Raw genomic sequence first — 57671 nt, 5'->3', positions numbered from 1 at the left:
AATGTTTGAAGACATGATTGGTGCAATCGAATACGAAGTAACACGTATCTTTATGAAAGCGGAGATCCGTCAAAACGTCCAACGTGAACAAGTATCTCAAGGACAGCCTGTTCAACCAACAGAAGGCGGCGCGAAAGAAAACAGTCGATTGAATGTGAAATCACAGCCTGTCAGTGTCAATAAAGTTGGTCGTAATGACCCTTGTCCATGTGGCAGTGGTAAAAAATTCAAAAATTGTCACGGCAAGAATGAAATGTAATCTTTCCTATTGAAAGAAATCGTTCATACTGAACAATAAGATTTGATCAATTCAGAAAAGGAACTCCCCTCATATGAGAGTGATCGTTCCTTTTCACAAACTAAAATAGATAGGGAATCTTAAAGCACTATTTTTTGTTTTATGACTTCCCTGAGGTCAAACAGTACTGAGCCTCAAGAAATAAGGTGGAATCCGCAAAAATCGTTCGTTGAATTTTTGTGGATTCCACCTTATTTCCGAAGAGGTTACTTTTGGGACACACTACCATTAAGAACGGAATGAAAAAGGGAAAGTGGCAAGCTTGTCGCATCTTATTCTTTCTGTTCGTTCAAGATTCTGGTAGACTAAACAATGAAGATTAGACAGAAAGAAGGAAATCGAAATGGAAATTTCTGAAATTCGAAACCTCCTAACCGAAATGCAAGAGAAAGTCACAAGTTTTAGGGGGTCTCTTTGACTTAGATCAGCTGGAAGAAGATATTGCTGAAGCAGAAGCAAAAATGGCTGAACCAGGTTTTTGGGATGATAGTGAAGCTGCACAAAAAGTGATCAATGAAAATAATGCAAACAAAGAAACCTATGATCAGTTCAATGAACTCGCACAAGAGCTAGAAGAACTAGAATTGATGGTGGAAATGTTACAAGAAGAGCCAGATGCGCAAATGCAAGAAGAAGCACAAGAGCGAATCAGTGCGTTAGCTGAAAAGATGACGACTTACGAATTAGCCATGTTACTAGACGGACCTTATGACCGCAATAACGCCATCGTCGAGCTGCATCCAGGTGCTGGGGGAACAGAATCTCAAGACTGGGGAAGTATGTTGTTACGAATGTACACCCGTTGGTCAGAGCAACACAACTACCAAGTGGAAATGTTAGATTACCAGGCTGGTGATGAAGCTGGAATCAAAAGTGTGACATTATTGATCAAAGGGCATAATGCTTATGGTTATTTGAAATCAGAAAAAGGCGTTCACCGTCTGGTTCGGATCTCGCCATTTGATTCGGCGAAACGTCGACATACGTCATTCTGTTCGGTCGATGTCATGCCAGAATTAGATGACATGATCGACATCGAGATCAATCCTGATGATTTGAAGATCGACACTTACCGAGCAAGTGGAGCGGGTGGACAGCATATCAACAAAACAGAATCTGCTGTACGGATCACGCATTTGCCAACAGGAACGGTCGTTGCCAGTCAGGCACAACGCTCACAATTAAAAAACCGTGAACAAGCGATGGGGATGCTGAAAGCAAAACTTTATCAATTGGAAGTTGAAAAGAAAGAACAAGAAGCAGCTGCATTACGTGGGGAACAAATGGAAATCGGCTGGGGCTCACAGATCCGTTCTTATGTTTTCCATCCGTATTCGATGGTCAAAGATCATCGGACCAATGTGGAAACTGGAAATGTCCAAGCGGTGATGGATGGCGAGTTAGACCCATTCATCGATGGCTATTTAAAAATGCATATATAGTATGCTTACGATTAGTAGTAAATTGAAATAAAATTGTAAGATTTCGAAAGCAAGCTGAAACATTCCCATGCTATAATGACTAAAGACTGAAAAGATATGGAGAGAACGCCATGATTGAAATGAAGGATGTAATGAAGAAGTACTCAAATGGTACCACAGCTATCCGAAATCTCTCGATCGTCATTGACCAAGGAGAGTTTGTTTATGTAGTAGGACCATCTGGTGCTGGTAAATCTACATTCATCAAATTGATGTACCGAGAAGAAAAAGCAACGAAAGGAACGTTGAACGTTGCTGGCCATGATCTGATAAATATCAAAGATCGTGAAGTACCTTATTTACGTAGAGAAATCGGAGTAGTTTTCCAAGACTATAAATTGTTACCTCGAAAAACAGTATATGAAAATGTCGCATATGCGATGCAAGTCATCGGTAGAAAACCTCGTGACATAAAAAAACGTGTCATGGAAGTTTTAGACTTAGTCGGCTTGAAACATAAAGTACGTGTTTTCCCAAGTGAATTATCAGGTGGGGAACAACAACGTGTTTCGATTGCTCGAGCAATCGTGAATACACCAAAAGTATTGATTGCAGATGAACCGACAGGAAACTTAGACCCGGAAAACTCATGGGAAATCATGAAGTTATTGGATCGGATCAATGCGCAAGGAACGACTGTTGTGATGGCTACACATAACAGTACGATCGTTAATACAATTCGTCACCGCGTAATCGCCATTGAAAATGGCCGGATTATTCGTGACCAAGCGGAAGGGGAATATGGATACGATGATTAGAACCTTTTTCCGCCACTTATTAGAAAGTATCAAAAGTTTAAAACGAAACGGTTGGATGACCATCGCATCAATCAGTGCGGTGACGATCACACTGACTTTGGTTGGTGTATTTATGGCAATCATCATGAATGCGACTAAATTAGCCGAAGACATCGAAGGTAACGTAGATGTTTCTGTGTTCGTTGATATCGGGACGAATGAGAAAGATATGAAAACACTCGAAAAAGAATTGAATGAACTTGAACACGTCAACAAAGTTGAATTTTCAAGTAAAGACCAAGAATTAAAGAAAATCCAAGATCAAATGGGTGATTCTTGGAGTTTGTTTGAGGGAGACGGCAATCCGTTATACGATGTATACGTTGTAACAACGACACAACCTTCTTATACTAAAGAAGTTTCTGAAGAAGCCGCGAAGTTGAAAAATGTTTTCCGTTCGGATTATGGTGGCACTTCGTCTGACCGAATCTTTGATATTGCTGCGGCAGTACGTACATGGGGATTAGCAGCAGCTGCCTTGCTATTATTTGTCGCGATGTTCTTGATCTCAAATACGATTCGTATCACGATCATTTCACGTCAAAGAGAGATCCAGATCATGCGTTTAGTGGGTGCCAAGAATGGCTATATCCGTTGGCCTTTCTTCCTTGAAGGAGGTTGGATCGGCTTGATTGGAGCCATTATTCCTGTTTTGATTCTCACATTTGGGTATCAGGAAATCTACAAATTGTTCAACCCAACCTTGTTGCGTTCAAATTACTCATTGATACAGCCACAGGATATCGTTTGGAAAATCGACGCATTGATGGCCGGTATTGGTGTCATTATTGGTTCATTAGGTTCGATTATTTCAATGAGAAGATTCTTGAAATTTTAGTCAAAGATATGAAGCAGACCAGTGGGAGCGATCCTGCTGGTTTTTTTTTGTAAAAATTTTCATTCTCGAAAAATCTATTTTATAGAAAAATAAACTTACTCTTTCCTGTCTATCTATAGTATTCTAAGGAAGTCGGTTTTTCTGGTAGACAAATCAGTGGTTTTTCTTTACTTTAAAAAACAACTTCGCTATCCTAAGGAGGATAGCCGGATAAGAGGTGAGGCAATGGATATTATTTTTGACAATTTTTCGACGATCTTACTGCTTACGAACACATTATTATCTTTAGTGATCGTTTTTACCGAAAGAAAAGAAACTGCTCAAACTTGGGCATGGTTACTTGTATTGACTTTTATCCCAATACTAGGTTTTTTCCTTTACATTTTCTTTGGACGTGGGATTTCAAAAGATAAGATATTTGATTTGAAGATTCAAGGAAAGATCGGTAAGAACTTAGAGATCGAAGAGGATCGACAGGCATTGATGCGGGGATTATACCCACATCCTCCGACTGGACAAGTGGATGTCAAACAGTTGATTTATATGTTAACTGTTGGAGAAAGCACACTGTATACCACAAGCAATGATGTGACGCTGTTCACCGATGGCAGAGAAAAATTTGACCGGTTGATCGAGGATATTGAACAGGCAACTGACCACATCCATCTACAATATTATATTTATCGCAGCGATAGCTTAGGGATCGAGGTCTGCCAAGCATTAACTTCTGCTGCTCGCAGAGGGGTACAAGTAAGAGTTTTACTAGATGCGTGGGGATCGACGGAAGTTTCAACCAAGTTTTTCCATGAGTTAAAAGAAGCTGGTGGAGAAGTTGCTTTCTTTTTTCCGCTTTTTGTTCCTTATCTGAACCCGCGAATCAATTATCGGAATCATCGAAAGATCGTAGTAATCGATGGGAAAATTGGTTATACAGGTGGATTCAATGTGGGAAATGAGTATTTAGGTCTCGTGCAAAAATTTGGTTATTGGCGAGATAATCATTTGCGTATCTATGGTGAAGGAGTCTATGCGCTACAAAATCGCTTTTTGATGGATTGGAATTCTCAACATACCAAAGAAGTGCATTATGCGGCGCGCTTTTTCCCAAGTATTGCATCAACCGGTGAGATTGCCTTACAGGTCGTGACGAGTGGACCAGACTCAGAACATGAACAAATCAAAATGACGTACCTTAAAATGATCTCACTGGCCAAGCGGGAGATCTTGATCCAAACGCCTTATTATATTCCAGATGAATCAATCCATGAAGCGTTGAAATTGGCATTGTTATCCGGTGTGAAGGTCCATTTGCAGATCCCCAATAAACCAGATCACCCATTAGTTTATTGGGCAACGTATTCTTTTGCTGCTGAATTGATCGAATATGGTGCTGTCATCGAAACTTATGAAAATGGATTTATTCATGCGAAGACAATGATCATCGATAGCGGAATCGTTTCCGTAGGTTCAGCAAACATCGACGTTCGTTCTTTCCGTTTAGATTTTGAGGTCAATACACTGATCTATGACGAACGGCTCGCAACTCAAGTGCGAGGGGCATTTTTTGAAGATGCAAAAGTTTCTGAGCGTTTGACAAAAGAACGTTACGAGGCTCGGGGCTGGATGATCAAGCTAAAAGAGGGATTGGCTCGACTTGTTTCGCCACTCTTGTAAAAAACTGAACAAAAAAGGACATGAAATAGACTCATAAGAGCAGATTTTCATGTCCTTTTCTATCGGGGCCATTTCTGTAGTTTTATTACAAGAAATGGAGAAAGCGTCTCGCAAGAGCGGGAATTAACTTTTGGGGTATTTCTTGTTTTTTGGGGAAAGCAAGAAATAAGTTAATGCTTGCTTGGTACAGAGACACATTTCAATGCCAGTATAGCATAGAAAAATTTATTGAGATAGTATTTTTTTTAATTAAATTAAATTATTTGTTATTTAATAAAATCAATTGATTTTCAAGTAATAGCGAAAATGTTAAAATGGAAATACTTTAGGATTGAAGGAGATTTCTAATGAAAAAATTACGATTATTATTACCAATGATAGCACTAATTATAACAATGTCTGGGTGTTCAAACCTGGTCGACCAAGGTGAATCGATCACAGCGGTGGGATCATCCGCTTTACAACCTTTAGTTGAAACGGTTGCTGAGACATATCAATCAGAAAATCCCGGCAAATTTATCAATGTACAAGGTGGCGGAAGTGGTACTGGTTTATCGCAAGTCCAATCAGGCGCTGTTGAGATCGGTAATTCTGATTTGTTCGCAGAGGAGAAATCAGGGATCGATGCGTCCGCACTGATCGACCATCGAGTAGCAGTAGTGGGCATTACACCAATTGTCAACAAAGAAGTCGGCATCGACAACATTTCGATGGAAGACTTGAAAAAAGTATTTACTGGAGAATTGACGAACTGGAAACAACTAGGTGGGAAAGATCAGCCAATCGTGATCTTGAACCGTGCAGCAGGTAGTGGAACGAGAGCAACTTTTGAAAAATGGGTCTTAGACGGTGAAACAGCGATTCGTTCCCAAGAACAAGATTCTAGTGGAATGGTCCGTCAAATCGTTGCGGATACCCCAGGAGCAATCAGCTATGTCGCATTCTCTTATGTATCAAAAGATGTGGATACACTGAAAATCGACGGAGTCGAGCCAACAGACAAGAATGTCACAACAAATGATTGGACGATTTGGGCTTATGAGCATATGTATACGCGAAAAGAGACAAGTCAATTAACGAAAGACTTTTTAGCTTATATCTTATCAGATGAAGTGCAAAAAAATATTGTTGGAGATTTAGGCTATATTCCAGTGTCGAGTATGAAAGTTGAACGCGATTGGGAAGGTAATGTGGTGAATTAACCATCTTTACACAAAATTTACAAAGTTAGCAAAAAATTTACATGTTATTAAAATCAAATTGATATTCGCTTAGTAGACTGTATAGGTATGTTAAAGGACCAAGGAGGAATCATCTGTGGAAGATGTAAAAAAAGCACTAGTAACTAAATCCAAGCGCTCGAAAATGGAACAACGTGGAAAGTTTATCAGCTTTTTATGTATTGCATTGATTGTAGTGGTTGTTTTAGCAATATTTTATTTTGTTGCCAGCAAAGGGTTAGCGACCTTTTTTGTTGATAAAATCAATGTTTTTGATTTCTTATTTGGAACAAATTGGAATCCGAGCGCACTCGGGCCGGATGGAAAACCAATGGTAGGAGCTCTACCAATGATCGCGGGTTCGTTTATCGTTACTTTTTTATCTGCGATCATTGCAACACCTTTTGCCATCGGAGCAGCTGTGTTCATGACAGAAATCTCTCCGAAAAACGGAACAAAGATTTTACAACCGGTCATTGAACTACTTGTAGGTATTCCTTCAGTTGTTTATGGGTTTATCGGTCTATCCGTCATCGTTCCATTCATTCGCGGCATTTTTGGCGGAACGGGTTTTGGTATTTTAGCCGGAACATTTGTGTTGTTCGTAATGATCTTACCAACGGTTACGACGATGACAGTCGATGCGTTAAAAGCCGTACCAAGACACTATCGTGAAGCTTCTCTTGCATTAGGAGCAACGAGATGGCAAACCACATATAAAGTAGTCTTACGCGCAGCAATTCCAGGAATCTTGACAGCTATCGTCTTTGGGATGGCTCGTGCCTTTGGTGAAGCCTTAGCGATCCAAATGGTTATCGGTAATGCGGCATTGATGCCAACAAGCTTTACTACTCCAGCTGCAACGCTGACATCGATCTTGACGATGGGTATCGGAAATACAATCATGGGTACCGTTGAAAACAACGTGTTGTGGTCTCTAGCCTTGATCCTACTCTTGATGTCATTATTCTTTAATATCGTTATCCGCTTGATTGGTAAGAAGGGAGAATTGAAATAATGAATGCAAAACGTTCTGATAAAATAGCAACAGGTGTCTTATATGTGATTTCAGGCATCATCGTCCTGATCCTCGCTGCGTTGCTTCTTTATATCTTAGTTCGCGGTATTCCACATATCTCTTGGGCATTTTTGACTGAACCGTCAAAAGCGTATCAAACTGGCGGAGGAATTGGAATCCAATTATTCAACTCTATCTATTTACTGATCATCACAATGATCATCAGTTTTCCGATTTCACTGGGTGCAGGAATCTACTTGTCTGAGTATGCAGGTAAAAACTGGTTGACAGATATCATCCGCACATCCATTGAGATTCTTAGCTCATTGCCTTCTGTCGTTGTCGGTCTCTTTGGTTTCTTGGTTTTCGTTATCCAATTCCAATATGGGTTCTCGATCATTTCAGGTGCCTTGGCATTAACCGTATTCAACTTGCCTTTATTGACTCGGACAGTCGAAGAATCTTTACAAGCTGTTCATTATACACAACGTGAAGCTGGTTTAGCTCTAGGATTGTCTCGTTGGGAAACAGTGCTTCGTGTCGTTGTTCCTGAAGCGACACCAGGTATTTTGACGGGGGTCATCTTGAGTTCTGGTCGTATTTTCGGTGAGGCCGCAGCGTTGATCTATACCGCTGGTCAAAGTGCGCCAGCCTTAGATTTCACTAACTGGAATCCATTTAGCATTTCCAGCCCGATCGGTATCTTCCGACAAGCTGAAACACTAGCTGTCCACATTTGGAAAATCAATACAGAAGGAACGATGCCCGATGGGGTTTCCGTTTCGGCAGGAGCTTCTGCAGTATTGATCATCGCTGTGTTACTATTCAACTTTGGTGCTCGAGCAATTGGAAAACGTCTGCACCGTAAAATGACTTCAGCTTAAGGAGAAGAAGCAGAATGAAAGAATATAATATGAATGAAACCAACATCATCAAAATGGGCGCTGAAAAAGAGATCGCGCTATATACAGATGATTTGCATGTATGGTATGGCGATAACGAAGCCATTAAAGGTGTCAATCTTGAATTTGAAAAGAATAAAATCACTGCATTGATCGGACCATCAGGGTGTGGGAAGTCCACTTATCTACGTTCATTGAATCGAATGAACGATGGGATCGCAAACACGAAGATCACTGGAAAGATCATGTATAAAGATGTCGATGTCAATGCACCACAAATCGACGTTTACGAAATGCGCAAACGAATCGGCATGGTGTTCCAACGTCCGAATCCTTTTAGTAAATCAATCTATGACAATATTACGTTTGCCTTGAAACAGCATGGTGAGAAAAACAAACAAAAACTAGATGAGATCGTCGAAACTAGTTTGAAGCAAGCGGCATTATGGGATCAAGTCAAAGATAGTTTGAATAAAAGTGCTTTGGCGTTATCAGGTGGACAACAGCAACGTCTTTGTATCGCTCGTGCAATTGCGATGAAACCAGATATTTTATTGCTTGATGAACCAGCGAGTGCGTTAGACCCGATTTCAACTGGGACTGTTGAAGAAACGTTAGTCAACTTAAAAGAAGATTATACGATTATTATTGTGACTCACAATATGCAACAAGCTGCCCGGATCAGCGATTATACTGCGTTCTTCTATCTTGGAAATGTGATCGAGTATGACAAGACGAATAAGATATTTACTAGACCTAAGATTCAGGCAACTGAAGACTATGTGTCCGGTCATTTTGGTTAAGACGGAGGACTTGCTATGACAAAAGAAATTATCTCATCAAAAGATCTTCATCTGTATTATGGGGAAAAAGAAGCCTTGAAAGGCATTGATCTAAGTTTCAATAAAGGCGAGATCACTGCAATGATCGGACCATCTGGTTGTGGGAAATCTACTTATTTACGTTCATTGAATCGTATGAATGATTTGATCTCAGGTGTAACGATCACTGGTAGTGTCGTTTACAAGGGCAATGATATCTACAGTCCTAAAACGGATATCGTTGGGCTACGTAAAGAAATCGGTATGGTGTTCCAACAACCAAATCCTTTTCCATTTTCCATCTATGAAAATGTCATTTATGGGTTGAAAATCAAAGGTGAAAAAGACAAAAAAGTGTTAGACCAAGTAGTAGAAGAGAGCTTGAAAGCAGCATCTGTTTGGGAAGATGTCAAAGATAAATTGCATAAAAGTGCGTTGTCTTTATCAGGTGGACAACAACAGCGAGTGTGTATTGCCCGTGTGTTAGCTGTCAATCCAGAAATTATTTTATTAGATGAGCCAACTAGTGCCTTAGATCCAGTCTCTACTGGTAAAATAGAAAGTATGTTATTAGAGTTAAGAGAACGCTATACGATGATCATTGTGACTCACAATATGTCACAAGCATCACGTATCTCAGACAAAACAGCTTTCTTCTTAGATGGCAATTTGATCGAGTTCAACAATACGAAAAAAATATTTATGAATCCTGATAAAAAAGAAACGGAAGATTATATTTCAGGACGATTCGGATAAGGAGGAAAGAGGATGTTACGAACACAATTTGAAGAAGAATTATTGAACCTTCATAATCAATTTTACGAAATGGGAATGATGGTTAGTAATGCCGTGCATAAATCAGTGCGCTCTTATACAAAACACGACAAAGTTCTTGCAAAAGAAGTAATTGAAAATGACATTACAATCAATGATATGGAAACACGATTAGAGAAAAAAAGTTTTGAAATGATTGCTTTGCAACAACCGGTGACAACTGATCTACGAACGATCATCACAGTCATGAAAGCAAGTTCAGATTTAGAGCGTATGGCTGACCACGCAGTATCAATCGCCAAGTCAACGATTCGTCTTAAAGGAGAAACAAGAATTCCTGAAATCGAAAAAGAAATCTCTGATATGTCTGATTATGTCAAAAAAATGGTAGATAATGTCTTAGTCGCTTACGTTAAAACAGATGAAAAGGACGCACGTACGATTGCAAACATGGATCATCGTGTCAATGAATCCTTCAATCGGATCTACAATGCAACGATCAAAAATATGCAAGCAAATCCCGAAACTGTTATCAGTGGAACGGACTATGTCAACGTAGCAAGTTATTTAGAGCGGATCGGTGATTACGTAACAAATATCTGTGAATGGATCGTGTATCTAGCTACAGGTAAAATCACTGAGTTGAACACAAATCATAACGAAGAGACTAATCAAAGATAAAAATCATTCGCTGATTTTTGTCAAATGCTGATCAGTATTTCTGAGAAATAAGCGCCAACTTCCGAAAAGAGAGATATATTTTTGGAAGTTGGCTTTTTTATTAATATAGAAGACAATTATTCGAGATTTGGTGATGATTAATTGTTTGTTGTTATCCATTTCATAAATTTTAAGGATCGGGTACATTAGATATCCTGTTCCTTCTAAAAACGAATAGACGGTGTTCAAGAAGCAAAACTTCGGATATAAGTCAAAAAATCAAAAATGAAAAAGCCATTTTTCGATTTTTCTGCCTTCTGCCTTAGTGCTGAGCGCTTCTTTCACAACCTCTGAAAGGAAGGCGTATGTACAAAAAAAATCGATTATTGATCAAATGTTTGATTCTTTGTAGTTGTTTTGTGGCCGCATGGGTAATCCAACATGCCACTGAATGGTACGAAGACCCAATCATGCAAGTACAGCAAGTATCGCTAGAAAATGAACAACAAGTAATCAAAGGAGAATTGATGAATACGCAAGCGAAAGGAACAGAACTCACTCTGTTTATTCCGCACCAAGAAAATCAGATCGAACATGCAAAAGTTAAGACGAATCAACTTTATCTCGTACGAAAAATCGGGGATGAATGGCAGATACTCAGCAAAAAGAATGACGGATGGTTATTCCTTTTTACAAGTTTATTTATCTGCGCGCTCTTATTCGTAGGCGGAAAAGCAGGCATATTCACTTTGATCAGTGTAGGGCTCAATCTCTTGTTATTGATTTTACTTCTTCAAGGTTTCACGCAGATCCAAGGGATATCTTTGGTGATGACGAGCGTCCTTTTTGTTTTTCTAGGAACGGTCATTTGCGTTTTTGCCTTAGATGGTTGGCAACAAGGTGGACTGATAAAAATCGTCGCAACCATGACGAGTGTAGGTGTAGCTTTTCTAATTTGTTTGTTCGCAATGGATTATTTGAACGATCAAGGATTACGTTATGAGGAAATGAGTTACTTGACTCGACCGTATCGTTCCGTTTTTTTAGCTAGTTTATTAGTAGGGATGACAGGTGGGGTATTGGATACAGTCGTCACAGTCACGACGACTTTAGATGAGTTGGTGAGTAAACAACCAAAAATAACGATGAAACGATTGTGGCAGTCTGGTCAAATGGTAGGACAAGATGTAATTGGCTCCATGACGAATATCTTACTATTCGTATACGTCAGTGGGACGATCCCGATGTTACTTGTTTACTTTAACAATGGTTGGCCCTTGAGAGATGCGATTGAGCTACATCTCTCGTTGGAATTGCTACGTGTGATCAGCGGAAGTCTAGGCATTGTCCTTTCGATTCCCATTACACTTTTATGCTATTTAGGCCATTTGAAGTATCGGAGGGCGATTTAATGAATGTACTTTTGCTCTTAGCGCTTCTCTTAGTGCTATTGATTTTACTGGTTGGTGGGAAAAATGGGCTCTATACGATCTTAGGTCTGTTCATCAACGTCCTGTTGTTTTTCCTTCTATTAATCCTCTATCATTTTCGGTTGCCAATATTACCAAGTGCCATCGTGATATTTTTACTGATCACTAGTGTCACATTATTTTTTGTTAATGGCTATAATCTCAAGATGAAAGCAGCTTTTCTTAGTGTATTACTTTTTTTAGTGGTTTTCTTAGTGGTGACGCCGTTTCTTTCTGAATTAGCGATCCAAGGGTTTACAAGGATTGAATTAGATGAACTGACAGGGTTCGATTTGCATGTACCCTTGGATTTTTTCGCATTGACGCGAGCAATTTTATTGATCAGTGTGAGTGGAGCCGTATTAGATGCAAGTGTGTCCATCGCTAGTGCGACGTATGAAGTATATCTGAGAGATCCATTACAAAGCTATCGGGAATTAGTAAAATCGAGTATACGGATCGGCAGAAAAATTTTAGCTACAACAGTAACGACCTTGGTTTTTGCTTTTATGGGAAATTGTTTAGCCCTGATATTGTGGTTCATTGATCTAGAATTGTCTTTTGGCCAGTTGATCAACGAAAAAACGTTCGTTTTGGAGTATGTAACTGTAGTAGTCACGACAAGCGCAGCGATCCTTGTTTTACCGATAACATCAGTCATTTCTTCAATTTTATTTACTCGACAGAAAAAATCATCCTAAGAATGAGAGAAAGTTACAACTTAAGTCCTATGACTTTTTCTTCAAATCATTGCATAATATGTATGTAAGGAAAAGCTTGCAAACAATTTTTGCTATAAGGAGGCAATTTCCATGAAAGAAAGAGAACGTATTTTAGAATTAGTTAAAAAAGGCATCCTTTCAACTGAAGAAGGTTTAGACCTATTGGAGAGTATGGCAACTGAAAAAGATGAAAAGCAAATCGCAAAAGAGGCAGATCGTGTACATGCTGATCGTAAAGAAAAAGATGAAGCAAGTCGTTTGATCGATGAACTTGAAAATGGCAAAGCTGAACGTGAAGCAGTAGAACCAGATCCAAGACAAAAAGAACAAGAAGACAAAGAGAATCTAGAAAAAATCTTAGATGAATTGGCGACTGAAGCGAACAAAACTTCTGCTCACTTAGATGAAGTCAACGCAAAACTTTTTGAAAATAAAATTGCACGCAATGAAAAACAGGAAACATTGATGCAATTGAATACAAAAGAAGAGTTGGATCAACTAACAGAAGAAGAATTGACACAACGTCAGCAATTGGAGCAAGAAGTCAAAGAACTTGAAGCAGCCGGAGATCTCTTATCTGAAGAGCGGATCAAGCTTGAAGCTGAATTAAAAGATATCCGTAAAAACCAATGGTCTGAGAAAAAAGACACCTTTGCTGAGAAATTTGACTTGCCAGAGGATTGGAAAGAACAAGCAAATGACACATTGAACCAAGTCGGCGAAAAAATGACTGAAGCTGGGAGTCAACTAGGTAAATTCTTAAAGAAAACCTTCCAAAATGTTTCCGTAACAGTGAATGACAATATGGAATGGAAAGATGTCAGCTTACGAGTACCTGGGATCGCTACAACTAAATTTGAACACGAATTTTACTATAGCGCGCCACAAGCAAGTATTATCGACATCAAAGCGGCTAATGGGAATGTCACCTTGAAAACTTGGGATAGCGAAGACGTAAAAGTCGAAGCGAAAATCAAGCTTTATGGAAAAATGGGTGCAGAGCCTTATGAAGCTTTTGCTGAACGCAGCCAAATCGAAGTCAATGATGAACACATTTCTTTCCAAATCCCGAACAAACGTGTACGTGCCGATTTAGTCTTCTACTTACCAAAACGCATGTATGACCATACAGCAATCAAATTACTCAATGGTAATATTGTAGTTGAAGATTTAGATGTAAAAGATATTTACATGAAATCAACAAACGGTAATATTTTGGTTGAGCAAATGGCTGCAACGATGCTTGAGATTGGTGGAGTCAATGGGAATATCGATGTCCGTAATGGAGATATTTTAGATTCAATCATTGAAACAGTCAACGGGACAGTTACTTTTGGCGCAACACCAGAAAACTTAGCGATTTCATTAGTCAATGGGGATGTTCGTTTGACAGTGAAAGAAGATCGTTTGAAGAAAATCGAAGCAAGCTCAGTCAATGGTAACGTCAAAGTTGCATTGCCAACAACCATCGGTATGGACGGTCATGCAAAAACAAGTCTCGGCAGTATCAATAGCCGCCTGTCTGATTATGAAGTGATCCGTGAAAAGAAAGAGCGCACGAATCAAATGTTAGAATTCCGTCGCGTTTCTGAAAATGAAATGGCGAAAATTGAATTGTCTACTACAACAGGTAGTATCTATTTAAAAGATACAGATAAATAATTTTTTCGCTTCGACCTTCTGAAAGAGGAAGGCGAAGCGAAAATCATACTTATAAGAAACAAACAATCGGTTTGTTATTCAATAAATCTTCCGAAGTAAGATTGTTTTAGCATCTTTCTTCAATTAAAATAGGAGAACAGAGGTGAAAGAAAATGAAAAAAAAGTTGACAAAATCAAATAAAAATATTGTATTGACTGGTACTTTAGCCGGGATTGCTGAATATCTTGGGATTGATCCAACAGTTGTTCGTGTCATTTACGTCTTCTTAAGTTTAGTTGCATTTGGAAGCCCAATTATTTTATACATTCTGTTGGCTTTGCTTGTGCCTTCAGGAAAGAATAATCAACGTCGTTATGGACATGACAACGACTATTATCAAAAAAATAACTACAGAGAACAAACGAATAAACGAAAAGAGGCAGAGAAAATCAACGATGACGAATGGAGTGACTTTTAATGTCTTATCTTCAACGTATTGTTGTTAGTACGCTGACGTTTATCTCTCTGGCAGTTATTTTTCCAAATATGATATTTGTAAATAGTATTTGGACCGCAGTTGTGGCTAGCTTTGTTCTTTCTGTGCTGAATCTATTCGTCAAGCCGTTCATTATGTTTTTTTCGATTCCATTTACCTTATTGACGTTTGGATTATTCACTTTTGTTATCAACGCATTGATTTTACAAATGACCTCCTTCTTTGTAGGAGCTGCTAATTTTAGCTTTTCGTCATTTGGATCAGCTATAATGATTGCAGTGATCATGTCATTCGTAAATATCATCGTTAGCAATCGTAATATGAACAGGAATCGTTAGAAAACAATGCAAAGGACAATAAAGCACAATCAAATAAGTGGAAAGAGGAAGTGGCAATTGTCGCTTCCTCTTCTTATTTCCAAAGAAATGATAGCGGTTTCTTGATGGGTGCTTGCCAAAAAAAACGAGTGTAATGAAAAGGATATCCCTTGTTTTTTTTATTGGTAGTACTTTTACCGATAGAATGATAAAATAAAAGAGAACAGTTTAATAGAAATGAGGTATACGAATGGCAGAAATGGTAAAAGTTAGCCAATTAGTAGAAAAACTATCATTAGAAATCGTCACTGGTGACGAGCAAAGTTTAAATCGTGTCATCGTAACCGGTGATATCTCCAGACCTGGACTGGAATTGACCGGTTATTTTAATTATTATTCGCATGATCGACTACAGTTATTTGGGAGCAAAGAAATCAGCTTCGCAGAACGGATGATGCCGGAAGAGCGTTTGATGATCATGCGTCGTTTATGCAGTGAAGACATGCCAGCCTTTATCATCTCTAGAGGTTTAGCTGCACCAGAAGAAATGATTCAAGCAGCAAATGAACATGGCATGGCCGTTTTGCGTTCGCCGATCTCAACCTCACGTTTACTTGGTGAGTTATCAAGTTATTTAGATGGACGATTAGCACCTAGGACAAGTGTTCACGGCGTCTTAGTCGATGTCTATGGACTAGGTGTCTTGATCCAAGGAGATAGTGGTATTGGGAAGAGTGAGACAGCGTTAGAACTGATCAAAAGAGGCCATCGATTGATTGCAGATGATCGAGTGGATGTGTATCAACAAGATGAGCTAACTGTTATTGGAGAGCCACCAAAAATCCTTGAACATTTGATTGAGATTCGCGGAATCGGGATCATTGATGTGATGAATCTTTTTGGTGCCAGTGCAGTCAGAGGATCGATGCAAGTCCAATTAGCTGTCTACTTAGAAGCTTGGGCAAAAGAGAAAAAATACGATCGTTTAGGGTCTGAAGATACTTCTGTTGAAATTGCGGAAGTAGGTATTCCCCAAATCAAAATACCTGTGAAAACTGGACGAAATGTCGCGATCATCATTGAAGTTGCTGCGATGAATTTCCGTGCGAAAACGATGGGATTCGATGCAACGAAGACATTTGAAGAAAGATTGAGCCGTTTGATCGAAGAAAATTCAAACGGACAATAGCTAGGAGTGAAAGTATGATTGCACAAATCAATCGGGTCGCTTTTGACCTTTTAGGAGTTCCTATTTACTGGTATGCATTGATCATTGTTTCAGGCATTATCATCGCCATGTGGTTAAGCAGTCGAGAAGCAGTAAGGGTAGGAATGAAAGCAGAAGACGTCACTGACTTTATGTTATGGGGATTACCGCTATCGATCATTGGCGCACGCTTGTATTACATCTTGTTCGATTTACCACAGTATATTGCAAATCCGATTCAAATATTCAATATCCGTTCAGGCGGTCTAGCGATTTATGGTGGTCTGATTGCAGGCGGTATCACATTATATTTTTACACGAAATATCACTTCATTGATGTCTGGACGTTCTTGGACATTGCTGCACCTAGTGTTTTATTAGCACAAGCAATTGGGCGCTGGGGAAATTTCATGAACCATGAAGCATTTGGACCAGATACAACAAGGAGTTTCTTAGAAAGTCTATATTTACCGAATTTTATTATTGATAATATGTATATCGATGGAATCTATCGACAGCCAACTTTCCTTTATGAATCAGTATGGAGCCTTATTGGCGTGATCATCCTCTTATTACTACGGAAGAAAACGCATCTTTTGAAAAAAGGGGAAATCGCACTGCTTTACTTGATATGGTATAGTTTTGGTCGTTTCTTCATCGAAGGAATGAGAACGGATAGTCTTTACTTTTTAGATACGATCCGTGTGTCACAGCTTTTATCTGCTGTGCTATTCATTGGAGCAATCGTTCTATTCATCTGGCGTCGGAAAAAAGGCAACTTACCAGATTACGACCGATCTTTAGGGAAAAATCAATTCATTATCTAAAGTCCAAGTCGAAAAAAATGAAAAAATTTGCAGGAGTGGTAAAATGAAATATAGGGTAGCGGTTTTAGGTGCTGGCTCGTGGGGAACAGCATTAGCACAAGTGCTTGCTGAAAATGGTCATGACGTTCGACTCTGGAGTCACCGTGCCTCACAGGTTAATGAAATCAACCAAAAGCATACCAATGAGCGTTATTTACCAAAACACCAATTGCCCAAAACGATCATCGCATACTCGGACATGGCGAAGGCTGTTTCTGATGTAGATGCTGTTTTGTTCGTTGTACCGACTAAGGCGATTCGTTCTGTATGTCAAGAACTCGTTGAGGTCTTGCAAACAAAACCAGTGATCATCCATGCAAGTAAAGGCTTAGAACAAGGAACACACAAGCGGATCTCAGAAGTCCTGGCAGAAGAGATCCCAGCAGAAAAGAGACAAGCAATCGCTGTTTTATCGGGTCCAAGTCATGCAGAAGAAGTGGCTCGTCACGATATTACGACGATCACTGCTGCAAGCACGGAAGCAGATGCTGCTAAATTTGTTCAAACACTATTTTTGAATCATTATTTCCGAATCTATACGAATCCTGATGTCATTGGGGTCGAAATGGGTGCCGCTTTAAAAAACATTATCGCAATCGGTGCAGGTGCAATCCATGGCTTAGGTTTTGGGGATAATGCAAAGGCAGCTATCATGACAAGAGGATTAGCAGAAATCAGCCGCTTAGGTGTTGCTATGGGAGCAAATCCGTTGACCTTCATCGGACTGAGCGGTGTCGGTGATTTGATTGTCACTTGTACAAGTATCCACTCGAGAAATTGGCGTACCGGTAATCTGCTTGGACAAGGCCATGAATTAAGCGAAGTCTTGGATAATATGGGCATGGTCGTGGAAGGTGTCCAGACCACACGAGCTGCTAAAGAGTTAGCTGAGACCATGGGGATCGAGATGCCGATCACTCAAACGATTTATGAAGTGCTATATGAGCACAAGAACATAAATGAAGCAGCGACAGAGATCATGTTGCGCGATGGCAAAAAAGAGAATGAATTTCACTAACATTTTTAAGGGAGAGAAAAAAATGAAAGTAAAAAAAGCAGTGATTCCAGCAGCAGGTTTAGGAACAAGATTTTTACCTGCAACAAAAGCGATGGCAAAAGAAATGTTGCCGATCGTTGATAAACCAACGATTCAATTTATCGTAGAAGAAGCGTTAAAATCAGGGATTGAAGATATTTTGATCGTCACAGGGAAAGCAAAACGCCCAATTGAAGATCATTTTGACTCAAATATCGAATTAGAAACGAACTTAGGCGAAAAAGGAAAAACTGAATTGCTAAAATTAGTGGAAGAAACAACGGATGTAAACCTTCATTTTATTCGTCAATCGCATCCTAAAGGGTTAGGACATGCTGTGTTGCAAGCAAGAGCATTCATCGGAAATGAACCGTTTGTTGTCATGTTAGGCGATGACATCATGGAAGATGAAATCCCATTGACACAACAACTGATCGACGATTATGAGCGTACACATGCTTCAACGATCGCCGTGATGCAAGTACCACACAAAGATACATCTAAATATGGGATCATCAATCCAGGAGAAGAACTAGAAGACGGCTTATTCAATGTCAAAGATTTTGTTGAAAAACCTGAACCAAGTAAAGCACCAAGTGATTTAGCAATTATTGGACGCTATTTATTGACACCCGAAATCTTTGATGTGTTAGCAGAGCAAAAACCAGGTGCAGGTAATGAGATCCAATTGACCGATGCAATCGATACATTGAATAAGACACAACGCGTATTCGCACGTAAATTTACGGGTAAACGTTATGATGTCGGCGACAAATTTGGTTTTATGAAAACAAGCATCGAATATGGATTGACACATCCAGAAGTGGGTGGACCATTAAGAGAATACATTCTATCATTAGGCAAGTCTTTAGCAGCAGAGACGCCTTCATCTTTCAATCAATCAACAGAAACTTCTGAACCAACTAACAAAAAGTAAACAAGCGAGATGCTTCAGCTGCTGATCAAAATGTAGGTAGTTGAAGCTTTTTGCTATTTTTTATTTGTTTAAAAAATATGAAAATGCTATCCTTATAGCAAGAAGAGGAGAAGGAGGCTTGATTATGACAGTTGGAGAAATTGCTGGCTTGATTGCAGCAATTGCTTTTGCAATACTTGTGGTCTTTCTAGTACGTGTATTGATTCGATTAGCAAAAACGATTGAAAAAGCAGAACAAACAGTAACAGAAGCAAACACAACGATTGAAGTCGTTACCAAAGATGTTGATCTTTTATCGAGACAAGTCGAAGGCTTGTTAGTGAAAAGCAACGAATTGTTGAATGATATCAACGGAAAAGTAGCAACGATCGATCCTTTATTTACAGCTGTCGCTGATTTGAGCGAGAGTGTATCAGAATTGAATTCTTCAAGCAAACACATCGTTACAAAAGTTGGTGGCATCGGTAAAACAACAGCAAAAGCAACTGTTGCCAGCAAAGTCGGTGGGACTGCAGTGAAATTCTTTAAACATAAAAAACCAACAACAGATACGACAGGAGGAAAATAATCATGGCAAAAAAAGGTGGATTTTTACTAGGTGCAGTGATTGGTGGTACAGCCGCAGCAGTGGCAGCATTGCTACTTGCACCAAAATCAGGTAAAGAATTACGTGATGAATTAGCAGCACAAGCGGATGATTTTCTAGATATGGCTTCTGATTATACAGAGATGGCAAAAGAAAAATCAACTGAATTGACAAGTATCGCAAAAGACAAAGCGCATGATCTTTCACAACAAGCAGGCGATTTAGCTGGTAATGTCAAACAAACAGTCTCAGACGCAACAGCAGACGCAGGAGACGAATCAGAAGATATTTTAGTGACATTGAAAGAACAATCAGCTGATTTATCTGATCGTTTCAAAAAATCAGCTGCTGATTTAGGCGACACAGCAGCTGCTGCGAAAGAAGACATCATGATCGACATCAAAGATACAGCAGACCAAGCAGGTAGTACTGTAAAAGAAGGCATTGACGAAGCTAAACCAGTAGCTGAAGATGCAAAAATCTTGTCTGAGATGGCAAAAGAAGATACAGCTACTGCGAAAGAAGATCTAAAAGATACATTTAAATAAGCAACACTAAAAAGTGAGCAAGAAAAGGCACGATCAGGAAACAACCTGATTCGTGTCCTTTTTTCTCTAATCTTACGTGGAGAGGATATTATAAATGATTGAGATCAAGAAAAGCGATTCCGAAGAAACAGAAAAGAAAATCATTGGTCTGCTGAACGAACAATATATGCAATCATTTTCTACAAATGAACACTTAACAACTCAAACCATTTCAATCAGTGCATCTAAGAATGAGAAGTGGATCGGTGGCGCAGTGGCATCTTTATTTGGAAATACCCTGCATCTATCATTGCTCGGCGTAGATCAATCGTACCGTCACGAAGGCATCGGATCGCAATTAATAGAAGCGGTTCAACAAACAGCATTGGAAAACCAGTGTTTGTATATGACCGTCAATACGCAAGATTATCAAGCTCGAGAGTTCTACGAAAGGCATGGCTTTGAGGTGTTTGCTTCGGTGGAAAATATGCCTTTTGTTGGCACAACAAAATTCTATTTAAAGCAACAAATAGCAAATGAATAGGTATCGACAACTAACGGATATCAGAAAAAGCAACTAAAAAAATAAGCGATCACCCGAAAATAGTTTCTACTTTTGGGTTATCGCTTATTTACAGGTCAAAACGCTTCTTTCACAACTTATGATAAACGGTGTTCAAAAGCCAGCTCCTTCAATATTAAGTCAGAACTTGAAAAAATATGAGAAGCTATTTTCCCAAGCTCTGCCTTAATACTCGGAGCAGAACGGCTTTCTCACAACCTCGATGAACGGTGTTCAAGAAGCAACACTTCAATAATAAGCCAAAACCATCAAAAATGAAAAAGCCATTTTCGATGGTTCTGTCTTATTACTCAGTGCTGAACGCTTCTTTCACAACCTATGATAAACGGTGTTCAAGAAGCTGACCTTCAACATTAAGCTGAGAAATCAAAAAATATGGAAAGCTATTTTCTGATTTCCCATCTTACTGCTCAGGTCAAAACGCTTCTTTCACAACCTAGATAAACGGTGTTCGAAAGCCAGCTCCTTCAATATTAAGTCAAAACTTGAAAAAATGTGAGAAGCTATTTTCCCAAGTTCTGCCTTAATACTCGGAGCAGAACGGCTTTCTCACAACCTCGATGAACGGTGTTCAAGAAGCAACACTTCAATAATAAGCCAAAACCATCAAAAATGAAAAAGCCATTTTCGATGGTTCTGTCTTATTACTCAGTGCTGAACGCTTCTTTCACAACCTTACTCCACCACTAATAATTCTTTTGGTGTTGTTGTAAAAGGGATACAACCGTCACTTGTGACATAGACGCAATCTTCGATTCTTACGCCTACTTGATCAGGGATATAAATACCTGGTTCTAATGAGAAGCACATGCCTTCTTCGATCACTAGATCATTGCCTGCCACTAGTGAGGGATATTCATGAACCGTTGTACCAATACCATGACCTAGACGATGATTGAAGTATTCGCCGTAGCCGTAGCTTTCAATGACGTTACGTGCGACTTGATCAAGTTCAGCGGCTGTGACGCCTGGACGAACAGCTTCTTGAGCTGCTAATTGGGCTTCAAGCGTGATTTGGTAGATTTTCTCTTGAAATTCTGTCGGTTTTTGGAAGGCAACTGTTCGTGTCGCATCACTACAATAGCCATCCCATACGACGCCTAGATCGAACAAGACAAGTTCATTTGGTTGGATCGTAGTACTTCCAGGTGTTCCATGAGGGCTTGCTGCATTTGTCCCCGCTAAAACCAGCGTGTCAAAAGACATTTGAGATACCCCTTGTTTTTTTAGTTGATATTCGATTTCAGCAATAATTGCTTGTTCCGTTACGCCTTCTTTGATGGAGCGAAAACCAATTTCAAAAGCTACATCTGCCCATTTTCCTGCCGCAATCAATTGCTCTTTTTCTTTTGTTGTTTTGATCAATTGCAGACGTTGGATGACTGGAGTCAGGTCAGCAAATCGGACGCTGCTTGTCATTTGTTGCGATAACGCGTCAAAGCGATCAACCGTCAACGCATTTTTTTCGATCCCGATCGTTTTTATTTGTGGATAACGGGTGCGGATCTCTTGCCCGATCAATAGCCAAGGATCTTCACTATCAAGATAACCTCGGACATCATAGGCCCAAGAACTATTTTGTGCATCTTCTACTTCTAACGCTGGTGTAAACAAGAAAGGATCTTGGTCAAGTGGAAGAAATAGAGCTAGTACACGTTCGTGGGGTTCACTTTCATAACCAGCAAAATAGGCGATATGACCTGGATCACTGATATAAGCAAGGTCGATTTCTTTTTGAGCCATCCATTGGCGTAATTCATTGATTTTTTCAAGATTCATTTGGACATCCTTCTTTCGCATTTATGGCATGTTTCGATAATTCATTGTACCACTCTTGTAAAAAAAGACCAATTGACTAAAAGTGAAAAAGGTGATTTTTTTCATGAAAACGCTAGTAAAACGGTTGCAATTTCTGTCAATCTTTGATATCCTGTTTTAGAAATGTAAATCGTATTTTCAGAAAAGATATAAAAACAGAATAGGAGAACAACGATGGAAAAACAAACTATCACTATTTATGACGTAGCGAGAGAGGCAAATGTTTCGATGGCTACTGTTTCACGTGTTGTCAATGGGAATCCAAATGTAAAACCAGCTACAAGAAAAAAAGTATTGGAAGTCATTGACCGCTTAGATTATCGACCAAATGCTGTAGCTCGTGGTCTTGCAAGTAAAAAAACAACGACGGTTGGGGTCATCATCCCAGATGTCAGCAATATGTTCTTTGCTTCATTAGCACGTGGGATCGATGATGTGGCAACGATGTACAAATATAATATCATTTTGGCAAATTCAGACGGAAATGACCAAAAAGAAGTCAACGTACTGAACAATCTTTTAGCCAAACAAGTTGACGGTGTGATTTTCATGGGGCATCATATCACAGATGAAATCCGTGGCGAATTCTCACGTTCAAAAACTCCAGTTGTTTTAGCTGGTTCGATCGATCCAGACGAACAAGTAGGAAGTGTCAACATCGACTATACTTCAGCGACAAAAGATGCAGTGACTAAATTAGCTAAAAACGGCAATAAAAAAATTGCCTTTGTAAGTGGTGCATTGATTGACCCGATCAATGGCCAAAACCGTTTGAAAGGCTACAAAGAAGCGTTGAAAGAAAACGGACTGACTTATAGTGAAGGTTTGATCTTTGAATCAAGCTATAATTTTAGAGATGGCTTGTCATTAGTAGAACGTATCCACAATAGTGGAGCAACTGCTGTTTATGTAACGGATGATGAACTAGCAATCGGTATTTTAGATGGCTTGATTGACCGTGGTGTCAAAGTACCAGAAGAATTTGAGATCATCACAAGTAATAACTCTTTATTGACTGAAGTTGCTCGCCCACGCTTGACAAGTATTACGCAACCATTATATGACTTAGGTGCGGTATCAATGCGTCTATTGACAAAAATGATGAACAAAGAAGAAGTAGAAGAAAAAACAATCATCTTACCTTATGGAATTGAAGAAAAAGGTTCAACGAAATAAATCGATTGAGATAAACATCAAGCGATTGATCAAATAAAACGATAACTAAAAGTAGCTGAAATGACAAAGAATCGTCGTTTCAGCTACTTTTTTATGGAAATAACAGGGGCAAAGTTTCACCAAAGATAAGTAAAAACGAATAAAAAATGAGCCGGATCTTGATATCATTTATCAAGATCTGACTCATTTTTTTTTTGAGAAAGAGTAGTGGACTCAGATTGTTTTGTTAATCGTCGTCTTTGTCATCCTCTTTGTTCTGTGGATTTTCACGTTCGAATGTTCCGACAGTATTCCAGTAATCTTTGTAATTTTCATCCGTTCCACCTACACCAAATTTGAAGGTGCTTTTCTCAGGACCATTTTTTGCCCAAAGTGACTCGACAGTTTTGCTAGGTGTATTGATCGATCTTCGGTCAACGGTCACTTTTCCAGGTAATTGTCCTGTGAAGGCAGAAACGTCTTCTTTCTTCACATCAGAAGCAAGTGTGAATTTCTGATCGGTACCAAAAATCGTTGGGTTTACTTGATACACTTGATTGATTAAATTTGCTAAATATTTGGATGAACGCAATCTTGCTTGGGCATCCATTCCGGTATTATCATCGTGTCCTGCCCAACTACTGATCGTGACAGAGGGTGTGGAGACAACTAACCACGAATCTCGGTAATCATTCGTTGAACCAGTTTTACCGATCCAGTCCGCTTGACCTAAGCTGCCATTGAGACTAGTGATATCATCTTTGAATGGTGTGGTGATCTTTTCATTGATAACGCTACGCAACATATCATTGACGATCGAAGCTGCGGCTTCGGAAAAGACGCGCACTGGTTTAACTTCGTGTTGATAAATGACATTCCCCTCGTTGTCAGTGATTGCATCAATGATATACGCTTGCTGGAATTCGCCATTATTTGCTAATGCCTGGAAGCCATTGGTTTGTTGAAGAGTGGTGACATCGACTGTTCCCAGTGGTGCCGATTCAACGCCCCAGTTAGCATTTGCAGGATAGTTCATTTTTGATAGATACGTTTCGTAGGCGTATTGTTTTGAGCCGCCATTGTTCAAAACATCTTGATATAAATGGTAAGCAGGGATATTGTTCGACCATTCCAATGATTCACGAACCGTTTGGAAGGTATTTGATCCTTTATTCGTCGCATTGACGATATCTTCTCCGGCATTTGAGCCTTCTTGCCAAGTGGTTGCATAGTCAGAAACACGTGATTCTGAACCAACTAAGCCCATATCGATCGCTGGGCCATAAACCAACATCGGCTTGATCGATGAACCGGCTTGTCTTTGAGTATCAAAGGCATGATTATTTTGGTTCAGCGCATAATTACGACCACCTACAAATCCATAAACTCGCCCAGTTTTATTATCCATCAGAACATTACCGGTCTCAACAGGCGTGCCTTTCCCGTCATCAAGTAAGTAACCATAATTGGCAACACCTGCTTGCATCGCATCATAGATGCCTTTATCGATCGTTGAATGAATCGTGTAGCCTTGATTTTGGATCGTTTGTTCTGCACGTTGATAGTAGGCATTGTAGACGTCTGTATCGGATAGATCTGCGTTATCTTTTTCTCCCAATTGTCTAGCAATGATATCGGTCGCGGCATTCATGACCGTGTAATATAAGAAGTCACGGTCAGTTTGTTCTGCCACTTGTTGACCTAAGAAATCTTTTGTTAAGTCATAGGCTTTTGCTTCTTCATATTGTTCTTTTGTGATTTGGTGTTCACGATACATGCTAAATAGCACGATGTCTTTTCTTTCTAAGCCGGCAGTAAGGTCTTCTTTCAATGCACCTGTATTGGTATAAGGGCTATAGGTGATCGGACTTTGTGGCAAACCTGCGATAAATGCCGCTTGTGGTAAGGATAAATCGCTCGCATTGACACCGAAGATCCCTTGCGCAGCTTCTTGGACACCGGCAATATTTTGGCCTTTATTGTTTCTTCCGAAAGGCGAAACATTTAAATAAGTGGAGATGATTTCGTCTTTTGTAAAATGTTTCTCGACTTGAGCAGCTAATAAAATCTCATTTGCTTTACGCTTAAAGGTTGTTTCATCGGTCAAAATCTGTTGCTTGACTAACTGCTGTGTCAGCGTTGATCCTCCAGATGAGCCGATTCCAGTTGCTTCAGAGAAAAGTGCTCGGATCACCGCTTTAGGAACATAGCCTTTATGTTCTTCAAAATATTCATCCTCTGTGCTGATGATCGCAGATTTTAAATAAGGCGACATTTGATCTGAAGGGACGGTTGTCCGCATCAAATCAGTTTGGATCGTCGAGATCTCTGTATTATCGGCATAAACAAGTTTTGATGTTTCGGTTATATTGCCTAACTCAGATTGTAACTCAGATTTGGAAGGTAGCTTTGTATCTTCAACTAGATACGCAAAATAGCCGGCACCGACTCCCACACCTAATGCAGCGAATAGAATGATAAGAACCATGATAAAAACGGTTAATGATTGAAAAACGCGAAAAATGACCTTAGGAACAAACCACTTTTCTTTTGTTCGTCGTGCTTGTTTTCTTCGTGTATTATTACGTGGCAAAGGTTTCACCTCAACTAATGGTTTTATTTCGCTAATTATAGCAAATAATAGAACAAAAAAACAGACATGGCTTTTTTTGTGTCTTATTTGACCTTTGGTTTTGAGAAAACATTAAAAATTCTTCTAGTTATTTTGTATCTGCTCGGATCATTGGACAGATTTCAAACTTTTCTTTCAAATCCGTTTCAGTTAAGATAAAAGGAGAGTGAACAAATCCATTCACTGAGTGACTAGCCGAGAGGGCTTTATAGGAGGAGTACGATGTTATTAGGTTCACATGTCAGTATGAGCGGTAAAAAGATGTTACTAGGTGCAGCAGAAGAAGCAGCCAGCTATGGTGCTTCTACTTTTATGATCTATACAGGCGCACCACAAAATACCCGTAGAAAACCAATTGAAGAAATGAATATTGAAGCTGGAAAACAATATATGGAAGAAAATGGACTGAAAAATATAGTGGTCCATGCACCGTATATCATTAATTTAGGAAATACAACGAAACCAGAAATGTTTCCTTTTGCTGTACAGTTTTTAAGAGAAGAAATCGTTCGAGCGGAAGCATTAGGAGCAACTCAGATCACATTGCACCCAGGCGCACATGTCGGTGCTGGAGCAGAGGCAGGGATCGCAAGGATCATTGAAGGGCTAAATGAAGTCTTGACGAAAGAACAGACCGCACAAATCGCCTTAGAGACAATGGCAGGAAAAGGTACAGAGATCGGCAGAACGTTCGAAGAGTTGGCACAGATCATTGATGGGGTAAGATTGAATGAAAAGCTATCAGTGACCTTTGACACGTGCCACACGAACGATGCCGGCTATGATGTAGCGAATGATTTTTATGGCGTCATTGAAACGTTTGATAAAGTGATTGGTTTAGATCGCTTGAAAGTATTACACATCAATGATTCCAAAAATCCACAAGGTTCACATAAAGACCGCCACGCCAATATCGGCTTTGGTACGATCGGTTTTGATGCATTAAATAAAATCGTCCATGAACCAATGTTCAAAGATGTTTCAAAGATTCTTGAAACACCATACGTCGGAAAAGATAAAAAATTGGCTTATGCCCCTTATGGGAAAGAAATCGCGATGTTCAAAGCTGAAACCTTTGATCCAGAAGTATTTCCAGAATTATTAGTAGATGTAGAAGCCTGAATAATCTGTAAAGGTTATTAGATAAAGAAAAAAGCCTAGATCACAAAAATATGTAAAAATATTTTTTGTTCATCTAAGCTTTTTTTGTTTAGTTTAAAACCTTTGATCAAGACAACTCTTGTAAACGTTGTTCATAGCGTTTATTTCCCTTATAAAGATCAACGATCGTCCAAGCGAGTAAGGCGAGAACTGCAACGATGATGATGTAAGCGATCCGATCAGCAAGGACGATTGACGCAGTGGAAGCTTGATCGCCAAAGAAAGCTTCGATTTGTCCTGGGAGTCCGCGCAAGTTTAAATACGTCAAACTGATGACAGAAAACCAACCAAGTATTTTGACGATCAGTGAATTTTTGAAACGGGCACCCATTTCTGCTTGGCTGTTGGTCATCATCAATAAAGGAATCATTGAAAAAGGCAAGGCAAAAGCTAAGAATACTTGGGACTCATTCATTAGATTATTAAGTGCTGTATGTTCTTCGATCGTGCCTTTGGAGCTAGTGAACAAGACACAAAGTAGTACTGGAATGACGGACAATAGTCGAGTGACTAAACGGCGTAACCAGATCGGCATGCGCATATGGATGAAGCCTTCCATAATGACTTGTCCAGTCAATGTACCGGTAATCGTTGAATTTTGACCAGAAGCAAGCAGTGCTACTGCAAATAAGGTTGATAAAATGCCTGATTTTGCTACGGCGATCAAGACGCCGTTACTCATCGCAGATGGATCGGAAAGTGCTTCATACAAACCAAAGAAAGAGGGATCTTGAACTGCACCAGTTTTAAAGACGGCAACCCCCATGATCAATAGAAGTGCATTGACAACGAAAGCCATCGTTAATTGAATATTGGAATCCCATGTCGAGAAACGCACCGCTCTTGCAATATCTTCTGGATCTTTTCGATCGATCTCGCGGGTTTGGGAAACAGCAGAGTGCAAATAGAGATTGTGAGGCATCACAGTTGCACCAATGATCCCTAAAGCTCCAGTCAATGGGGTCTCTCCACCGATTTTTGGTTCTTCAGCAAATGTTTGGCTATTAGGAATAAAGCCTTTGAATAGACTGCTCCAATCAGGGTTTGAAAGCGCCACTTGGTAGACAAAGACAAATAGGATAACGAAAATCAAACAGACGACTAACGCTTCGATTTTACGAAAACCGATCTTTGTCAAAAGAAGCAAGACAAAGACATCCAAGACGGTAATAAAGACAGCAATTGCCAAAGGAATATCAAATAATAAATATAGAGCGATCGCTGCACCAATGACTTCAGCGATATCTGTCGCCATGATCGCTAATTCGGTCAAGATCCAAAGAATGACCCCTAGCGTTTTACTCGTACGAGCACGAATCGCCTGTGCCAGATCCATTTGGCTGACGATCCCAAGCTTGGCAGCCATATATTGTAGTAACATAGCAATCAAGCTGGACATCAGAATAACTGACATCAATAAGTATTGGAAATTTTGGCCACCGGTGATCGATGTTGACCAATTACCTGGGTCCATATAGCCGACTGCTACGAGTGCACCAGGTCCGGAATAGGCAAGTAAGGTGCGGAAGAAACTTTTTCCTTTTGGTACTTTGACCGTACCGTTTACTTCTGAAAGGGATAACCCATTAGTGTGTTCAATCCATTTATGTTTATTCTCGTGATTATTCAAATGAAAACCACCCTTCTATTTCTTTTCGAATTCATTCTACACCCAGAGACGAAAAAATAAAAGAAAAAAATTCGGCTAACCTAAAAATTAAATGTGGCTTACTTTCTAAATGGGTGTTTTTGTATAATCATGAAATAAAAATGACTTTTTTTACATATTCTTAAGAAAACGCCTTTCTTTTTTTTGTAAGTTTTAGTAAAATGAATCATTGAGAGCAATTAGGAAAAGGAAAGGAGAGATTTACATGGTATCAAACGGAATCGTTGTACTTATTGCAGTTATTGCATTGTTAATCGGCGCAGTCGGTGGATTCTTTCTTGCGCGTAAATATATGAAAGATTACTTAGAAAAAAATCCTCCCGTTAATGAGGAAATGTTAAGATCAATGATGATGTCTATGGGGCAAAAACCATCTGAAAAGAAAATTCGTCAGATGATGCAACAAATGAAGAACCAAGGGAAGAAGTAGGTTCTTATTCGACAACATCAAAAAGCGGGCTGATTGATTTCAGCTCGCTTTTTTCTTTTTCTCAATTTGAGAAAAGCGCATTCATGCCGATCAATGATTATTTTTTTATAAATTGTATGACGATCATATTTTTTCGATTGTGATCAACGATATCTGAGGATGCAATTCAACCTCGGAAATAAATGAAATTTTTAGGAGTTAGAAGGAGGAAATATATGTCGATTTTCAGAAAATTGGGTTGGTTTTTTAAACAAGAGAAAAAGCACTATTTGATTGGCGTATTTTCTTTGTTCGCGGTGGCAATAGTGCAGTTGATCCCACCTAAAGTCATCGGGATCATTATCGATGAAATCGCCGATCAAAATATCTCGATGCAAATCATTGCATTGTGGATAGGTGTATTGATCATTGCAGCTTTTTTGCAATATCTTTTTCGCTATATTTGGCGAATGAACATTTGGGGCAGTGCAGCTAGGCTTGAAAAAGAATTACGCCAGCGTCTATTTGCTCATTTTACGCGAATGGATAGTTTGTTCTATCAAAAATACCGGACGGGTGATTTGATGGCTCATGCAACGAATGATTTGAACGCGATTCAAAATGTGGCTGGTGCAGGAATTTTAACATTTGCAGATTCAGTGATCACTGGAGGAACGACGATCATTGCGATGGTTCTATTCGTTGATTGGCGGTTAACTTTGATTGCATTGATCCCATTACCATTATTAGCGGTTACTTCAAGGATCTTAGGCTCAAAATTACATGATGCGTTTCGTGATTCACAAGAAGCCTTTTCAAGTATCAACGATAAAACACAAGAAAGTATCACAGGTATCAAAGTCATCAAAACATTTGGCCAAGAAAAACAAGACTTGGAAGATTTCCAAGAAAAGATCGATGATGCCATTGAGAAAAATAAGCGAGTAAACTTTTTAGATGCGCTTTTTGATCCATTCATCACATTGATCATTGGCTTGTCATATGTGGCGACAATTATTTTAGGTGGACGTTATGTCTTGGATGGTACGATCTCAATTGGGCAGATGGTTTCCTTTATCAGTTATATCGGTATGCTTGTCTGGCCGATGTTTGCGATTGGACGTCTGTTCAATGTACTAGAGAGAGGGAATGCTTCATATGATCGTGTCAATGAACTATTGCATGAGAAAACACATATCGTCGAAAAAGTAGGAGCAGAAATGACACCAGCAAAAGGTGAGTTGAATGTGGCAATCACACAATTTACCTATCCAGACGATGAACAGCCAGCATTAGAACACATCAAATTTGCGATCAATGAAGGTGATACGTTAGGTATCGTTGGTAAAACAGGTGCCGGTAAGACGACGATCATCAAATTATTGATGCGTGAGTATGACCATTACCAAGGAGAAATCAAGTTTGGTGGACGAACGATCAAGGAATACTCATTGGATGCCTTATTGCGCTCGATTGGTTACGTGCCGCAAGATCATTTCTTGTTTTCGATGACGATCCTAGACAATATTCGCTTTTCCAATCCACAGAAATCACCAGAAGAAGTGGAAGAAGCAGCGGAATTGGCGTATATCAATAAAGAGATCAAAGGATTGCCGGAAGGATACCAGACGATGGTCGGAGAGCGTGGCGTCTCCTTGTCTGGTGGACAGAAGCAACGGTTGTCGATTGCTCGTGCATTGATCCAAAGTCCTGAATTATTGATTTTAGACGACGCATTGTCCGCTGTCGACGCAAAAACAGAAGAAGCAATCTTACGTAACCTTAAAGCAGAACGGAAAAACAAAACAACGATCATTGCTGCCCATCGTTTAAGTAGTGTCATGCACGCCAATGAAATCATCGTCATCGATCATGGTCGGATCGTTGAACGTGGCACGCATCACGAGTTGTTAGCTCTTGATGGTTGGTACGAACAAATGTGGCAGAAACAACAATTAGAAGCAAAAATTGAAGGAGGTGAAAAACAGTTGAGTTAAATATATATAAATCTATAAATACATTATTCATACTATCGATATGCAGTATAATCCTATCAAGGTTAAGATTGTGACAATGTGTACGATAGAAGAATTTAGAAAACAACTAGGTGTGACCCCATAAACGTTGAGAAGTTGGAATAAAAAAAGAGAGTTAAAATCTGTCCATGCCTCACAATGTGTACTCGTAATTGAACTTAACTCAGATTATCACCGTTTCAATCGCCGATTATAAGGTAAAAGAGCGAACAAAGCGAAGAAAAATGATTAAGGAATTGATGGAAAATGATACGAGCCAAGAAAGTCAGACTACGACCAACTAAGGAACAAGAAAAACAGTTGTGGCAATCAAGTGGAACAGCTCGCTGGATTTTTAACTGGACACTAAAGATACAAGAAATGAATCATCGATTTGGCGGAAAATTTATCGCCAATAATGATTTACGAAAGTATATTACTAAAATCAAAAAACGTCCTAAGTATGCTTGGCTGAACGATGTTTCCAATAATATTGCGAAACAGGCAGTAAAAGATGCTTGCGATGCCTACAAAAAATGGTTTGGTGGTAGGACAGGAAAAAGTCGTTTAAAGGCTGAAAAGCCAAGGTTGAAGTCAAGGAAGAAGACGAAACCAGCTTTTTATAATGACAACATTAAGCTGAAAGTGAAGTCAAAATCAGTTTTACTTGAAAAAATTGGCTGGGTAAAAACTAGCGAACAAATCCCAAGGAATACAAAGTATTTTAATCCACGAGTTAGTTTTGATGGAAAGTACTGGTATGTTTCAGTGGGGATTGAAAAAGAGAAGCCGGAACAGAACTTAACAGGCGAAATATTGGGAATTGACCTCGGTATCAAAGACTTAGCAACTGTTTCTAATGGAAGAGTCTACAAAAATATTAATAAAACAAAAAAAGTGAAAAAGATTGAGAAACGACTACGTCGGTTACAGCGTACAGTTTCTCGAAAATACGAATTGAATAAGGAGGGAAACCGATTTGTCAAAACGTGTAACATCTATAAATTAGAAAAGGAAATTCGGTATATACATCGAAGACTAGCGAATATTCGTCAGAACTACATCCATCAAACAACGACAGAGATCGTGAAAACCAAGCCATCGAAAATCGTTGTCGAGACATTGAATGTAAAAGGAATGATGAAAAATAAGCATTTAGCGAAATCAGTTGCACAACAAAAGTTCTATGAGTTCAAACGTCAACTTCAATATAAATGTGAAGATTATGGGATTGAACTAATAGAAGCACATAAATTCTATCCGAGTTCTAAACTATGTCACAAGTGCGGACATAAGAAGGTGAACTTAAAATTATCAGATCGTATTTATCATTGTGATAAATGCCAATATACAGCAGATAGAGATTATAATGCAAGTTTGAATTTAGCTAGTTACTGTGCGTAATCTACGAACTTCTACCGAAACGAAAAACATAGAATAAGTAGGATTCGTTGTTTCCGAATTTACGCCTGTGGAGTGTTAGAACAAACGAGAGTAGCGAGCAATGGGCAAAATCGGGCACGGAGAAACAGGAAACAAACATCAATCTGACAACTTTTATTGTTGGTTAGAGATATTTATAGATTTTTGGCAACGGTGGCGAATAATGGAAGATAAATATCAGTCGGAATGGTCAAAATCCATGACCTATAAAGAACAAGCTTCGATCATTAAACGATTGATGCAATTTGCTAAACCCTTTCGCTCGACATTCATCATTGCGATTTTATTTGCTTTAGTATTATCAGTCATCAATGTGCTATTGCCAAGGATCATCCAAACATTCATGGATGAGTATCTAGCGAAGCAGTCAGCAACGACACAAGTCATCCTTTTCTTTGCAGGGCTTTATCTATTTGGGGTCATTGTCAAAAGTATCATCTGGTTTTTCCAATGGTATCTATATTCGATGGCGTCATTGAAGACCTACCAACATATCCGTGTAAAGTTGTTTGAGAAACTGCATACACTAGGAATGCGGTACTTTGACCAAACGCCAGCTGGATCGACTGTTTCTCGTGTGACCAATGACACAGAAACACTGTTTGAATTTTGGTATGTCTTTCTGATGGTTTTAACAGGAATTTTTGCCGTGATTTCTTCATTTATTGCGATGTTTCAAATCAATCAAAAAATCGCGCTATGGTGTCTGATCTTTTTACCGATTTTAGGAGTAGTGATTTGGTATTATCAAAAATTCAGTTCAAGGATTTATCGAAATATGCGTGAGCGCTTGAGTCAATTGAACACAAAACTAAATGAATCGATTTCTGGGATGCGGATCATCCAACAATTTCGACAAGAATCGCGTTTAGCAAAAGAATTTGAGGAAGTCAATGAAGAGTATCTAGCGACTCGCTATGCCATGATCAAGACAAATTCGATTCTTTTGAGTCCAATCATCAGTTTTTTATATGCTTTAGCAATTGCCTTGACTTTGACGTTGTTCGGACTCGATGCGTTACATTCACCAGTTGAAGTCGGTTTGATCTTTGCCTTCACCACCTATGTTCAAGGATTCTTTAATCCGATGTCGCAAATGATGGACTTCTTGAGTGTCTTTACGGACGGAACAGTCGCAGGAAGTCGTATCTTGAAAATCATGGATACGGAAGAATATGCACCACAGCAAAAGGAAGCAGCGGATCGAACGATCACTGCTGGAAAAATCGAATTTCGTAATGTCAGTTTCTCTTATGATGGAAAAAATAATGTATTGAACAATATTTCATTTGTTGCTAATCCAGGAGAAACTGTCGCATTAGTCGGACATACAGGAAGTGGGAAAAGTTCGATCATCAATGTGTTGATGCGTTTTTATGAGTTTTACGAAGGGCAGATCTTGATTGATGACCATGACATTCGTGAATATCCAATCGCTGAATTACGCAATAAAATGGGTCTAGTATTACAGGATGCGTTCTTATTTTATGGGGATATCGCTGGAAACATCCGCATGATGAATCCAGAGATCACAGACGAACAAATACGTGAAGCCGCTGAGTTTGTCCAAGCGAATCAGTTCATCGAAGAATTGCCGAAAGGGTATCATTCAAAAGTAATTGAAAGAGGGGCAAGCTATTCAAGTGGGCAACGCCAATTGATCACGTTTGCCAGAACGATTGTAACGGATCCTAAAATCTTAGTTCTGGATGAGGCGACGGCGAATATCGACACAGAAACAGAAGTGTTGATCCAAGAAGGACTTGCGAAGATGCGTCAAGGTCGGACAACGATTGCTATCGCCCATCGTCTGTCAACGATCCGTGATGCAGAGTTGATCCTCGTATTAGATAAAGGACATATCGTGGAGCGCGGGAATCATGAAACACTTTTAGCTGAAGAAGGGCTATATTCAGATATGTACAAATTACAAAGTGAGTAACAGGGAAGAATAAAGGCATCTGTTTTTGAAACACTTGTATCGTAAGCCGTGATAAAAATAGTTAGCCTCAACTCATAAGACTTGAATCCCCAAAAACGTGCCAACTTTTGGGGATCAAGGCTTTTTTTTATGACTTGATTGCTAGCGGTGTGATTCAAATCAAAAAAGTCAATCGGCTATTCTTACTGTCTGGTTACTGGCTGTTCTAGGGGAGTGGTAGTTTCCATGTTAACGTGAAAGAATTTTTTTTAGAAATATAGGAATAATACAAAAGAAAGCGTTGACATTTTAAAATTGTTTCGCTACTATGAAGAAAAGAACATACTGTTGGATAGTGATTGCATCACGCAAGCTAAACCTAATCAGTCACCATGAATCGATTCCATGGCTGACTTTTTGGGTTTTTTTGTTTTTTTAGGAGTGACAATCATAGAAAGGGGATATTATGCGGATTGAAAAAATTCTAAATAATAATGTCGTTGTCACAAGGGACAAATTAAATCGAGAAATGATCGTTATGGGAAAAGGGTTGGCGTTCAAAAAAAAGATCGGTGATGCCATTTTAGAAGCGGGTGTAGATAAGGAATTTCACTTGACGGATGATCGACTGTCTAAACATTTTCAAAAATTAGCGGAGGATATCCCGATGGAATACCTCGAACTCTCCTACGAGATCATCGAGTATACGAAAGAAAAATTGGATGTGACATTGAATGAATCCATTTATATTTCCTTGACCGATCATTTGTACAATGCGATCAAACGTTATAAAACCGGCGTGGGGTTACCGAATGTTTTATTATATGATATCAAGCAATTATTTCCGAGAGAATACCAAATAGGTAAAAAAACGATTGAAAGAGTCCATCATAAATATGGATTTGATTTATCCGAAAATGAAGCTGGATTCATTGCCCTTCATTTAGTCAATGCACAATCAGAACAAGATAGTATGAACAATATGTACCAGTTTACGAAAACCATTCAAGATATTTTGAATATCGTTCGCTATTATTATCAAACACCCTTTGATGAAGAATCGATTTATTTTTTCCGATTTGTCACGCATCTTCGTTTTTTTCTTAGCCGTGTGATGAACACGTCCCTTACCCAAGAAGGTGAGGTCGAGGAAGAATTGATCCAGATGATCCAGCGAAAATACCAAACGGCTTCTGGCTGCGTGGACAAAATCGCTTTATTCTTACAGGAAACATTTAATTATCATATGTCAGACGATGAAATTGTCTACTTAACGATCCATCTGGCTCGTTTGGCAGATAATAATCATTTAAAAAATCATTAAAAGGAGGGCCGTGGGTTCAACGAATGGGTACCAAAGGATAGTGACATTGAGTTGGCTAAACCTTCAATCAAACAATTGGAGGAAAAGAACATGGGAAAATACCAAGATTTAGCAAAAGAAATCGTGAAATATGTTGGCGGAAAAGAAAATATCAGTAGTTTGACGCACTGTGTGACTCGCTTGCGTTTTCGGTTAAAAGACGAAAGTAAAGCAGCTGATGAGACACTGAAGAATATGGATGGTGTCGTGACCGTCATGAAAAGCGGTGGACAATACCAAGTAGTCATCGGTAATCATGTCCCAGACGTATATGCAGATGTCTTGAGTGTAGCAGGGATTTCAGAAGATGCGGAATTAGCCCCTGCGAAAGGCAATATATTTAATCGTTTGATCGATATTTTAAGTGGTTGTTTCCAGCCCTTCTTAGGAGCTTTAGCAGCTGCCGGGATGGTCAAAGGATTGAATGCATTATTTATCTTTTTAGGATTCTATGAGCAGACTTCCGGAACTTATATCATGTTAAATGGGATCGGTGATTCGATCTTTTATTTCATGCCAGTTATTTTAGGGTATACAGCAGCTAAAAAATTCAAATTGAATCCAATGGTCGGCATCGTCATCGGTGCAGCCCTTGTCTATCCGACCGTGCAAGGTCCCGCATTACAAAGTACTTTTGAAGCAGCCAATCAAGGTGCTGCAGCGCCGCTTAGCCTTTTAGGATTACCCGCATATGAAAGTTTCTTGGGTATTCCCTGGGTAGGAGCTTCTTATACATCAAGTGTCATTCCTGTCATCTTTATCATTGCTTTTGCCGGACAAGTCCAAAAATTTGCGAAGAAGATCGTTCCAACAGTTGTCCAAACATTTGTTGTTCCTTTTATGGTCTTATTGATTGCTCTACCGATCGGCTTTTTGGTGATTGGCCCAATCGTTAGCTTGTTAACAGAGTGGTTGAGTGCAGGTTTCCAAGCATTGATGGATTTTTCACCAGCATTATATGGTGGGGTTCTAGGCTTCTTCTGGCAAGTATTAGTTATCTTCGGTCTACATTGGAGTATCATCCCTTTGGCGATCATGCAGTTGGCACAAAATGGCTCAAGTCAAATGCTTGTAGGTGTTTTTGGGGCAAGTTTTGCACAAACCGCCGTGGTATTAGCAATGTACTTCAAGTTTAAAGACAAGAAAATGAAAGCCTTATGTATGCCTGCCTTTATCTCAGGAATCTTTGGTGTGACAGAACCAGCCATCTATGGAATCACTCTACCTAAAAAGACCCCGTTCATTTATTCAATGATTGGTGGGGCAATCTCTGGTATCTATTTGATGATGAGTGGTACGACAAGTTATACAATGGGTGGCTTGGGCATCTTCGGAGTGGTCAACTTCATTAGTGGTAGCGATGCCAGTGGCATGTACAATGCCTTTATCGGTATCGCAATTGCAGCAACGATTGGCTTTACTTTGACTTTCTTGTTCTGGAAAGATACCGAAGAAGTAGTACCTGAGAAAAAAGAAAGTAAAATCAAAGAAATCGTCAAAACACCGATCCAAGGTGGTATTGCATCTTTAAGCGAAGCAAAAGACCAAGCATTTGCTAAAGGCGCGTTAGGACGAGGAATCTTGATCTATCCAGAAAAAGGGGAAGTCGTTGCACCATTCGATGGGACAGTGATGACGTTATTTCCTTCAAAACATGCGATTGGTTTAGTTTCTGAAAGTGGATTAGAACTGTTGATTCATGTTGGGTTAGACACTGTACAATTGGAAGGGAAACATTTTGAGTCTTTTGTGAAACAAGGGGATAAAGTGAAACAAGGAGACGTCTTATTGCGATTTGATATCAATGCGATCGAAAGTGAAGGCTATAGTGTAGAAACCCCTGTCATTATTACCAATTCAGCAGATTACCTCGATATCGTCGAGAATCAATCGAAGATCGTGACGAATGGGGATGAGTTGATCACAGCGTTGACTTGATGAGTTCAAAGCCTTTTAGATCAAGGTTTTAGAAAGTTAGCTTAGTGTTAAAAAGTATTTTTCCACAGGAGAATGTTTCTAAGTACCTGATTCCAAAAAAAGTCGTAACATCCGAGGGTTTCCTCTCATATTTTGGATGTTACGGCTTATTTTCTTAGAAGTTCAGCTATTTAATTAGAGAATGAATTTCAAGGAGCAACTTTGTTCTGAACGAATCTTTCTGATCGTTCCCGCTATAAAAGTAGACTAATCGCCATCTTCGATTGAATCGGTAAATAGTTCTTCTTTCATAATGGATGAACTGATCTGCCGTGTATCGACTTTTTGCCCGACTTCGATCAAATAATCGAGGTTCTCACGATAATGTTCAGCAAAGACACAACTATATAACACATCCAACAAATAGGAGATCGACGTATTGATCGTGAAACTACTGATTTTTGAGTACAATCGTTCACGTGTTGTCAGGCGCAATACCACATCGCTCGCTGTGGACAAACTGGACTCACCGATGCTCGTCAACGATAAAATCGGAACATTTTTTTCTTTTAAAATTTCAGCAGTCCGAAGCATCATCTGATTTTCTCCCGTATAAGAGATCAAGATCGCACAGTTTTCAGGCTGACAATTGTAGGCATCGTAATAGGACTCGCCAGATGTGGGCACGATGGTCACTTCTTGTTTGATCCGATTCATTTTCAATTTGAATGATTGAGCAATCAATGTGTTGGTATCACTCGAAAATAATACGATTTTATTGGATCGCAGCAGAAGTTGCTTTGCTTGTTGGAGATCGTCGTGCATCAACAAGGATAACGTATCTTGGATCGTCATACGTTCAAGTGCCGCAATCCGATTAGCGATCGTCATGATGCCTTCATTTTCGGAAAAAGGGAGATTGGCGTCCACTTCTTGAAAGTTTCCTTGTAGATATTCTGTTTCAGCAATGAACGCATCTCTAAAATCCACCCATCCGTGAAAACCCATTTTTTTGGCGATCCGAATCAAAGTAGAAGGATGGACATAGCAAGTTTCAGCAATTTGTTGAATCGTTCGATCGGCCAGAGTTGTTTCATTGGCTTGGAGAAAACGGATGACTTCGCTTTCTGAAGGTGAAAAGTTGATTTGTTTAAGCTTTTCCTTTAATAGCATAATTCGCTCCTCTTTTTTACGTTTTTAGTTAAAAATATGTAAAATAATTGTAAACGGTATTATTTAGTGTGTCAATGAAACAAAAAAAAGAGAAGTAATACCTTTACTCGTTTATTTTGATTAAAAAATTAGGTTTTATTTGGACTTTCTCATTATTTTTCTTTTTGTTATGCGCAATAAATTTACAAAAAAATGCAAGAATATCGATCATTTTGTAAATGGTTATTCAAATTGATCAAAAAGTATTGTGACTTTTATTTACAAAAATGATAATAGAGTTGTAAAAAATACGAAGGAGTGAGTGTATGAATCAAGGAATCAAGATCGCGACAATTGGTGGCGGAAGTAGTTACACACCGGAACTAATGGAAGGATTCATCAAACGTTACGATGAATTGCCGATTCGTGAAATCTGGTTAGTCGATATCGAAGCTGGGCGTGAAAAACTAGCGATCGTCAGTGAAATGGCCCAACGGATGTGGGATGCTTCTCCATATGACGTGAAAATCTATGCCACCTTAGATCGCGAAGAAGCATTGAAAGATGCGGACTTTGTCACTACACAATTTCGGGTCGGTCAATTGGATGCTCGTGTTAAAGACGAACGCATTCCAGCGTACTACGGCATGTTAGGCCAAGAAACCAATGGAGCTGGGGGAATGTTCAAAGCATTTCGTACGATCCCAGTCATTTTAGCAGTAGTTGAAGACATGAAACGCCTCTGTCCGAACGCTTGGTTGATCAATTTCGCGAATCCAAGCGGTATGGTGACTGAAGCAGTCGTTCGTTATGGGAAATGGGACAAAGTGATTGGATTGTGCAATGTACCAGTAATGGCAATGATGACAGAGCCAGTCATGATCAGTGAAAAGAAAGAAGAGTTGATTTATAAATTTGCTGGGCTGAACCATTTCCATTGGCACAAAGTAGCGGATGCAAAAGGAAATGATCGTACAGAAGATTTGATCGAACAACTTTATGCGGAAGATAACGGGTTGCCAAAAAACATATTCGATGTGCCATTCTTTAGAGAACAACTCGATCAGATGAAAATGATTCCTTGTGGCTATCACCGCTATTACTATCGTGAAGAAGAAATGTTGGAGCATGCGTTGGAAGAATACCACACGATCGGAACGCGAGCACAACAAGTCAAACAAACAGAAGCGGAATTGTTTGAGCTATACAAAGATCCACAACTCGATCATAAACCAGAACAATTACAACAACGAGGCGGTGCCTATTATTCGGATGCTGCGTGTGAAACGATTGCTTCGATCTATGGCAATAAAGAAACTCAAATCGTTGTCTCAACGAAAAACAATGGGGCAGTGCCTGATCTACCAGCAGACTGTGTCGTTGAAGTAACAGCGTATGTAGGCGCGCAAGGAGCAAGAAGTGTTGCTTTTGGTTCATTACCTACAGCAGAACGTGGCTGGTTACAAGTGATGAAAAATATGGAGTTGTTGACGATCGAAGCAGCTGTCACAGGTGATTACGGGACGGCGTTACAAGCATTTACGATCAACCCATTAGTTCGTTCTGGTAAAACAGCAAAACGTATGATGGATGAATTATTTATTGCTCATCAAGAGTATTTACCACAATTTAAAGAAGCCATCGATCGCTTAACAGCAGAAGGCATCGAAGTGCAAGATGAATTAGCAAGAGAATTGTCAGAAAAACGTGTAGTGGAAGGAGTATAACAACGATGGGATTTAGAAAAGACTTTTTATGGGGTGGCGCAACAGCTGCCAATCAATGTGAAGGTGGATACGACGAAGGAGGGCGCGGCTTAGCCAACGTAGATGTCGTGCCGATTGGTCCAGATCGTTTTCCAGTGATTACCGGTCAACAAAAAATGTTTGAGTTTGATGACGAACATTTTTATCCAGCAAAAGAAGCGATCGATATGTACCATCACTATAAAGAAGATATTGCCTTATTTGCAGAAATGGGCTTTAAAACCTACCGTCTATCGATTGCCTGGAGCCGTATTTTTCCATTAGGTGATGAGAAAGAGCCAAACGAAGAAGGGTTGAAATTCTATGAAGATGTCTTTAAAGAATGTCAAAAGTATGGGATCGAACCCTTAGTAACGATCACTCATTTTGACTGCCCGATGCATCTAGTCAAAGAATATGGGGCATGGCGTTCGCGTGAATTAGTCGGATTTTATGAAAACCTTTGTCACGTGATCTTTAATCGTTACAAAGGATTAGTAAAATACTGGTTGACCTTTAATGAAATCAACATGATTTTACATGCACCGTTCATGGGGGCTGGCTTGTATTTTGAAGAAGGCGACAATGTAGAGCAAGTCAAATATCAAGCAGCTCATCATGAGTTACTAGCGAGTGCGATTGCCACAAAAATCGCGCATGAAGTCGACCCTGAGAATAAAGTCGGCTGTATGTTAGCTGCGGGAGCTTATTATCCTTATTCATGTAAACCAGAAGATGTCTGGGCTTCACGCCAAGCAGACCGTGAAAACTACTTCTTTATCGATGTGCAGTCAAGAGGAGAATACCCAGCATATGCACTAAAAGAAATGGAACGCCAAGGCATCGAGATCAAAATGGAACCAGGAGACTTAGAGTTATTGAAACAACATACTGTTGATTTTATTTCATTCTCTTATTATTCTTCTCGTGTTTCAACAACCGATCCAAAACTATTAGAACAAACCGCAGGAAATATCTTTGAATCAACGAAAAACCCTTATTTAGAAGCAAGTGAATGGGGCTGGCAAATTGACCCATTAGGTTTACGGGTAACCTTGAATGATATTTATGATCGTTATCAAAAACCATTGTTTATTGTCGAAAATGGTTTGGGCGCGGTAGATACTCCGGATGAGAATGGCTATGTGGAAGATGACTATCGCATTTCATATCTTGCTTCACACATCCAAGCGATGAAAGATGCAGTCGAATTAGATGGTGTTGATCTTTTAGGTTATACGACTTGGGGATGTATCGATCTAGTTTCTGCTGGAACTGGTGAAATGAAGAAACGCTATGGTTTTATCTACGTTGATCGTGACAATGAAGGCAATGGTACATTGAAACGAACAAAGAAAAAATCATTTGATTGGTATAAACAAGTGATTGCTTCGAATGGTGAAAATCTAGCGAACAAATAGGATAGAATAAGAATGTCTATTGTTTTTGTCTATCGATTTCGAGTATAATATATCTATTCGAAACTCGTAGGCAGAACAATAGACTTTTTGTGTGATTGGCTGTAAAGTAGGCTTACTTGATTTTAAAACGGAGGAATCTACATATGTATGATGTAATCGTAATTGGTGCAGGACCTGCTGGCATGACCGCTGCTTTGTATGCTTCAAGATCAAACTTATCAGTAGCGATGATCGAACAAGGGGCACCTGGTGGGCAAATGAACAACACCGCAGAAGTAGAAAATTATCCTGGATTTGATTCGATCATGGGGCCAGACCTTGCGTATAAAATGTATGAAGGTGTTTCACGATTTGGAACTGAAAATGTCTACGGTATCGTCCAAGATATCAAAGATCATGGCAACTATAAAGAAGTCATCTGTGAAGACAAAAGTTACGAAGCGAAAACAGTCATCATTGCAACTGGTTGTATCCATCGTAAACTAGGAGTACTAGGCGAAGAAGAATATGCTGGACGTGGCGTTTCTTATTGCGCGGTTTGTGACGGTGCATTTTTCCGTAATAAACGCTTAGTCGTGATCGGTGGTGGCGATTCTGCGGTAGAAGAAGCTGTGTATTTGACACAATTTGCTTCAGAAGTCGTTATCGTTCATCGTCGTGATGAGCTAAGAGCGCAAAAAATCATCCAAGATCGCGCATTTGCGAACAAAAAAATCTCATTTGTTTGGGATACGATCACTGATGAGATCATCGGAAATGATATGGTCGTTACTGGTGTCAAAGGGCACAACGCAAAAACAGGGGAAGAAATCGAATTAGCAGCTGACGGTGTGTTCATCTACGTTGGACTAGATCCATTAACTGAACCTTTCCGCAAAGCTGGACTCACGAATGCTGCTGGCTGGATCCCAACAGATCAAGATATGCGTACGAATATGCCTGGTGTGTTTGCTATTGGCGATGTACGAGAAAAAGATTTACGCCAAATCACCACAGCAGTAGGCGATGGCGGGATTGCTGGACAACAAGTGTATAAATACTTGGAAGCTTTAGAAGAAACGCCAAACGCTCAAGGATAACTAATGATGTGGAAAGAGAAAAGGACGATGAGGAATGTCATCGTCCTTTTTCTTATGCTTTGCTATCTAAATAGAGAATGCTATACTAAGAAAGGAACATATTTTTAGAAAGAGGTGTCAGCTTCATGTCTTGGAAACAAGTTTACGAGCAATGGGCAACTGAAGAATCATTAGAAGAAAATTTAAAAAAACAATTAAAAGAATTAAGTGAAAATCCTGAAAAATTAGAAGATGCGTTCTACGCACCTTTGGAATTTGGTACAGCAGGAATGCGCGGGATCTTAGGACCTGGAATCAATCGAATGAACATCTATACTGTACGTCAAGCAACAGAAGGGCTTGCACAATTTATGGATGAACAAGGAGCAGAAACAAAAAAACGTGGGGTAGCGATTGCTTATGATTCACGTCATCAATCGCCAGAATTTGCGATGGAAGCGGCAAAAACTTTAGCGCAACATGGTATTCCATCTTTTGTATTTGAAAGCTTACGACCAACCCCGGAGCTTTCATTTGCGGTTCGTCATCTTAACGCATTTGCTGGGATCATGGTTACAGCTTCTCATAATCCAGCGGCATATAATGGCTATAAAGTCTATGGCGAAGATGGTGGACAAATGCCGCCTGCTGATGCAGACGCATTGACAAAATATGTACGAAACATCAGCAATCCATTAAAAGTAGAAGTTTTAGCAGAAGAACATGCAAAAAATAGTGATTTGATCACGATCATCGGCGAAGAAATCGACCAAGCGTACTTGGAAGAAATCAAAGCAGTGACAATCAATCATGAATTAGTAGAAACATTAGGGAAAGAATTGAAGCTAGTCTTCACGCCGTTACACGGAACAGGCAAAATGTTAGGCGAGCGTGCGTTGACTCAAGCTGGATTTGAACAATTTGTCTTGGTTCCTGAGCAAGCAGTCGCTGACCCAGACTTCACCACAGTCAAATCACCAAATCCAGAAGAACACTCTGCTTTTGAATATGCAATCCGTTTAGGCGAAAAAGAAGGCGCAGATCTATTGATTGCTACGGATCCAGATGCCGATCGTCTAGGTGCAGCTGTACGCTTGCCAGACGGTTCATACAAAGTATTGACAGGAAATCAAATCGGCGCTTTGCTTGTCCAATATATCCTGGAAGCGCACCAAGAAAAAGGAACACTACCAGAAAATGCGGCGGTCTTGAAATCAATCGTTTCAAGTGAACTACCGACAGCAATCGCTAGACATTATGGTGTAGAAATGATGAACGTTTTGACTGGCTTCAAATTTATTGCTGAAAAAATCCAACAATTCGAAGAAACCAAGGCGCATACATTCATGTTTGGTTTTGAAGAAAGCTACGGTTATTTAGTCAAACCATTCGTTCGCGATAAAGACGCGATTCAAGCACTATTATTATTAGCAGAAGTTGCTGCATTTTATAAAAAACAAGGTAAGACCCTTTATGATGGGTTACAATCGATTTTTGAAACGTATGGCTATTATGCAGAAAAAACAATTTCAGTCACAATGAGTGGTCAAGAAGGTTCAGCGAAAATTGCTGCACTGATGGAGAAATTCAGAAAAGATGCACCAACTGAATTTGCCGGAGAAAAAGTTTTACAAACAGAAGATTTCAAGGCACTGACAAAAACAGATGCTCAAGGAAATGTAGAAAAACTAACGACTCCACCTTCAGATGTATTGAAATATACACTAGAAGAAGACGGTTGGATCGCGATCCGTCCTTCTGGAACGGAACCAAAAATCAAATTTTATATTGGTGTCAAAGGTGATTCAAACGAAGCAGCACAAGAAAAAATTGCTGCACTTGAAGCTAGCATCAAATCAATGACAGAAGAATAAACAGTTGAGACTGACGAAAAAAGTGGTACACTTTAGTAGTCAGTCTTTTTTTGGAGGTGAATCGTTTGTCGGGGAATCAAAACATTAAAGTAGAAAAAGTGAGTCAATTATTCAAGGTATTAAGTGATCCGACACGTTTGAATATTTTACTTTATTTAAAAGATGGAGAAAAAAATGTGACGTCGATCAGTCAATCTGTTCAAATGGAACAATCGGCTGTATCTCATCAATTACGGTTGTTACGTGAAAACCACGTGGTGAAATCACGACGTGAAGGAAAAACGATCCTTTACAGTTTGGATGACTTTCATGTATTAGATATTTTAGAACAAACGATCAAGCATGTAGAGCATCAAAAAAGCTAACTAAAGTCATTAAAAAAGGATTTGAAAGTGTCTGGGACATCGGTCCTCTTGTACCACCTAAAACCGAATAAACGGCGGGAACAGAAGTAACCACTTCGGAAATAAGGCGCCATCCACAAAAATTTGAAGAACAATTTTCGTGGATGGCGCCTTATTTCTCGAGGTTGAACACTTCTGTTACGACCTCGATCAACTCCTATTTTTATCATTTAAAAAGATAATAAAAAGCTATTTCTCTTCCGAAGTTTCTGTGCCGTAATAGCTATGGTCTTCCAGCTCTAACTCATTCAATATCAATGATGCTGTTTCTTCAATGGAAAGAGAAGCAACATTGATGACGACACACCCTAATTTTTCATAAAGTTCATTGGCAAATTCCAATTCTGCACGAATTTTTTCGATATCGGAGTACGCAGTATCTGGATTCAGGCCATATGAACGCATGCGTTCTTTACGAATGTTATTTAAAATATCAGGGTTATTTGTTAATCCAACAATCTTCTTCGGATCGATTTCCCACAATTGTTTAGGGATATGTGCTTGAGGTATCAGTGGGAGATTTGCTACTTTTAAATTTTTATTGGCTAAAAACAAACTTAACGGTGTTTTAGAAGTTCTGGAAACACCAAGTAAGACGACATCGGCTTCCAAAAAACCTCGAGGATCTTTTCCGTCGTCATATTTCACCGCAAACTCCATCGCTTTGATTCGTTTGAAATAATTTTCATTCAATAAGTGAAGTGCCCCTGGTTGACGTGTCGGTTTGATGCCAGTCAAGCGCTCGATTTCTGCAATTGGCGGGGTTAATACATCAAAGCTGTATAATTTGTTTTTTTGACAAAAGTCATTTGTTAAATCCACCAATTCTTGGTTGATCAATGTATGGAGAACTAATGCTTGTTCTGACAATGCATCATTTAGTGCGCGTTGCAACGTCTCTGGATCAGTCACAAAAGTTCGTCGAAATAAACTAAATTCGATGGATGGATATTGCGCCATTGTGGCTTGGGCTAATTTTGTTGCTGTTTCACCTGCAGAGTCTGAAATGACAAAAAAGGTGACGACTTCATTTGATTCGGCAGTCATAAATAAAAAACCTCGCTTGCTTTTTTTTTAGGTTTATTATACCATACTCGAGTGTACATACTTCGTAATCATTTTGATTTGGGGGATAATGATGAATAAACAAACATTGATCGAACAATCTTTAGAAACATTGAAAAATAACGGGTTCAAATACACGAAAAAGCGAGAAGCATTACTCGCATATTTAATCAAACGAAATCGTTACGTCTCTGCAAAAGAAGTCTTTGACTATATGAGTCAGGAATTTAAAGGAGTCAGCTATGATACGATCTATCGTAATTTACATGACTTTTCAGAGTTAGATCTTTTGGAAGAAACGGATCTAAATGGAGAAATGAAATTCCGTTTTCATTGTTGTCAAGGCGAGATTGGGCATCATCACCACTTCATATGTACCGTTTGTGGGACGACAAAAGAAATCCATATGTGCCCAATGAATTATTTTGAAGAACAACTCAGTGGGTGTACCATTGAAGAACATCGCTTTGAGATATTTGGTCGCTGTGAGAGCTGTCAATAATAATTTTCAATAAAATAACAGGTGATTATTAAAAAAAATCATAAGATTCTCTTGACGGTCAAAACTGCTTTAGCTATAATGTTTATAGAACAGTCTTGTTTCTTGAGATTAACATTTCAATAACAATTACGGTTACTTTTTAAGCTCGGAGGGAGGGAATTAATATGTCAAAAACAGTCGTTCGCAAAAACGAATCACTTGACGATGCTCTTCGTCGCTTCAAACGTTCCGTGTCAAAAGCGGGTACTTTACAAGAATCTCGTAAACGTGAATTCTACGAAAAACCAAGTGTAAAGCGTAAGAAAAAATCTGAAGCAGCTAGAAAACGCAAAAAATTCTAGTTCTTTGATGAATTGGAGTTGGTAGTGTGTCACTACTAAGTAGATTGAACGATGACATGAAGACAGCGATGAAAGCTAAAGATAAAGAATCTTTACAGGTGATTCGTATGATCAAGTCATCTATACAAAACGAGCAAATTAAAGAAGGTCACGACTTGACAGAAGAAGAAGAACTAACAGTGTTGTCTCGCGAAATGAAACAACGCCGTGATTCTTTGCATGAATTCGAGGAAGCTGGACGTGACGATTTAGCTGAAAAAGTGAAAAGTGAAATTGTGATAGTCGAAAAGTATATGCCAGAGCAACTTTCTGAAGAAGAAATTCGACAACTTGTTCAAGATGCGATCACGCAAACAGGTGCTTCATCAGCAAAAGAATTTGGTAAAGTCATGGGAGTTATCATGCCTAAAGTCAAAGGAAAAGCTGATGGAAATCAAGTAAATGCTATCGTAAAAGAACTATTGCAGTCTTAATCTTAGCAAACGAAACTACGGACGCGAAAGTGTCCGTAGTTTTTTTGTGTTCATTAAAAGAATAGTTTTTTGATCAATATTTTTTTGTTTAAAAACATTTGTTGTTACTTCGCAAAAGATTCATAGAGTGAACTACTCACCACTTAGCTAAACCTGACGGTTCTTAACGCTTGAAGTGGGAGCTTCTTGGGAATAGAGCATACTTGATAGTGTATTTCTTTACTAACAGCGGTGTCTCTTATTTACCAAGCTATACCCGTAGTTCCTACGGTTCTTGATTTTATCTAAGCTAATTGTTTTATTCGGAGACCTTCGGTGAGAATATTGATGCTTGCGTTTATATCTCGGTCATGATGAGCATGACAAACTGGACAAGCCCATTCTCGTATTTCGAGCGTTTTCTTGCCATCTTGATGACCACAAGCCGAACAGAGTTGACTAGATGGGAACCATTTATCTACTTTGATGATTTCACATCCATACCAGTCAGCTTTGTATTGTAGTTTAGTTACAAAACTAGACCACGATACATCAGAAATACTTTTAGCTAATTTATGATTGCGTAACATATCTTTTGCATTTAAGTCTTCAATACAGATAGTATCGTGATTTTTGATAATCTCTGTACTTAACTTGTTTAGAAAGTCGTTGCGCTGATTCATTACTTTTTCATGTAGCCGCGCTACTTTTCGTTTTTGTTTTTGATAGTTTTTGGCTTCAAAGAGATTGACACCTTTCTTTTTAGCTAATAATGCACGTCTTGACAACTTACGTTGTTCACGCTTTAGTTTCTTTTCCATTTTTGACGTGAACTTATTATTATCAATCTTTTGACCGTCAGAAAGAATGGCAAAATCAGTTATACCAAGGTCAATTCCAATAGAAGAATCGTTTTTAGGAAGTTCAACTATTTCTTCTTTACACAACAAAGAAATATGGTAATTACCACTTGGATGACGTGAGATTGTGGCAGATTTGATAATTCCTTTAGGTTGTCTATGGAGTTTAATCTTGACTAAAGACTTCAACTTAGGAACTTTGATGAATTTATTATCAATCAAAGCTACTGTTCCTTTTTGGTTGTTAGTAGTATAGCTTTGTACAGGATTCTTCTTACTTTTGAATCGAGGAAACCCAACGGATTTATCTCTAAAAAAATTCTTATATGCCTTATCTAAATTAAGTTGTGCATTCGCTAAAGCAAGGCTATCTACTTCCTTCAAAAACGGAAATTCTTTCTTATATTGAGCTGGTGTTGGAAAATTCATTTTTGTAGAAGAATCATTTTTAGTTTCTTCATAATTTTTCATTCGGTCATCAAGCATTAGATTGTAGACCTTACGGACACAACCAAAAGACTTAGCAAAGAAAATTTCCTGCTCTTCTGTTGGATAAATTCTGAATTTATATGCTTTTAGTCGCTCCATAAGACTCACCTACTCTCTATTTGTGGTTATTACCTTGATTCTGAATATACTTTTTGATGACATCAATTGGTGCGCCACCAGTTGTCAACAGGCAGAAACTTTTAGACCAAAACATTTCTTTCCAAAGATATTGTTTTACTCTAGGATAGTCACGCTTTATCAAGCGTGAACTAGCGCTTTTATAAGCGTTGATGAACTTCGTCAGCTCTGTTTTTGGCTGTGCTTTGAACATAATATGAACATGATCTTTCTCATGATTCCACTCAACGAGAGTGATGTGATGTGACTCTGCAATTCGTACAAAAGTTATTTTAGCAAATTCAGATATTTCATCATCAATCACTTGTCTACGGTATTTAGTTACCAGTACAAGATGATAATAGAGAAGAAACACTGAATGATTATTAGTATCTAGTTCCATTGTTATATCAGCTCATTTCTTATATAGACTGATTATACCATAGTACAAAATAAAAAGGCAATATGCCTTATATGTCGGTTTTCGAGTTACCAACGGTAACCCTCATACTGAACGGCATTCATCACCCACCTATAGAGGATGGGCGACTTCTGCCTGAATTAAGTTAAAATAAATCGGACAACTGATGTTCAAAGTCAGGTATCTCTGCTAGTTACTAAATGATTAGGTTGTTTTAGTTGAAGAACGTTTTGTCTCAGTAATCCAAATTAAAACTTTTTTCTCAAGTCGTCTCATTTTATTCGCTATATAGTTTTTCATGATTATGGTAGAATAGGTAAGAACGATTTGAAATAAAGGAGATGTCTATTTTTGACAGAAGCGTCTAGTTCTTTGGATATTAGATTAACAGCAACTGATGATATCAGTATGCTTTTAGGGTCACATGATAAACATATCAAACTGATCGAAGAAACAACTGAAACGACGATTCACACAAGAGGCGAAGTAATCCAGATCATCGGAGAAGAAACCGATATTTCTTTAGCTGCTTCCGTGATCCGAACGTTACAAGAATTGATCAAACGAGGGATCCATATCAGCATGCCTGATGTGGTCACTGCACTAAAAATGGCCCAAAAAGGGACATTGGATTATTTTGTTGAGATGTATGAACAAGAGATCGTCAAAGATCGCAATGGCAAACCGATTCGTGTCAAAAACAGCGGACAAAAAAAATACGTCGATTCTGTCGCCAAACATGATGTGGTCTTTGGCGTAGGACCAGCTGGTACTGGGAAAACATTTTTGGCTGTCGTATTAGCGATTGCTGCCTTAAAGAAAGGCGAAGTCCAAAAAATCATCTTGACTCGTCCAGCCGTCGAAGCAGGTGAAAATCTTGGATTCTTACCTGGAGATCTGAAGGAAAAAGTCGATCCATATTTACGACCAGTTTATGATGCACTGTACCAGATTTTTGGTTTGGATCATACCAATCGTTTGATGGAGCGAGGAATCATCGAGATTGCACCACTTGCATATATGCGTGGTAGAACGTTAGATGATGCCTTTGTGATTTTGGATGAGGCGCAAAACACAACAGTCGCCCAAATGAAAATGTTTTTGACTCGGCTTGGCTATCAGTCAAAAATGATCGTCAATGGGGACACGAGCCAAATCGATTTACCAAAAGGGACAATGAGTGGATTGATTCATGCAGAACGAACACTCAAACAAATCAAAAAAATCGATTTTGTGAATTTTGAAGCTAGTGATGTCGTTCGTCACCCTGTCGTGGCAGAAATCATCAAAGCTTATGAAAAAGCGGATCTTCATCAAGAATAGCTTTTTTAGGAGGATTACCACATGTTGAACAAAATATTGCAGCAGCTTCAAGCGAAATTAGGGAAAGCTGCAGCACCTTTTCTCTTATTGCTTTTCTTTCTATTGATGTGTGGGATCACGTTTAGCAGCGTGAAGCAAAAGCCCAATGATTTTAGAGAGGGACAAGTAGCGGAAGAAAGTATCCGTGCCAATAAAACGATTGAGAACACGGAAGAAACCGAACAAAAAAGGAAATTAGCAGCTGAAGCAGTGACACCTGAGTACACCTACCAAAGTGACCTAGCTTCGGAACAAGATCGTCGGATCAATCAACTGTTTGTTTTGATCGATCGTGCGAATGACACGATCGACAAACAATACGAAGAAAAAGTCAGTAAGGCAAAAGAAGATGAAAATGTTCCAAAGCCAACAGTAGAAGAACGGATAGCCGCATTGAAACGAATATTCGAAAGTTCAAATGCGGATGATGTCGCGTTTTACCAAAAATTACCAAATAGTTTTTACTCAACGATCATGAATATGTCAGAAAGCGAGATTACGACGGTTCGTGATGAAAGCTTGAAATTGATTGACGAACAAATGAGTAAGCAAGTTCGAGAAAGCGATTTAGATAATTTCAAACAAGAAGCAGAGGATAAGATCCAGTATTTGAATGTTTCGGCAGAACAACAAGAAATGATCCGTTATTTAGTCGATCAGGGCATTGTTGTGAATGATGTGCTAAATGAAAAACGAACAGAAGAGTTGAAGCAAGAGGCACGTGACTCCATCCAACCCGTCATGATTTTCCAAGGGGAAATCATTGTTCGTGAAGGGAATCAAATCGATGCAGCTGCTATGAAAAAATTAGAGTTGTTAGGTTTGACGAGTCAATCTACTTCGATTTTTCCTCTTGTCGCTATGATTCTAGCGGTATTATTGCAAATTGGTGTGTTATTCTACAATTCACTACAGTATAAAGATCTATTCAAACGAACAGAGTATATTCTTTTCTACGTAACAGCGATGTCCATCAGTATTTTATTGATGAAATTTTTCCAAGTCTTTCAAACAGAGCAAGCGACGTATATTCCGTTACTTTACCCAGCAGCGTTTGTACCGCTTGTCTTAAACTTTTTCTTGAATCGAAGAGCGGGTATCATGGCTGCGTTATTCCAAGCAGTTTCAGCGCTATTCATTTTTTACAATTCGATCGGTACGAATTTCTTGACTGTGATTTTGGTCTCGTACCTATTTGCCGGCTTTTTAGCAGCAATTTTAAAACGGCAACGTATTTCAGAACAATGGTTCCCAGCAATCATGTGGGTCGTTGTCTTTCCGTTATTGATGGATGTCGTTTTAGTGGTTTATCAAGGCATGAGCTTCAGTGATGGCACCACTTGGTTAACACTTGTATGTGGCTTCATGGGCGCATTTCTGTCGTATTTACTGACGATTGGTCTGCACCCCTATATTGAGCTATTAGTGAATGACGACAGTGTGATCGTTCTAAATGAATTGAGTAACCCAAACCATCCATTATTGAAGCAATTGCTAGAAGAAGCACCGGGAACGTATCATCATAGTATGATGGTTGCGAATCTAAGTGCGAATGCAGTTGCTGAAATCGGTGGGCGTTCATTGTTGACACGTGTGGCTTGTTATTACCATGACATCGGCAAAATCAAACATGCCAGCTTTTTCGTAGAGAACTTACCTTCTGGTGCGGAAAATCCCCATAACTTTTTACTTCCTGAAGATAGTAAACAAATTATTTTTGGGCATGTGACAGACGGTGCGAAGATTTTAGAAGAGTACGATATGCCACAAATGGTGATCGATATCTGCAAGCAACATCATGGGACGACTTTGATGCGTTATTTCTATATCAAAGCAAAAGAACGTAATCCCGAAGTAACAGAGGAACAATTCCGTTACCCTGGCCCTAGACCGCAAACACGGGAAGCTGGGATCGTCAATATTGCGGATAGTTGCGAAGCCGCTGTGCGAGCAATGGATCATCCAACCAGTGAGAAAATCGAAGCTTTTGTGCATAATTTGATTGAAGAACGGATTTCTGACGGTCAGCTTGATGATAGTGGATTGACACTCAAAGAAATCCGCAAAGTTGAAAAATCTCTTGTTAGTGGATTGAGCAGTACCTTCCATTCAAGGATCAAATACCCTAAGATGAAGTCTGAAGCAGAAAAAATGAAACAAGAAAAAGAATAGCAAGAAGGAAGCGATGACTAATGGATATTACATTTATCGATGAAACAAACACTGTATCTGAAACGAAAATCAAAGAAATTGAAGAATTGCTTCAATTTGCGGCAAAAAAACTTTCTTTATCAGATGAGACGGAAATGTCGGTGACCTTCATGGATAATCCGTCTATCCAAGAAATCAATCGTACGTACCGTGGCAAAGACGCACCAACAGATGTGATCAGTTTTGCGTTAGAAGATGAAGGTGAAGACGAGATCCCAGTCATTTTTGAAGAGGACGATGAGCCAATGCCTCGTGTATTGGGAGATATCATGATCTCAATCGATCGGGCAAAAGAACAAGCTGAAGAATATGGTCACTCCTATGATCGCGAACTAGGCTTCTTAGCCGTCCATGGATTTTTACACATCAACGGCTACGACCATATGACACCTGAAGATGAAGCGGAAATGTTTGGCTTACAGAAAGAGATTTTAGATGCTTATGGACTTAAAAGATAAAAGAGAAGAACAAAAAGTAGATAAAAACAAACATTTTTTGATGTCAGTGGAGTTTGCTTTACAAGGAGTCAAAACCGTTTTTGATGAAGAACGAAATATGAAGAAACATGTGGCTCTTGGGATCATTGCTCTGATCATGGGGTTCATCTTTCAATTGGATCGGATGGAGTGGCTATGGTTGCTCCTTTCAGTCTTTCTCGTATGGATCGTCGAAATCATGAACACTGTTTTTGAGAATGTAGTGGATATGTTCACAGACTTCCATTTTCATCCCATTGGAAAAAAAATCAAAGATATGGCAGCTGGGGCAGTGTTATTGACTGCTTGCTTCGCTGTAATCGTGGGGATCATCTTATTTGGTCCAAAAATCTATCAACTGTTTTTTAATTAAAAGGAGAGTAATTATGTCAGAACATAAATCTGGATTTGTAGCAATCGTCGGACGACCAAATGTTGGTAAATCGACGTTGCTCAATCGGATCGTTGGTCAAAAAATCGCGATCATGAGTGATAAAGCGCAAACGACAAGAAATAAGATCCAAGGAGTATATACGACTCCTGAAGCACAATTGATCTTTATTGATACACCAGGAATCCATAAACCCAAACATCGCTTAGGCGATTTTATGGTAGAAACAGCTTATAGTGCTTTACGTGAAGTTGATGCGGTATTGTTCATGATCAGCGCCGATCAAAAAAGAGGAAAAGGCGACGATTTCATCATCGAACGCTTGAAAAATGTCCAATCACCGGTATATTTAGTGATCAATAAGATCGACAAAGTCCATCCAGATGAGTTGTTAGGGATCATTGAAGATTATTCCTCACAAATGGAGTTTGCCCAAGTTGTTCCGATCTCTGCGACAGAAGGAAACAATGTCGAACGTTTGATGGAGGTCTTAGTGGACGAAATGCCTGAAGGCCCGCAATATTTCCCAGACGATCAAGTCACTGACCATCCGGAGTATTTTATCGTTTCTGAATTGATTCGGGAAAAAGTCTTGTTTTTGACACGAGATGAAGTACCCCATTCAGTCGCAGTAGTCATTGATACGATGAAACGTAATGAGAATAATAAAATCCATATCCAAGCTACGATCATCGTCGAGCGTGATAGTCAAAAAGGAATCATTATCGGTAAGGGCGGTAAGATGTTGAAAGACATTGGAACAAAAGCACGAAGAGACATTGAGAATCTATTAGGAGACAAAGTCTTTCTAGAGCTCTGGGTCAAAGTTCAAAAAGACTGGCGAGATAAACGAGTCTATTTACAAGACTTTGGATATCGTCAAGACGAGTATTAAACAAGGTTGTGAGAAAGCCGGTCAGCTCCGAATAGTAAGGCGAAACGTGGGAAAATAGCTTTCCATATTTTTTCACGTTTCGCCTTACTATTGAAGGAGCTGGCTTTCGAACACCGTTTATCATAGGTTGTGAGAAAAGTGCTATGACCTGAGCAGTAAGCTGGGAAATCAGAAAATAGCTTTTCATATTTTTTGATTTTATGGGCTTATTATTGAAGTGCTGCTTCTTGAACACCGGTTATCCAGTTATAGAAGTTAGAGGACAACTAAGTCATGGAAGCAATTAAGAGTCTGGAATAAAAGTAATAGTTACTTTTATCTCGACTTCACGTATGCTCGCATGACTTTTTCCTTCTTTTCAATTTAAAAAAGCAATCTACGTTAAAGTCAGAGGAGGGGTGACGATGAGTCAGCTTGCAGAATCAAAAGGAATCATCCTTTCTAGTCGCAACTACAAGGAAAAAGATAAATTAGTCAAGATATTTACAGAATCGGCAGGAAAAATGATGTTTTATGTCAAGGGGATCCATCGTCAAAATCAACCGATTGCACCCGCATTGTTGCCTTTTACGGAAGCAATTTATATTGGTCATTTTCATAATGAAGGCTTGTCCTTTGTAAACAGTGTAAAAGATGTCCACTCGTTTCGTAAGATACAAGAAGATATTTTTCTTAGCGGTTACGGGACTTATTTGTTGAACTTAGTGGATGCGGCGATCGAGGATCGGCAATATGATCCGAATCTATTTCAATTCACACACCAAGCATTGCAACGCATGGATCAAGGAGATGATCCAGAGATCATTACGAATATTTTTGAGATCCAATTATTGCAACGTTTCGGGATCTCGCCAGTTTGGACCCACTGTGCAGTGTGTGGAAAGACGCAAGGAAAATTTGATTATTCATCCAAATATGGTGGCGTCTTATGTGAAAATCACTGGGAGTTAGATCATCATCGGTATCACGCGGACCCACGTGCAGTTCACTTCGTACGGCTCTTCTCAGCAATCTCGTATGATCGCATCAGCGGGATCGACCTCAAAGAAGAAACCAAACAAAAGATTCGCCAATTGATTGATCTGTTATACGAAGAATACGTAGGCATCCATTTGAAAAGTAAAAAGTTTATTGATCAAATGAAAAGTTGGGAACATATCATGAAACCGACCAATGAGGCAACGAAAGAAAATCCTGCAGAAGAATGAAAAATTGTTTGAAACAATGGATTTTTTTCAAAAATATTTGACAAAGTACTTGGTTAACGTCTATTATAAAGCCTAGATAGTAACTATTGTTTTTTCAATAGACGAATGTCATTTATGAAGGATATTCAATAATCACATACGTACGATGATCAAGATCAGTAAAAAATCAAGTGGCACAAGCGAGTTCGGGAGAGTGTGAGCCGAATGCTAACGGTTTTTGAAGAGGCACTTGTGAGTACGATCAACGAAGCTGCCGACTCGCTCGGAAGTAGGGTGGAACCGCGAAGATATTCGTCCCTATGTTTGTTTACGCAAACATAGGGACTTTTTTTGTTACTATTTTTGATTCTTGGTTAAGATGAAAGGGGTAATTATATGAGTAAGAAGCAAACAGTTCAAGAAATGATTTTGACATTACAAAAATTTTGGTCATCGAACGGTTGTATGTTGATGCAAGCATACGATACAGAAAAAGGGGCAGGTACAATGAGCCCTTACACGTTTTTACGAGCAATCGGTCCAGAACCTTGGAATGCCGCTTACGTTGAGCCATCACGTCGACCAGCTGATGGTCGTTATGGTGAGAATCCTAACCGGTTATATCAACACCATCAATTCCAAGTGGTGATGAAGCCATCACCAGAAAATATCCAAGAACTTTACTTGGAAAGCTTGCGTTTGTTAGGGATCGATCCGTTAGAACATGATATCCGCTTTGTTGAGGACAACTGGGAGAACCCTTCGATGGGGTGTGCCGGTGTTGGTTGGGAAGTCTGGTTAGATGGCATGGAAATCACGCAATTTACGTACTTCCAACAAGTCGGCGGTTTGCCATGTAAACCAGTCACTTCAG

53 protein-coding genes (2 of these 53 cut by a window edge) are annotated in these 57671 nt (G+C 39.2%); 46 read left to right on the top strand and 7 right to left on the bottom strand.

Annotated elements, in window-relative coordinates:
* From secA to IGI79_RS09620, 23 genes are all read left to right on the top strand, one after another.
* Window positions 1-259 carry the end of a preprotein translocase subunit SecA gene (gene secA, locus IGI79_RS09730; protein ID WP_195475775.1) on the top strand. The gene continues 2276 nt to the left of window position 1, outside the view, so 259 of the gene's 2535 nt are visible here — the last part of the coding sequence; its start codon lies off the left edge, out of view; its stop codon occupies window positions 257-259.
* A gap of 382 nt (window positions 260-641) precedes the next feature.
* Window positions 642-1740 (top strand): peptide chain release factor 2 gene (prfB, locus tag IGI79_RS09725; protein ID WP_195274237.1). Its coding sequence is split into 2 segments (ribosomal slippage): window positions 642-713 and window positions 715-1740, totalling 1098 coding nucleotides; the frame shifts between segments, so codons are not numbered across the junction.
* Between the two features lie 110 nt (window positions 1741-1850).
* A complete protein-coding gene (gene ftsE / locus IGI79_RS09720; protein WP_010734913.1) occupies window positions 1851-2537 on the top strand; it encodes a cell division ATP-binding protein FtsE in 687 nt (228 codons plus the stop codon).
* Window positions 2530-3414: a permease-like cell division protein FtsX gene (gene ftsX / locus IGI79_RS09715; RefSeq protein WP_278250555.1), complete on the top strand. Its 885-nt coding sequence runs from the start codon at window positions 2530-2532 to the stop codon at window positions 3412-3414. The genes ftsE and ftsX overlap by 8 nt, the downstream gene beginning before the upstream one ends.
* 225 nt (window positions 3415-3639) lie before the next feature.
* On the top strand, window positions 3640-5088 hold the full coding sequence (gene cls / locus IGI79_RS09710; RefSeq protein ID WP_010734915.1) for a cardiolipin synthase: 1449 nt from the start codon (window positions 3640-3642) through the stop codon (window positions 5086-5088).
* Between the two features lie 347 nt (window positions 5089-5435).
* Window positions 5436-6290, top strand: coding sequence for a phosphate ABC transporter substrate-binding protein PstS (locus tag IGI79_RS09705; protein WP_065096310.1), 855 nt, complete (start codon window positions 5436-5438; stop codon window positions 6288-6290).
* Between the two features lie 115 nt (window positions 6291-6405).
* The gene (gene pstC, locus IGI79_RS09700) at window positions 6406-7326 is read left to right on the top strand and encodes a phosphate ABC transporter permease subunit PstC (protein ID WP_034687410.1); all 921 of its coding nucleotides are present in this window, start codon (window positions 6406-6408) and stop codon (window positions 7324-7326) included.
* Window positions 7326-8210 (top strand): phosphate ABC transporter permease PstA, encoded by an 885-nt coding sequence (gene pstA / locus IGI79_RS09695; protein ID WP_065096311.1) that lies wholly within the window; start codon window positions 7326-7328, stop codon window positions 8208-8210. Before pstC ends, pstA begins: the two co-directional genes overlap by 1 nt.
* Before the next feature lie 14 nt (window positions 8211-8224).
* Window positions 8225-9031, top strand: a complete 807-nt coding sequence (gene pstB / locus IGI79_RS09690) for a phosphate ABC transporter ATP-binding protein PstB (protein ID WP_065096312.1) — start codon at window positions 8225-8227, stop codon at window positions 9029-9031.
* A 15-nt stretch (window positions 9032-9046) separates the two neighbouring features.
* A complete protein-coding gene (gene pstB / locus IGI79_RS09685) occupies window positions 9047-9805 on the top strand; it encodes a phosphate ABC transporter ATP-binding protein PstB (RefSeq protein ID WP_438845908.1) in 759 nt (252 codons plus the stop codon).
* Window positions 9806-9817: 12 nt separating this feature from the next.
* Window positions 9818-10504 (top strand): phosphate signaling complex protein PhoU, encoded by a 687-nt coding sequence (phoU, locus tag IGI79_RS09680; protein WP_010734921.1) that lies wholly within the window; start codon window positions 9818-9820, stop codon window positions 10502-10504.
* A gap of 344 nt (window positions 10505-10848) precedes the next feature.
* Complete coding sequence (locus IGI79_RS09675) at window positions 10849-11895, top strand: YibE/F family protein (RefSeq protein ID WP_019723340.1); 1047 nt, start codon at window positions 10849-10851, stop codon at window positions 11893-11895.
* Window positions 11895-12653 carry a YibE/F family protein gene (locus IGI79_RS09670; protein ID WP_438845907.1) on the top strand — a complete coding sequence of 253 codons (759 nt, stop codon included), beginning with the start codon at window positions 11895-11897 and terminating at the stop codon, window positions 12651-12653. The genes IGI79_RS09675 and IGI79_RS09670 overlap by 1 nt, the downstream gene beginning before the upstream one ends.
* A gap of 111 nt (window positions 12654-12764) precedes the next feature.
* A complete protein-coding gene (gene liaX / locus IGI79_RS09665; protein WP_104776161.1) occupies window positions 12765-14336 on the top strand; it encodes a daptomycin-sensing surface protein LiaX in 1572 nt (523 codons plus the stop codon).
* A gap of 152 nt (window positions 14337-14488) precedes the next feature.
* Window positions 14489-14794, top strand: a complete 306-nt coding sequence (locus tag IGI79_RS09660) for a PspC domain-containing protein (RefSeq protein ID WP_010734926.1) — start codon at window positions 14489-14491, stop codon at window positions 14792-14794.
* Complete coding sequence (locus IGI79_RS09655) at window positions 14794-15150, top strand: phage holin family protein (RefSeq protein WP_104776162.1); 357 nt, start codon at window positions 14794-14796, stop codon at window positions 15148-15150. Before IGI79_RS09660 ends, IGI79_RS09655 begins: the two co-directional genes overlap by 1 nt.
* A gap of 229 nt (window positions 15151-15379) precedes the next feature.
* Complete coding sequence (hprK, locus tag IGI79_RS09650) at window positions 15380-16318, top strand: HPr(Ser) kinase/phosphatase (protein WP_010734928.1); 939 nt, start codon at window positions 15380-15382, stop codon at window positions 16316-16318.
* A 14-nt stretch (window positions 16319-16332) separates the two neighbouring features.
* Window positions 16333-17163 carry a prolipoprotein diacylglyceryl transferase gene (gene lgt / locus IGI79_RS09645; RefSeq protein WP_023520023.1) on the top strand — a complete coding sequence of 277 codons (831 nt, stop codon included), beginning with the start codon at window positions 16333-16335 and terminating at the stop codon, window positions 17161-17163.
* Window positions 17164-17206: 43 nt separating this feature from the next.
* On the top strand, window positions 17207-18220 hold the full coding sequence (locus IGI79_RS09640; RefSeq protein WP_066025304.1) for an NAD(P)H-dependent glycerol-3-phosphate dehydrogenase: 1014 nt from the start codon (window positions 17207-17209) through the stop codon (window positions 18218-18220).
* Window positions 18221-18242: 22 nt separating this feature from the next.
* Window positions 18243-19175 carry a UTP--glucose-1-phosphate uridylyltransferase GalU gene (galU, locus tag IGI79_RS09635; RefSeq protein ID WP_010734931.1) on the top strand — a complete coding sequence of 311 codons (933 nt, stop codon included), beginning with the start codon at window positions 18243-18245 and terminating at the stop codon, window positions 19173-19175.
* 124 nt (window positions 19176-19299) lie between these two features.
* Window positions 19300-19743, top strand: a complete 444-nt coding sequence (locus IGI79_RS09630) for a DUF948 domain-containing protein (RefSeq protein ID WP_010734932.1) — start codon at window positions 19300-19302, stop codon at window positions 19741-19743.
* Between the two features lie 2 nt (window positions 19744-19745).
* Complete coding sequence (locus tag IGI79_RS09625; RefSeq protein WP_410300576.1) at window positions 19746-20309, top strand: YtxH domain-containing protein; 564 nt, start codon at window positions 19746-19748, stop codon at window positions 20307-20309.
* A gap of 94 nt (window positions 20310-20403) precedes the next feature.
* The gene (locus IGI79_RS09620) at window positions 20404-20832 is read left to right on the top strand and encodes a GNAT family N-acetyltransferase (protein ID WP_195339232.1); all 429 of its coding nucleotides are present in this window, start codon (window positions 20404-20406) and stop codon (window positions 20830-20832) included.
* A 714-nt stretch (window positions 20833-21546) separates the two neighbouring features.
* On the opposite strand, the gene IGI79_RS09615 is transcribed toward IGI79_RS09620, so the two are convergent.
* A complete protein-coding gene (locus tag IGI79_RS09615; protein WP_019724319.1) occupies window positions 21547-22650 on the bottom strand; it encodes an aminopeptidase P family protein in 1104 nt (367 codons plus the stop codon).
* Window positions 22651-22863: 213 nt separating this feature from the next.
* On the opposite strand from IGI79_RS09615, the gene ccpA reads away from it, so the two are divergent.
* A complete protein-coding gene (gene ccpA / locus IGI79_RS09610) occupies window positions 22864-23865 on the top strand; it encodes a catabolite control protein A (protein ID WP_023520019.1) in 1002 nt (333 codons plus the stop codon).
* A gap of 226 nt (window positions 23866-24091) precedes the next feature.
* Here the strand turns inward: ccpA and IGI79_RS09605 are convergent, their stop codons facing one another.
* Window positions 24092-26437 (bottom strand): transglycosylase domain-containing protein, encoded by a 2346-nt coding sequence (locus tag IGI79_RS09605; protein ID WP_065096318.1) that lies wholly within the window; start codon window positions 26435-26437, stop codon window positions 24092-24094.
* Between the two features lie 261 nt (window positions 26438-26698).
* Between IGI79_RS09605 and IGI79_RS09600 the strand changes: the two genes are divergently transcribed.
* On the top strand, window positions 26699-27598 hold the full coding sequence (locus tag IGI79_RS09600; RefSeq protein WP_438845906.1) for a deoxyribonuclease IV: 900 nt from the start codon (window positions 26699-26701) through the stop codon (window positions 27596-27598).
* A gap of 106 nt (window positions 27599-27704) precedes the next feature.
* On the opposite strand, the gene IGI79_RS09595 is transcribed toward IGI79_RS09600, so the two are convergent.
* The gene (locus tag IGI79_RS09595) at window positions 27705-29267 is read right to left on the bottom strand and encodes an Nramp family divalent metal transporter (RefSeq protein ID WP_019723117.1); all 1563 of its coding nucleotides are present in this window, start codon (window positions 29265-29267) and stop codon (window positions 27705-27707) included.
* A gap of 244 nt (window positions 29268-29511) precedes the next feature.
* Here IGI79_RS09595 and IGI79_RS09590 point away from each other — a divergent pair, with 244 nt between their 5' ends.
* The 6 genes from IGI79_RS09590 (at window position 29512) to IGI79_RS09565 (ending at window position 38395) form a co-directional block, all read left to right on the top strand.
* Window positions 29512-29736, top strand: a complete 225-nt coding sequence (locus tag IGI79_RS09590; RefSeq protein WP_010734944.1) for a YneF family protein — start codon at window positions 29512-29514, stop codon at window positions 29734-29736.
* 215 nt (window positions 29737-29951) lie between these two features.
* Window positions 29952-31712: an ABC transporter ATP-binding protein gene (locus IGI79_RS09585; RefSeq protein WP_438845905.1), complete on the top strand. Its 1761-nt coding sequence runs from the start codon at window positions 29952-29954 to the stop codon at window positions 31710-31712.
* Window positions 31713-31997: 285 nt separating this feature from the next.
* Window positions 31998-33134: an RNA-guided endonuclease InsQ/TnpB family protein gene (locus tag IGI79_RS09580; protein ID WP_438845904.1), complete on the top strand. Its 1137-nt coding sequence runs from the start codon at window positions 31998-32000 to the stop codon at window positions 33132-33134.
* 202 nt (window positions 33135-33336) lie between these two features.
* Window positions 33337-35115, top strand: a complete 1779-nt coding sequence (locus IGI79_RS09575; RefSeq protein WP_438845903.1) for an ABC transporter ATP-binding protein — start codon at window positions 33337-33339, stop codon at window positions 35113-35115.
* Between the two features lie 445 nt (window positions 35116-35560).
* Entirely contained in the window at window positions 35561-36418 is an 858-nt protein-coding gene (licT, locus tag IGI79_RS09570) for a BglG family transcription antiterminator LicT (protein WP_104776169.1), read from the top strand.
* 90 nt (window positions 36419-36508) lie between these two features.
* On the top strand, window positions 36509-38395 hold the full coding sequence (locus tag IGI79_RS09565) for a beta-glucoside-specific PTS transporter subunit IIABC (RefSeq protein WP_438845902.1): 1887 nt from the start codon (window positions 36509-36511) through the stop codon (window positions 38393-38395).
* Window positions 38396-38641: 246 nt separating this feature from the next.
* On the opposite strand, the gene IGI79_RS09560 is transcribed toward IGI79_RS09565, so the two are convergent.
* Window positions 38642-39547, bottom strand: coding sequence for a MurR/RpiR family transcriptional regulator (locus tag IGI79_RS09560; protein WP_023520007.1), 906 nt, complete (start codon window positions 39545-39547; stop codon window positions 38642-38644).
* Window positions 39548-39852: 305 nt separating this feature from the next.
* Here IGI79_RS09560 and IGI79_RS09555 point away from each other — a divergent pair, with 305 nt between their 5' ends.
* The 5 genes from IGI79_RS09555 to IGI79_RS09535 all read left to right on the top strand — a co-directional run bounded on the left by IGI79_RS09555 (window position 39853) and on the right by IGI79_RS09535 (window position 45989).
* Window positions 39853-41253: a 6-phospho-beta-glucosidase gene (locus IGI79_RS09555; protein WP_019724139.1), complete on the top strand. Its 1401-nt coding sequence runs from the start codon at window positions 39853-39855 to the stop codon at window positions 41251-41253.
* A gap of 5 nt (window positions 41254-41258) precedes the next feature.
* Window positions 41259-42692: a 6-phospho-beta-glucosidase gene (locus tag IGI79_RS09550; RefSeq protein WP_019724140.1), complete on the top strand. Its 1434-nt coding sequence runs from the start codon at window positions 41259-41261 to the stop codon at window positions 42690-42692.
* A gap of 143 nt (window positions 42693-42835) precedes the next feature.
* Window positions 42836-43771: a thioredoxin-disulfide reductase gene (gene trxB / locus IGI79_RS09545; RefSeq protein ID WP_438845901.1), complete on the top strand. Its 936-nt coding sequence runs from the start codon at window positions 42836-42838 to the stop codon at window positions 43769-43771.
* 125 nt (window positions 43772-43896) lie between these two features.
* A complete protein-coding gene (locus IGI79_RS09540; protein ID WP_438845900.1) occupies window positions 43897-45624 on the top strand; it encodes a phospho-sugar mutase in 1728 nt (575 codons plus the stop codon).
* Window positions 45625-45689: 65 nt separating this feature from the next.
* The gene (locus tag IGI79_RS09535; protein WP_010734954.1) at window positions 45690-45989 is read left to right on the top strand and encodes an ArsR/SmtB family transcription factor; all 300 of its coding nucleotides are present in this window, start codon (window positions 45690-45692) and stop codon (window positions 45987-45989) included.
* 228 nt (window positions 45990-46217) lie between these two features.
* Here the strand turns inward: IGI79_RS09535 and IGI79_RS09530 are convergent, their stop codons facing one another.
* Window positions 46218-47075: a pyruvate, water dikinase regulatory protein gene (locus IGI79_RS09530; RefSeq protein WP_065095734.1), complete on the bottom strand. Its 858-nt coding sequence runs from the start codon at window positions 47073-47075 to the stop codon at window positions 46218-46220.
* A gap of 91 nt (window positions 47076-47166) precedes the next feature.
* On the opposite strand from IGI79_RS09530, the gene IGI79_RS09525 reads away from it, so the two are divergent.
* The 3 genes from IGI79_RS09525 (at window position 47167) to IGI79_RS09515 (ending at window position 48409) form a co-directional block, all read left to right on the top strand.
* Window positions 47167-47595 carry a Fur family transcriptional regulator gene (locus IGI79_RS09525; RefSeq protein ID WP_438845899.1) on the top strand — a complete coding sequence of 143 codons (429 nt, stop codon included), beginning with the start codon at window positions 47167-47169 and terminating at the stop codon, window positions 47593-47595.
* 164 nt (window positions 47596-47759) lie between these two features.
* Window positions 47760-47936 (top strand): 30S ribosomal protein S21, encoded by a 177-nt coding sequence (rpsU, locus tag IGI79_RS09520; protein WP_002356740.1) that lies wholly within the window; start codon window positions 47760-47762, stop codon window positions 47934-47936.
* 26 nt (window positions 47937-47962) lie between these two features.
* Window positions 47963-48409, top strand: coding sequence for a GatB/YqeY domain-containing protein (locus tag IGI79_RS09515; RefSeq protein WP_010734957.1), 447 nt, complete (start codon window positions 47963-47965; stop codon window positions 48407-48409).
* Window positions 48410-48693: 284 nt separating this feature from the next.
* Here IGI79_RS09515 and tnpB read toward each other — a convergent pair whose 3' ends face one another.
* On the bottom strand, window positions 48694-49836 hold the full coding sequence (tnpB, locus tag IGI79_RS09510; RefSeq protein WP_438845898.1) for an IS200/IS605 family element RNA-guided endonuclease TnpB: 1143 nt from the start codon (window positions 49834-49836) through the stop codon (window positions 48694-48696).
* A 16-nt stretch (window positions 49837-49852) separates the two neighbouring features.
* Window positions 49853-50257: an IS200/IS605 family transposase gene (gene tnpA / locus IGI79_RS09505; RefSeq protein ID WP_104776402.1), complete on the bottom strand. Its 405-nt coding sequence runs from the start codon at window positions 50255-50257 to the stop codon at window positions 49853-49855.
* A gap of 369 nt (window positions 50258-50626) precedes the next feature.
* Here tnpA and IGI79_RS09500 point away from each other — a divergent pair, with 369 nt between their 5' ends.
* The 7 genes from IGI79_RS09500 to glyQ form a co-directional block, all read left to right on the top strand.
* Window positions 50627-51598: a PhoH family protein gene (locus tag IGI79_RS09500; RefSeq protein WP_010734958.1), complete on the top strand. Its 972-nt coding sequence runs from the start codon at window positions 50627-50629 to the stop codon at window positions 51596-51598.
* A gap of 21 nt (window positions 51599-51619) precedes the next feature.
* Window positions 51620-53809 (top strand): HD family phosphohydrolase, encoded by a 2190-nt coding sequence (locus IGI79_RS09495; RefSeq protein ID WP_066025755.1) that lies wholly within the window; start codon window positions 51620-51622, stop codon window positions 53807-53809.
* Window positions 53810-53829: 20 nt separating this feature from the next.
* On the top strand, window positions 53830-54306 hold the full coding sequence (gene ybeY / locus IGI79_RS09490) for an rRNA maturation RNase YbeY (protein WP_010734960.1): 477 nt from the start codon (window positions 53830-53832) through the stop codon (window positions 54304-54306).
* Entirely contained in the window at window positions 54290-54697 is a 408-nt protein-coding gene (locus IGI79_RS09485) for a diacylglycerol kinase family protein (protein ID WP_029594236.1), read from the top strand. The genes ybeY and IGI79_RS09485 overlap by 17 nt, the downstream gene beginning before the upstream one ends.
* 13 nt (window positions 54698-54710) lie before the next feature.
* A complete protein-coding gene (gene era / locus IGI79_RS09480; RefSeq protein WP_010734962.1) occupies window positions 54711-55610 on the top strand; it encodes a GTPase Era in 900 nt (299 codons plus the stop codon).
* A 404-nt stretch (window positions 55611-56014) separates the two neighbouring features.
* Window positions 56015-56818: a DNA repair protein RecO gene (gene recO / locus IGI79_RS09475; RefSeq protein ID WP_019724240.1), complete on the top strand. Its 804-nt coding sequence runs from the start codon at window positions 56015-56017 to the stop codon at window positions 56816-56818.
* A 375-nt stretch (window positions 56819-57193) separates the two neighbouring features.
* Window positions 57194-57671, top strand: partial view of a glycine--tRNA ligase subunit alpha gene (gene glyQ, locus IGI79_RS09470; protein WP_010734964.1) — the 5' portion only. It continues 440 nt past the right edge of the window; only the first 478 of its 918 coding nucleotides appear in the window; it begins with the start codon at window positions 57194-57196; the stop codon falls past the right edge of the window.

Source organism: Enterococcus sp. AZ084 (assembly GCF_051714905.1).
In the GTDB taxonomy this organism is placed as follows: Bacteria; Bacillota; Bacilli; order Lactobacillales; family Enterococcaceae; genus Enterococcus_B; species Enterococcus_B pernyi.
This window is presented reverse-complemented; position numbering and strand designations above follow the sequence as displayed.

Bases quoted from the DNA above. Each gene is read 5' to 3' on its own strand.
- IGI79_RS09660 (WP_010734926.1), top strand. From the start codon at position 14,489: ATGAAAAAAAAGTTGACAAAATCAAATAAAAATATTGTATTGACTGGT.
- IGI79_RS09600 (WP_438845906.1), top strand. From the start codon at position 26,699: ATGTTATTAGGTTCACATGTCAGTATGAGCGGTAAAAAGATGTTACTA.
- IGI79_RS09630 (WP_010734932.1), top strand. From the start codon at position 19,300: ATGACAGTTGGAGAAATTGCTGGCTTGATTGCAGCAATTGCTTTTGCA.
- trxB (WP_438845901.1), top strand. From the start codon at position 42,836: ATGTATGATGTAATCGTAATTGGTGCAGGACCTGCTGGCATGACCGCT.
- pstB (WP_065096312.1), top strand. From the start codon at position 8,225: ATGAAAGAATATAATATGAATGAAACCAACATCATCAAAATGGGCGCT.
- IGI79_RS09530 (WP_065095734.1), bottom strand. From the start codon at position 47,075: ATGACTGCCGAATCAAATGAAGTCGTCACCTTTTTTGTCATTTCAGAC.
- IGI79_RS09615 (WP_019724319.1), bottom strand. From the start codon at position 22,650: ATGAATCTTGAAAAAATCAATGAATTACGCCAATGGATGGCTCAAAAA.
- IGI79_RS09550 (WP_019724140.1), top strand. From the start codon at position 41,259: ATGGGATTTAGAAAAGACTTTTTATGGGGTGGCGCAACAGCTGCCAAT.
- cls (WP_010734915.1), top strand. From the start codon at position 3,640: ATGGATATTATTTTTGACAATTTTTCGACGATCTTACTGCTTACGAAC.
- IGI79_RS09540 (WP_438845900.1), top strand. From the start codon at position 43,897: ATGTCTTGGAAACAAGTTTACGAGCAATGGGCAACTGAAGAATCATTA.
- IGI79_RS09590 (WP_010734944.1), top strand. From the start codon at position 29,512: ATGGTATCAAACGGAATCGTTGTACTTATTGCAGTTATTGCATTGTTA.
- tnpA (WP_104776402.1), bottom strand. From the start codon at position 50,257: ATGGAACTAGATACTAATAATCATTCAGTGTTTCTTCTCTATTATCAT.
- IGI79_RS09655 (WP_104776162.1), top strand. From the start codon at position 14,794: ATGTCTTATCTTCAACGTATTGTTGTTAGTACGCTGACGTTTATCTCT.
- galU (WP_010734931.1), top strand. From the start codon at position 18,243: ATGAAAGTAAAAAAAGCAGTGATTCCAGCAGCAGGTTTAGGAACAAGA.
- IGI79_RS09495 (WP_066025755.1), top strand. From the start codon at position 51,620: ATGTTGAACAAAATATTGCAGCAGCTTCAAGCGAAATTAGGGAAAGCT.
- IGI79_RS09640 (WP_066025304.1), top strand. From the start codon at position 17,207: ATGAAATATAGGGTAGCGGTTTTAGGTGCTGGCTCGTGGGGAACAGCA.
- IGI79_RS09555 (WP_019724139.1), top strand. From the start codon at position 39,853: ATGAATCAAGGAATCAAGATCGCGACAATTGGTGGCGGAAGTAGTTAC.
- IGI79_RS09675 (WP_019723340.1), top strand. From the start codon at position 10,849: ATGTACAAAAAAAATCGATTATTGATCAAATGTTTGATTCTTTGTAGT.
- IGI79_RS09670 (WP_438845907.1), top strand. From the start codon at position 11,895: ATGAATGTACTTTTGCTCTTAGCGCTTCTCTTAGTGCTATTGATTTTA.
- ftsE (WP_010734913.1), top strand. From the start codon at position 1,851: ATGATTGAAATGAAGGATGTAATGAAGAAGTACTCAAATGGTACCACA.
- hprK (WP_010734928.1), top strand. From the start codon at position 15,380: ATGGCAGAAATGGTAAAAGTTAGCCAATTAGTAGAAAAACTATCATTA.
- era (WP_010734962.1), top strand. From the start codon at position 54,711: ATGTCAGAACATAAATCTGGATTTGTAGCAATCGTCGGACGACCAAAT.
- liaX (WP_104776161.1), top strand. From the start codon at position 12,765: ATGAAAGAAAGAGAACGTATTTTAGAATTAGTTAAAAAAGGCATCCTT.
- ccpA (WP_023520019.1), top strand. From the start codon at position 22,864: ATGGAAAAACAAACTATCACTATTTATGACGTAGCGAGAGAGGCAAAT.
- IGI79_RS09525 (WP_438845899.1), top strand. From the start codon at position 47,167: ATGAATAAACAAACATTGATCGAACAATCTTTAGAAACATTGAAAAAT.
- IGI79_RS09580 (WP_438845904.1), top strand. From the start codon at position 31,998: ATGATACGAGCCAAGAAAGTCAGACTACGACCAACTAAGGAACAAGAA.
- ybeY (WP_010734960.1), top strand. From the start codon at position 53,830: ATGGATATTACATTTATCGATGAAACAAACACTGTATCTGAAACGAAA.
- phoU (WP_010734921.1), top strand. From the start codon at position 9,818: ATGTTACGAACACAATTTGAAGAAGAATTATTGAACCTTCATAATCAA.
- pstB (WP_438845908.1), top strand. From the start codon at position 9,047: ATGACAAAAGAAATTATCTCATCAAAAGATCTTCATCTGTATTATGGG.
- IGI79_RS09625 (WP_410300576.1), top strand. From the start codon at position 19,746: ATGGCAAAAAAAGGTGGATTTTTACTAGGTGCAGTGATTGGTGGTACA.
- IGI79_RS09565 (WP_438845902.1), top strand. From the start codon at position 36,509: ATGGGAAAATACCAAGATTTAGCAAAAGAAATCGTGAAATATGTTGGC.
- lgt (WP_023520023.1), top strand. From the start codon at position 16,333: ATGATTGCACAAATCAATCGGGTCGCTTTTGACCTTTTAGGAGTTCCT.
- IGI79_RS09575 (WP_438845903.1), top strand. From the start codon at position 33,337: ATGGAAGATAAATATCAGTCGGAATGGTCAAAATCCATGACCTATAAA.
- IGI79_RS09585 (WP_438845905.1), top strand. From the start codon at position 29,952: ATGTCGATTTTCAGAAAATTGGGTTGGTTTTTTAAACAAGAGAAAAAG.
- IGI79_RS09485 (WP_029594236.1), top strand. From the start codon at position 54,290: ATGGACTTAAAAGATAAAAGAGAAGAACAAAAAGTAGATAAAAACAAA.
- ftsX (WP_278250555.1), top strand. From the start codon at position 2,530: ATGATTAGAACCTTTTTCCGCCACTTATTAGAAAGTATCAAAAGTTTA.
- tnpB (WP_438845898.1), bottom strand. From the start codon at position 49,836: ATGGAGCGACTAAAAGCATATAAATTCAGAATTTATCCAACAGAAGAG.
- licT (WP_104776169.1), top strand. From the start codon at position 35,561: ATGCGGATTGAAAAAATTCTAAATAATAATGTCGTTGTCACAAGGGAC.
- recO (WP_019724240.1), top strand. From the start codon at position 56,015: ATGAGTCAGCTTGCAGAATCAAAAGGAATCATCCTTTCTAGTCGCAAC.
- pstA (WP_065096311.1), top strand. From the start codon at position 7,326: ATGAATGCAAAACGTTCTGATAAAATAGCAACAGGTGTCTTATATGTG.
- IGI79_RS09620 (WP_195339232.1), top strand. From the start codon at position 20,404: ATGATTGAGATCAAGAAAAGCGATTCCGAAGAAACAGAAAAGAAAATC.
- rpsU (WP_002356740.1), top strand. From the start codon at position 47,760: ATGTCAAAAACAGTCGTTCGCAAAAACGAATCACTTGACGATGCTCTT.
- IGI79_RS09705 (WP_065096310.1), top strand. From the start codon at position 5,436: ATGAAAAAATTACGATTATTATTACCAATGATAGCACTAATTATAACA.
- IGI79_RS09560 (WP_023520007.1), bottom strand. From the start codon at position 39,547: ATGCTATTAAAGGAAAAGCTTAAACAAATCAACTTTTCACCTTCAGAA.